This window comes from Parafrankia elaeagni (genome assembly GCF_000374165.1).
Lineage (GTDB): Bacteria > Actinomycetota > Actinomycetes > Frankiales > Frankiaceae > Parafrankia > Parafrankia elaeagni.
The window spans coordinates 112,972-170,642 of the sequence record NZ_KB893772.1; the positions used below are offsets into that span (position 1 = coordinate 112,972).

General features: G+C 73.8%; 44 protein-coding genes (1 of these 44 running past the window's edge). 25 read left to right on the plus strand and 19 right to left on the minus strand.

From position 1 onward, the window contains the following. Positions 1-320 precede the first annotated feature (320 nt). On the plus strand, positions 321-1,283 hold the full coding sequence (locus B207_RS0128365; RefSeq protein WP_018640082.1) for a hypothetical protein: 963 nt from the start codon (positions 321-323) through the stop codon (positions 1,281-1,283). 30 nt (positions 1,284-1,313) lie between these two features. Here B207_RS0128365 and B207_RS0128370 read toward each other — a convergent pair whose 3' ends face one another. The 6 genes from B207_RS0128370 to B207_RS0128395 form a co-directional block, all read right to left on the minus strand. After that, positions 1,314-1,592, minus strand: a complete 279-nt coding sequence (locus B207_RS0128370) for a hypothetical protein (protein ID WP_018640083.1) — start codon at positions 1,590-1,592, stop codon at positions 1,314-1,316. 181 nt (positions 1,593-1,773) lie between these two features. After that, complete coding sequence (locus B207_RS0128375) at positions 1,774-2,757, minus strand: lysophospholipid acyltransferase family protein (protein ID WP_018640084.1); 984 nt, start codon at positions 2,755-2,757, stop codon at positions 1,774-1,776. Next, on the minus strand, positions 2,754-4,313 hold the full coding sequence (locus B207_RS0128380) for a lactate racemase domain-containing protein (RefSeq protein WP_018640085.1): 1,560 nt from the start codon (positions 4,311-4,313) through the stop codon (positions 2,754-2,756). Before B207_RS0128380 ends, B207_RS0128375 begins: the two co-directional genes overlap by 4 nt. Positions 4,314-4,524: 211 nt before the next feature. Further along, positions 4,525-5,817 carry a zinc-dependent alcohol dehydrogenase gene (locus tag B207_RS0128385; protein ID WP_018640086.1) on the minus strand — a complete coding sequence of 431 codons (1,293 nt, stop codon included), beginning with the start codon at positions 5,815-5,817 and terminating at the stop codon, positions 4,525-4,527. Continuing rightward, complete coding sequence (locus tag B207_RS0128390; RefSeq protein ID WP_018640087.1) at positions 5,814-8,177, minus strand: HAD-IB family hydrolase; 2,364 nt, start codon at positions 8,175-8,177, stop codon at positions 5,814-5,816. The genes B207_RS0128385 and B207_RS0128390 overlap by 4 nt, the downstream gene beginning before the upstream one ends. A gap of 259 nt (positions 8,178-8,436) precedes the next feature. Next, entirely contained in the window at positions 8,437-9,540 is a 1,104-nt protein-coding gene (locus B207_RS0128395) for a 5'-3' exonuclease (RefSeq protein ID WP_018640088.1), read from the minus strand. 263 nt (positions 9,541-9,803) lie between these two features. Here B207_RS0128395 and B207_RS0128400 point away from each other — a divergent pair, with 263 nt between their 5' ends. The 3 genes from B207_RS0128400 (at position 9,804) to lnt (ending at position 14,897) form a co-directional block, all read left to right on the plus strand. Next, positions 9,804-10,247 carry an Lrp/AsnC family transcriptional regulator gene (locus B207_RS0128400; protein ID WP_026311539.1) on the plus strand — a complete coding sequence of 148 codons (444 nt, stop codon included), beginning with the start codon at positions 9,804-9,806 and terminating at the stop codon, positions 10,245-10,247. A gap of 30 nt (positions 10,248-10,277) precedes the next feature. Then, positions 10,278-11,891, plus strand: coding sequence for an amidohydrolase (locus B207_RS36085; protein WP_018640090.1), 1,614 nt, complete (start codon positions 10,278-10,280; stop codon positions 11,889-11,891). A 390-nt stretch (positions 11,892-12,281) separates the two neighbouring features. Next, positions 12,282-14,897 (plus strand): apolipoprotein N-acyltransferase, encoded by a 2,616-nt coding sequence (lnt, locus tag B207_RS0128410; protein ID WP_230205284.1) that lies wholly within the window; start codon positions 12,282-12,284, stop codon positions 14,895-14,897. A gap of 238 nt (positions 14,898-15,135) precedes the next feature. Here the strand turns inward: lnt and B207_RS0128415 are convergent, their stop codons facing one another. Beyond that, the gene (locus tag B207_RS0128415; RefSeq protein ID WP_018505947.1) at positions 15,136-15,486 is read right to left on the minus strand and encodes an RNA polymerase-binding protein RbpA; all 351 of its coding nucleotides are present in this window, start codon (positions 15,484-15,486) and stop codon (positions 15,136-15,138) included. A 142-nt stretch (positions 15,487-15,628) separates the two neighbouring features. On the opposite strand from B207_RS0128415, the gene B207_RS36090 reads away from it, so the two are divergent. From B207_RS36090 to B207_RS0128445, 6 genes are all read left to right on the plus strand, one after another. Then, on the plus strand, positions 15,629-16,087 hold the full coding sequence (locus tag B207_RS36090) for a hypothetical protein (protein WP_018640092.1): 459 nt from the start codon (positions 15,629-15,631) through the stop codon (positions 16,085-16,087). A gap of 48 nt (positions 16,088-16,135) precedes the next feature. Then, a complete protein-coding gene (gene msrB, locus B207_RS0128425) occupies positions 16,136-16,585 on the plus strand; it encodes a peptide-methionine (R)-S-oxide reductase MsrB (RefSeq protein WP_018640093.1) in 450 nt (149 codons plus the stop codon). Between the two features lie 176 nt (positions 16,586-16,761). Continuing rightward, entirely contained in the window at positions 16,762-17,427 is a 666-nt protein-coding gene (locus B207_RS0128430; RefSeq protein WP_018640094.1) for a DUF4262 domain-containing protein, read from the plus strand. Positions 17,428-17,865: 438 nt separating this feature from the next. Continuing rightward, the gene (locus B207_RS0128435) at positions 17,866-18,552 is read left to right on the plus strand and encodes a TetR/AcrR family transcriptional regulator (protein WP_035742665.1); all 687 of its coding nucleotides are present in this window, start codon (positions 17,866-17,868) and stop codon (positions 18,550-18,552) included. 250 nt (positions 18,553-18,802) lie between these two features. Next, positions 18,803-19,426 carry a cyclodeaminase/cyclohydrolase family protein gene (locus B207_RS0128440; RefSeq protein ID WP_026311541.1) on the plus strand — a complete coding sequence of 208 codons (624 nt, stop codon included), beginning with the start codon at positions 18,803-18,805 and terminating at the stop codon, positions 19,424-19,426. Further along, a complete protein-coding gene (locus B207_RS0128445; protein WP_026311542.1) occupies positions 19,423-20,250 on the plus strand; it encodes a bifunctional 5,10-methylenetetrahydrofolate dehydrogenase/5,10-methenyltetrahydrofolate cyclohydrolase in 828 nt (275 codons plus the stop codon). Before B207_RS0128440 ends, B207_RS0128445 begins: the two co-directional genes overlap by 4 nt. A gap of 74 nt (positions 20,251-20,324) precedes the next feature. Here B207_RS0128445 and B207_RS0128450 read toward each other — a convergent pair whose 3' ends face one another. Beyond that, positions 20,325-21,851, minus strand: coding sequence for a sensor domain-containing diguanylate cyclase (locus B207_RS0128450; RefSeq protein ID WP_018640098.1), 1,527 nt, complete (start codon positions 21,849-21,851; stop codon positions 20,325-20,327). A gap of 735 nt (positions 21,852-22,586) precedes the next feature. Further along, positions 22,587-23,897 carry an adenosylmethionine--8-amino-7-oxononanoate transaminase gene (gene bioA, locus B207_RS0128465; RefSeq protein WP_018640101.1) on the minus strand — a complete coding sequence of 437 codons (1,311 nt, stop codon included), beginning with the start codon at positions 23,895-23,897 and terminating at the stop codon, positions 22,587-22,589. 146 nt (positions 23,898-24,043) lie between these two features. On the opposite strand from bioA, the gene B207_RS0128470 reads away from it, so the two are divergent. From B207_RS0128470 to B207_RS36095, 3 genes are all read left to right on the plus strand, one after another. Further along, positions 24,044-24,865, plus strand: coding sequence for a 4'-phosphopantetheinyl transferase family protein (locus B207_RS0128470; RefSeq protein ID WP_018640102.1), 822 nt, complete (start codon positions 24,044-24,046; stop codon positions 24,863-24,865). Between the two features lie 59 nt (positions 24,866-24,924). Further along, complete coding sequence (locus B207_RS0128475; RefSeq protein ID WP_230205285.1) at positions 24,925-25,440, plus strand: SRPBCC family protein; 516 nt, start codon at positions 24,925-24,927, stop codon at positions 25,438-25,440. A gap of 247 nt (positions 25,441-25,687) precedes the next feature. Next, positions 25,688-28,345: a HelD family protein gene (locus tag B207_RS36095; RefSeq protein WP_018640104.1), complete on the plus strand. Its 2,658-nt coding sequence runs from the start codon at positions 25,688-25,690 to the stop codon at positions 28,343-28,345. 124 nt (positions 28,346-28,469) lie between these two features. Here B207_RS36095 and B207_RS0128485 read toward each other — a convergent pair whose 3' ends face one another. After that, a complete protein-coding gene (locus tag B207_RS0128485) occupies positions 28,470-28,712 on the minus strand; it encodes a hypothetical protein (protein WP_018640105.1) in 243 nt (80 codons plus the stop codon). A gap of 397 nt (positions 28,713-29,109) precedes the next feature. On the opposite strand from B207_RS0128485, the gene B207_RS0128490 reads away from it, so the two are divergent. The 4 genes from B207_RS0128490 (at position 29,110) to B207_RS36100 (ending at position 38,532) form a co-directional block, all read left to right on the plus strand. Next, positions 29,110-31,653, plus strand: a complete 2,544-nt coding sequence (locus B207_RS0128490; RefSeq protein ID WP_018640106.1) for a DEAD/DEAH box helicase — start codon at positions 29,110-29,112, stop codon at positions 31,651-31,653. A 904-nt stretch (positions 31,654-32,557) separates the two neighbouring features. Next, positions 32,558-33,406 (plus strand): helix-turn-helix transcriptional regulator, encoded by an 849-nt coding sequence (locus tag B207_RS0128495; protein ID WP_018640107.1) that lies wholly within the window; start codon positions 32,558-32,560, stop codon positions 33,404-33,406. Positions 33,407-34,081: 675 nt separating this feature from the next. After that, the gene (locus B207_RS0128500; RefSeq protein ID WP_084692363.1) at positions 34,082-37,492 is read left to right on the plus strand and encodes an MMPL family transporter; all 3,411 of its coding nucleotides are present in this window, start codon (positions 34,082-34,084) and stop codon (positions 37,490-37,492) included. A gap of 188 nt (positions 37,493-37,680) precedes the next feature. Then, positions 37,681-38,532: an acyl-CoA thioesterase gene (locus tag B207_RS36100; protein WP_035742669.1), complete on the plus strand. Its 852-nt coding sequence runs from the start codon at positions 37,681-37,683 to the stop codon at positions 38,530-38,532. Positions 38,533-38,551: 19 nt separating this feature from the next. Here B207_RS36100 and nagA read toward each other — a convergent pair whose 3' ends face one another. The 3 genes from nagA to B207_RS0128520 form a co-directional block, all read right to left on the minus strand. Then, the gene (gene nagA / locus B207_RS0128510; protein WP_018640110.1) at positions 38,552-39,784 is read right to left on the minus strand and encodes an N-acetylglucosamine-6-phosphate deacetylase; all 1,233 of its coding nucleotides are present in this window, start codon (positions 39,782-39,784) and stop codon (positions 38,552-38,554) included. Between the two features lie 114 nt (positions 39,785-39,898). Continuing rightward, complete coding sequence (locus tag B207_RS0128515) at positions 39,899-40,339, minus strand: cold-shock protein (protein WP_018640111.1); 441 nt, start codon at positions 40,337-40,339, stop codon at positions 39,899-39,901. A 97-nt stretch (positions 40,340-40,436) separates the two neighbouring features. Continuing rightward, a complete protein-coding gene (locus B207_RS0128520) occupies positions 40,437-42,056 on the minus strand; it encodes an MFS transporter (protein ID WP_084692364.1) in 1,620 nt (539 codons plus the stop codon). 90 nt (positions 42,057-42,146) lie between these two features. Here B207_RS0128520 and B207_RS0128525 point away from each other — a divergent pair, with 90 nt between their 5' ends. Continuing rightward, a complete protein-coding gene (locus B207_RS0128525; RefSeq protein WP_018640113.1) occupies positions 42,147-42,623 on the plus strand; it encodes a MarR family winged helix-turn-helix transcriptional regulator in 477 nt (158 codons plus the stop codon). 334 nt (positions 42,624-42,957) lie between these two features. Then, positions 42,958-43,632: a hypothetical protein gene (locus B207_RS0128530; protein WP_018640114.1), complete on the plus strand. Its 675-nt coding sequence runs from the start codon at positions 42,958-42,960 to the stop codon at positions 43,630-43,632. Here B207_RS0128530 and B207_RS0128535 read toward each other — a convergent pair. Further along, positions 43,601-45,862 (minus strand): PAS domain-containing protein, encoded by a 2,262-nt coding sequence (locus B207_RS0128535; protein ID WP_018640115.1) that lies wholly within the window; start codon positions 45,860-45,862, stop codon positions 43,601-43,603. The genes B207_RS0128530 and B207_RS0128535 overlap by 32 nt on opposite strands. A gap of 230 nt (positions 45,863-46,092) precedes the next feature. Between B207_RS0128535 and B207_RS0128540 the strand changes: the two genes are divergently transcribed. The 3 genes from B207_RS0128540 to ppk2 all read left to right on the plus strand — a co-directional run bounded on the left by B207_RS0128540 (position 46,093) and on the right by ppk2 (position 49,341). Beyond that, on the plus strand, positions 46,093-47,061 hold the full coding sequence (locus tag B207_RS0128540) for an aminotransferase class IV (protein WP_018640116.1): 969 nt from the start codon (positions 46,093-46,095) through the stop codon (positions 47,059-47,061). A 44-nt stretch (positions 47,062-47,105) separates the two neighbouring features. Beyond that, on the plus strand, positions 47,106-48,344 hold the full coding sequence (larC, locus tag B207_RS0128545; protein ID WP_018640117.1) for a nickel pincer cofactor biosynthesis protein LarC: 1,239 nt from the start codon (positions 47,106-47,108) through the stop codon (positions 48,342-48,344). Between the two features lie 220 nt (positions 48,345-48,564). Beyond that, entirely contained in the window at positions 48,565-49,341 is a 777-nt protein-coding gene (ppk2, locus tag B207_RS0128550; RefSeq protein ID WP_026311543.1) for a polyphosphate kinase 2, read from the plus strand. Between the two features lie 238 nt (positions 49,342-49,579). On the opposite strand, the gene B207_RS0128555 is transcribed toward ppk2, so the two are convergent. Further along, positions 49,580-49,801, minus strand: a complete 222-nt coding sequence (locus B207_RS0128555) for a hypothetical protein (RefSeq protein WP_026311544.1) — start codon at positions 49,799-49,801, stop codon at positions 49,580-49,582. A 340-nt stretch (positions 49,802-50,141) separates the two neighbouring features. Here B207_RS0128555 and B207_RS0128560 point away from each other — a divergent pair, with 340 nt between their 5' ends. Continuing rightward, a complete protein-coding gene (locus B207_RS0128560; protein WP_084692365.1) occupies positions 50,142-51,737 on the plus strand; it encodes an ABC transporter substrate-binding protein in 1,596 nt (531 codons plus the stop codon). 12 nt (positions 51,738-51,749) lie between these two features. Here B207_RS0128560 and B207_RS0128565 read toward each other — a convergent pair whose 3' ends face one another. Further along, entirely contained in the window at positions 51,750-52,742 is a 993-nt protein-coding gene (locus tag B207_RS0128565) for a ParA family protein (RefSeq protein WP_026311545.1), read from the minus strand. A gap of 326 nt (positions 52,743-53,068) precedes the next feature. Between B207_RS0128565 and B207_RS42445 the strand changes: the two genes are divergently transcribed. Further along, a complete protein-coding gene (locus B207_RS42445) occupies positions 53,069-54,187 on the plus strand; it encodes a DUF2637 domain-containing protein (protein WP_268258227.1) in 1,119 nt (372 codons plus the stop codon). Positions 54,188-54,241: 54 nt separating this feature from the next. Here B207_RS42445 and B207_RS0128575 read toward each other — a convergent pair whose 3' ends face one another. Both B207_RS0128575 and B207_RS0128580 read right to left on the minus strand, forming a co-directional pair. Further along, a complete protein-coding gene (locus tag B207_RS0128575) occupies positions 54,242-55,135 on the minus strand; it encodes an NAD(P)-dependent oxidoreductase (RefSeq protein WP_018640122.1) in 894 nt (297 codons plus the stop codon). Positions 55,136-55,262: 127 nt separating this feature from the next. Further along, a complete protein-coding gene (locus B207_RS0128580) occupies positions 55,263-55,799 on the minus strand; it encodes a MarR family winged helix-turn-helix transcriptional regulator (RefSeq protein ID WP_195905372.1) in 537 nt (178 codons plus the stop codon). A gap of 133 nt (positions 55,800-55,932) precedes the next feature. Between B207_RS0128580 and B207_RS0128585 the strand changes: the two genes are divergently transcribed. Further along, complete coding sequence (locus B207_RS0128585; RefSeq protein WP_018640124.1) at positions 55,933-57,447, plus strand: MFS transporter; 1,515 nt, start codon at positions 55,933-55,935, stop codon at positions 57,445-57,447. Between the two features lie 49 nt (positions 57,448-57,496). Here the strand turns inward: B207_RS0128585 and B207_RS0128590 are convergent, their stop codons facing one another. Beyond that, positions 57,497-57,671 carry the end of a sensor histidine kinase gene (locus tag B207_RS0128590; RefSeq protein WP_230205286.1) on the minus strand. The gene runs 1,277 nt beyond the window's last position, so 175 of the gene's 1,452 nt are visible here — the last part of the coding sequence; the start codon falls outside the window, past its right edge — the gene reads right to left on this strand; it ends in the stop codon at positions 57,497-57,499.

The window sequence follows — 57,671 nt, forward strand, 5'->3', positions numbered from 1 at the left end:
GCTGAAACCTGTACTCCGCACCAGGACGTGGACAACAATCGGCGTGCGGGGGGAATCCGGCCTGGCAGCTGCGGCGCGATGGTGCCAGGCCACCACGACATCACACCTTCATTTCCCGCCGTGACGGCGAACACGGTAGCGTGCGAGAGTCACTGATCCAACGGAGTGGGTGACGCACCGCAGCGCACAGTCCGGTTCACCTCCGACCCCAGGCCACCTCGGCCCGGGGTCGCGCCACGGACCGTGTCCCCGGCCCACGCCGGGAACGCATCACGGCCCCACCGCCCACACCAGGCGGGCCCGGGGCGGGGAGGAGGGGGATGAGCCACGTGGAGCTACCCGACTCCGCCCGTCCCGACCGGCAGGGGATGGCGGCGGCGTCCCGCGCCGCCGCCATGCTGTCCCGCGAGATCGCCTACGCCGACCCGGACCCGCTGACCATGGCCGAGTTCGACGACCGGCTGCACCGCTACGCCACCACCCTGCTCACCCTGCCGCACACCCTGCTGGTCCGGCCGGTGATCGCCGACTGGCGCCGCGCGCAGGCCGCACTGGGCCGCCGGCTGTCCCCGGCCGTCCACCGCGAACTCACCGGCGTCGCCGGGTTCCTGTCGTTCTACCTGGGGGTGCTCGCCGTCGAAACCGGCGACGACCCGTCCGCGCGCCGGTTCGCCACCCTCACCGACCAGTTCGCCGCCCAGCTCGACGACCCGCTGCTCACCGGCACCGCCGCGACCCTCGACTCGCTCGTCGCGTTCGTCACCGGCCGCTACGACGCGGCGGCGGGTGCGGCGCGCCGCGCCGACGCCGCCGGGCATCCCTACCTGCATGGCTGGGCGGCCGCGCTCGAAGCCGGCGCCGCCGCGACCCTCGGTGACACCGACACCGCGCTGATCGCTCTGGACCGGCTGACCCAACGCCCCAACGTCCAGGGGCTGCGCCACCCCGGCTGGCCGGCGTTCGACGAGGTCCGCGAAGCGTGCGTCGTCGCCGACGTCGTCAGCCGCATGGGCGGCGAGGGAGCGGCGGACCTCGGCCGCATCGCGGTCGACATGACCAGCTCGGGAACGGTGGAACGCGGCTGGGCGCTGGCGTCGCTGGCCGGGGCACTCGCCCCCGACGACCCACCGGAAGCCTCGCGGATGCTCGGCGAGATCGTCGACATCCTCGACGTGCACCCGTCCCGGCTGCTCAGCCGCCGCGTCAACGAGATCGTCTCCATCGCCGGGCCGGGCCTGCTCCCCCTGACCACCCACCCGGACGGCGCCGACACCACCGCCTGACCCCCACCCGACCATGGCCGCCGGACGGGCTCAGGCGGACAGCTGCCGCGGCGGCTCCGCCGCGGTGAGACGGTCACGGCGGCGGGCCAGCAGCCGTGCGGCGAGCCTGTCGGCGCGTTCCATGTCGTCCAGCGTCGCGCGGGTGCGGTCCTCGATCTCCAGCATCGCGGCGAGCAGCTCGGCGGACAGCCGGGTGCGGGCCGCGACCCGCGCCACACTCGGCGGCAGGGTGGACGGGGCGCGCGTGGACGGTGCGGGCCGCGCGGTGGGACGGCCGTCGGGGCGCGGGAACCGGTGCAGCAAAGCCATGCACACAGTGATACCTGTGACACCCGGCGAAGTGACGCCTTGACTTCCCGCCCCCGCCGGGGGTCGGCCGCGACCCACAGGTCATCCCCAGGCCGTCCCCCGCCACCCACCCCCCTGTGAACAGGGTTATCCACAAAACGATCTACGCGTGAGGAGCGTCACACTGTGGGGGAGGGTCGGGTCAGTGCTCCCACGGCGACCGTGACCGTGCCGGCACCGGAGGCTCGGTGGCCTCCCACACCCGCCGCCACCGCGCCACCGGCACCGCCCCACGCCCGCCGGCCGCACCCACCCGCGGGGTGGCCGCAGCACCGTCGGCGGCCGTGGCGTCGGCCGCCGCGCCGGGGCGCAGCGACGCCCACCAGCTCGTCGCGTCCTCCACCCCGAGCCGGTCCACCTCCGCCGACAACCGGGCGGTGAACGCCCGTACATCCTCCCCGTCACCCGGACGCATCGGCTGGCCGAACCGCACCGACACCCGCGGCCGGCCCGCCACCGGCCACGCCCGGCCCCGCGGCATCGCCGCGTACGCCCCCCGCACCGCCGCCGGGACGACCGGCACCCCCGCCGTCACCGCCAGATACGCCGCACCGAGCCGGAACCGGCCCCGCGCCCCGTCCGCCGACCGGGTGCCCTCGGGAAACACCACCAGGTTCCAGCCGTCACGCAGCAGATCCACCGGCGTCGACGACGGCGCCCCGCCGCGGCGCTCGATCGGCACCGTCCCGAACGCCAGCGCCGAGGACAGACCCCGCCAGGTGCTTTCGAAGAAGTAGTCCGCCGCCGCCGTCACCGCGGTGCGTTCCCGCACCCGCCGCGGCAGCGCACACAGCAGCATCGGCGCGTCCAGATGACTGGAATGGTTCGACACCACCAGCACCGGGCCGGCACCGACCGCGTCGAACACCTCCGCCCCGGCCACCGTCGGCGTCAACGCCGCATGCAGCAGCGGGCCCATCGCCGACTCCAGGAACACGGTGCGCGCCGCCCGCGCCGGGCCGCTGCGCGCCCACGCCGTCGGGAACTCCCGCGCAGGCACCGCCCGGCGGTACTCCTGCGCCGACGCCGGGACCAGCCGCCGCCCACCCCAGCGGAACCCCCGCGCCAGCTCCCGCGCCCCCACCCCGGGACGCGGCGGACCCCCGAACACCCCCGCCGCGCTCATCGCACGTCCGCCAGCGCGTGCGGCGGGGAATGCAGGTAGGTGATCGACGGGTCGCGGCCCACCGTGCCCGACACCATCTCCAACGCGTCCGCGAACGTCGACGCCGCCCGGAACCCCAGCCGCGCGCACGCCGCCCGGTCACCACCCACCCACACCACATCACCCAGGTGGTCCATGCCGTGCGCCGCCCAGTACCACATGTAGAACGGGTGGACACCGTGATAGGCGTGCGACGTCCGGTACAGATGCGTGTACCACGGATCGGTCGCGTACTGCTTCTCGAACTTCGCCTCGATCGTCGCCGGGTCCGTCGACTCCGCCAGCACCTCGGAGAAGAAGTCCACATACGACGGATGGTGCAGCTGGGAGAACTCCGGCGTCACCGGATGGTAGAGGATCATCGCCCCCTGGTGCCGCACCAGCGGCTTCCCCCGGTACATGTTGAAGAAGTACCCCAGCCCCACACACGTCGCGAGGATCGGGTTCATCACCGAGTTCACGTTGTACGGGCCGACGTAGGGCACGCCGACCACCAGCACGTCGGACTGCCCCTGGACCTCGACCAGCTGCTGGCGGTGCACGCTGGCGATCGTCTGGTCGTGGGTGGCCTCCGTCTCCCCGGCGAACACCCCCGTCACCTGGTAGTCGGCCAGCAGGTCGTGGAACAGCCTGCGACGCGGCCGGGTCGGCATCACCGACAGGCCCCGGCTCATCCCGTACGCCATCGCCTGGTCCCGCACCGACCACTCCCACTCACGGCGGGTCAGGAAGCTGTACCGGTCCGGGAAACAGTCGTTGTTCAGCGTCGTCTCGACATGGAAGATCTTCAGATGGTCGGCGAGGAGCCGGCCCATCCGCCACGCCGAGGAATGCATCTCCGACCGGGTGTGGTCCATGAACGACCGCGACCGCAGCATCGTGTGACTGTTGTGGTGGTGACGCAGGCTGTTGTACGACGCCAACCCGATCGGCACCGACTTGTGCCCGCCGTCCATCGCGACCAGGTTCACGTTCACATAGACCAGCAGGTCACTCTCCGCGGCCCGCCGGTTGATCTCCACATCCTCACCGTGGCCGGTCACCCCCACATGCAGGAGGTTGTCCCGGTCCTCGGCGTCGTGGTTGTACAGGTTGTCCGGCCAGAACGACCGGAAAACCCGCTCCCCGACAATGTGCTCGATCTCCGCCGCCGTCATCCGCCGGTGCAGCGCGTTCGCCGCGATCAGCTGCACGTCGTCGACCCCGGCCGCCGCCGCCAGCGTCAGCACCTGCTCGATGATCCGCTGCCGCACATCCGGCCGGCGCATCCGCGGCAGCGGAATCGACAGATCGTCAAACGCGATCGTCAGCCGCATCCCCGGCCGCAGCAGCACCCGCAGCGGCTCACAGTTGTACGGATGCTCCAACGCGTCCGCGATCGCCGCGTCCACATCGCCCACCCCCGGCAGCGACTCCGGCGGATACACCACCCGGGTGCCCAGCGGGAACCGCTCCAGCGTCAGCCCCTCACCCTGGTGCACCAGCAGCGGAGGAGTGCGCTCGTCGACCTCGAGCACGAACCCCGGTCTCACCTACACGTTCCCCTCGTCTGTGAGTCGCCCCGGCCCGACCCGGCGCCCCCGCGCCCGCCGCGCCCTCGGCGGCAGCAGCCGCCACCACCTGGGCAGACAGTCCCGTATACCCCGACCGTGCCGCCTCCCGCGGCACCCCAGCCCCCGGCCCGCCATCCCGGCACGCCACCGGCGGCACTCCACACGCCGACGCGCCTCACGCCGACGCCGCCGGATCGAACACGATCTTCACCGCGCCGAGCCGACCCGCCGACAGCGCATGGTCCAACGCCTCCCGCCACCGTGCCAGCGGATACACCGCCGACACCACCCCGTCCAGCGGGGCCGTCGCGGCCAGCGCCAACGCCCGACCGAAATCCGACCCGTCCCCCGGCTCACCCGGATCCCCCGCCGGGCCCGGCCCACCGGCTCCGGCCGCGGTGTCGTCGCCGGCGCCGCGGCGCCGGCCCCCCGACGACGCGTACGTCCCGACCAGTTCCAGTTCCCGGAACCACAGCGGCGTCAGATCCACCGACCCCGACGGCACCCCCGACAGCACCACCCGGCCCCCCGCCCGGGTCACCCGCAGCGCCGTCGACAACGACGACGCACTGCCCACGCAGTCCATCGCCACATCCACCCCGCCGAGCAGGAAATCGCCCCCGAGCTGCGGGGTCAGCCGCAGCGCCCGGTTCGCGCGGCGCACCCCACCGATCGTGTCATCCGGTGCCAGCACCTCGTCGGCGCCGAACCGCACGGCGAGCTCCACCTGCCGGCGATGCTTGGCCACCATCGTCACATGCTCGGCCTTCGTGAACGCCCGCACCGCCAGCAGCGTCAGCAGCCCCACCGCCCCCGACCCGACGATCAGCACCCGGTCCCCGGCCACGATCCCGGCCCGGCCCGCGGTGTGCACCGCCGTCGCCAACGGCTCGACCAGCACCGCACGCTCGTCGGCAAGCCCGTCGGGCACCGGATGCACCTGGCTGTGATGCGCCACCAACGCCCGGCTCCACCCCCCGCCGGTGTCCGCGCAGTACCCCGTCTGCAACCCCGGCGACAGATGCCCCACCGTCACCCGGTCACAGCGCGACGTACGCCCCCCCGCGCACGCCCCGCACAGCTCCAAGCCCCGCGCCGCACAGCCCAGCACCGGGTCGATCACCACCCGTGACCCCGCCTCCAACCGCCGGCCGTCCCCCAGCATCACCGACTCCTGAAGATCACCGACGATCTCGTGGCCGGGCGTGAACGGCATCGACACCAGCGGCGAGAAGTAGAACGAGCTCTGCCCCGTCACCGTCGCCAGATCCGACCCGCAGATCCCCGCCAGCCGCGGCCGCACCGTCACCCACCCCGGCCCCGGCAACACCGGATCCCCCCGGTCCACCAGCCGCAGCGGCGCCGCGGTCGTCGCCGCCGCCCCCGAAAGCCACGGCAACCGGCCCGACACCACCCGCGCCGCCGCGTACCGCGGCAACGACCGGTACAGCTCCAGACCGCGCGTCACCGCACCTCACCCGCTCGCACCGCATCCCCCTGACCCACCGAACGATCCCGACCCGCGGCCCGGCCCCGGCCCTGCGCCACCGCCGCCGCCGCGAACAACCCGCGTTCCACCCGGCTGCCCACCAGCAGCCGCGGCTCACCCGGCGTCGACGGCCACTCCTCGATCGGCCAGCCCGCCGACCGGGCGAACCGGTGCAGCGCCACATCCGGGTTCACCGCCACCGGATTACCGACCGCCCGCAACATCGGCAGATCCGACAGGCTGTCCGCATACGCCCACGACGCGGCGAGATCCGCCCCCCGCCCCCGCGCGTAATGATCCACGAACGCCGCCCGGGAATCCCCGACCAGCGGTGAGGACTCCAACCGGCCGGTGTACCGGCCGTCCGCCCCGACCTCCAGCTCGGTCGCGACGATCTCGTCGAACAGCGGGGCCAGCGGCACCGTCAACGCCGACACCGCCCCCGTCAGCAGCACCGTGCGATGCCCCGCCGCCCGATGCTCCCGCACGCGGCGCACCGCCGCCGGTTTCACCCGCCGCAGCACCACATCCGCCCCCGCCTGCGCCACCACCGCCGCCAGCTCCGCCGGATCCACCCCCGCGTACCGGCCGTACACCGACCGGATCAGATGCCCCCGGTCACGGCGCTCCGCCCGCAGATACCCCGGCAGCGCCCGCGCCAGCGACACCACCTCCCGCGCCCGACCCGCCGCCGACGCATCCGCCAGCCGCAGCCACAGATACGACTCGACCACCGTCGAGGACACCAACGTCCCGTCCAGGTCGAACACCGCCAGCACCCCCTCCCCGGCCGGAAGGTTACGCGCCAGCCGCCGCGGCCCCGCCGCGTCCCGCGGCCGGCGCAGCACCGCCGTCACCGCCGGGCAGTGCACCTCCTGCAGATAGTGCCGCCAGTCGAAACACGACGGGTCGAACCCGAAATCCGCCTGGTCCGACGGCTCCATCGCCGCGTGCAGCGCCGCCGTCGCGTCATCGACGTAGACCAGCTCCGCGCTCGTGTACGCCCGGTACACATCCGAATAGCGCCGCAGGAACGCCACCCGACCCTCGGAACGCTCCAGATCCACCGCCCACCGGCGCACCCGCTCCGACCGCGGCGCATGCGACAGCGCCCGGTTCGCCCACTCCACCGCCTTCTCCCCGCGGCGCAGCTGCGCCTCCACCGCCACCGACCCGGCGAACGGCCACTCCGGCACCGCCGCCGACCCCCGGCCCCGCAGCGGCAGCGGATGCTCCAGGAAATACCCCCGCACGTAGTCGTACAGATCACGGAACAGCAACGGGTTCCGGAACCCCGAACACACCGTGTAGTACGCCGGGACGTCCACCGGTGGCGGCGGGGACCCCGCCGCCGCCAGCAACGCGTTCACCACCAGATCCACCGGGATGATGTCCACCACCGCGTCCGGCGACGCCGGGAAGTCCGGCAGCTCACCCCGGCCATACGCCAGAATCAGCGGCTCGGCCATCTTGAACCCCTCGATCCACCCCGGGAACGGCTTCGCCAGCGCGCTCTCGATGATCGACGGACGCACGATCGTCAACGGCAGATCGCCGTGCGACTCCTCCAGATACCGCTCCGCCATCGCCTTCGTGAACGTGTACGCATCCGTCCACCCCAGCACCTGCGCCCGCTCCGCACCCGCCGACACCAGCCGACGGGCCACCCACGCCCGCCGCGCCGTCTCCGCCTGCGCCGCCACCGTCTGCGCCCCGGCCCGCAGATGCTCACCCGCGGCCTGCACCCGCAACCCGGACAGCGTCTCCGGGGACCGCGACGCATCCTCCGCCGCCACCCGCGCCCGCGCCGCCCACGCCTGCTCGACCCGCCAGTCCACGTCGTGCACCAGCCGGCCCTCGGCCACATGCCCCGACCGCAACCCGGCCACATACGCCGTCGACACGTGCACCACATGCGGACGGGCCCCCGTCGCGTGCACCGCCCGCAACAGCTCCTGCACCCCACCCACGTTCGTCGCGAACCCCTCGTCGATCGACGGGTCGAACGACACCTCACCCGCGCAGTGGATCACCACATCCAGATCGGCGGGCAGACCACCCATGTCCGCCAGATCACCCTCGATGACCGTCACCCGCTCCGCGAGCAGCGCCGCCAGGCCCTCCCGGCCCAGCCGCTCCCGCAGCGCGCGAAACGCCGGCTTGCGCATCATCCGTTCCAGGCGAGCCGCCCCCGAATGGCTGCCCCGCGGCCGCACCAACGCCACCACCCGGGTCTCCGGGAAGTCCGACAGCAGCCGCTCCAGCAGCGCCTCCCCGACGAACCCGGTCACCCCGGTCACGAACACGCGCCTGCCCGCGAGCCGCTCACGCAGCCCCACCCGGTCACCTCCGCCTCACCGCAGCCCCACCGGCGCCCCCGTCGGACGCCCGGTGCGCAACAGTAGGCGACCCCGGCCCGTCCGCGAACGAACCCGTCGGTCACCTGCGTGTACACGCACGCTGCCAGATGAGGGGCAACCTACCGTCACGGCCGGTTCGGCCGCGCCGCCGGCCCACACCGACCCGCCCGGCGGGCCCGCCCCGGTGACCCTCCGTACCACCCCACGCCCGGCCACCCCGCCCCGGACCAGGGCATCCTCACCCGCCGCCCACACCCCCCGACCCGGCGCCCGCAGCCGCCCTCTGCGCCGCCACCGCGGCCAGGGCCGCGGCCAGCCGGCCCACCGGACCGTCCAGCCCATAACGCCGCGCCAGCTCCCGCACCGCCCCCGCATCCACCGCCCCCGCCGGCAGCGCATCGGCCACCGGACCCAGCGGCACATCCCGCACCACCGCCACCACCCCGACCGCCGCCGTCAGATACTCCCGGGACGCCTCCAGTCGGCCCCGCGCCCGCGCCGGGAACCCCTCCACCACCCCCGCGTCGACCGCCGCGAGGACCCCCTCCAACGACCCGAACCTGCCCAGCAACGCCGCCGCCGTCTTCGCCCCGATTCCCGCCACCCCCGGCAGCCCGTCACTGGGATCCCCCCGCAGCACCGCGAAATCCGCGTACGCCCGGCCCGGAACCCCGTAGCGGGCGGTGATCGACGCCTCGTCCACCCGCACGAACTTCTCCACCGCGTACCGCACCGCCACCCCGGCCCCGTCATCCACCAGCTGGAACAGGTCCCGGTCCCCGGTCAGGACGTCCACCGGCCCCCCCGGCGTACCCGACCCGCCCGCGCTGTGCCGGGTCGCGAGCGTGGCGATCACATCGTCGGCCTCGAACCCCGGCGCCCGCACCCGCGCGATCCCGAACGCGTCCAGCACCGCGTCGATCACCGGCAGCTGCGCCTCCAGCTCGTCCGGCACCTCCTCCGCCACCGCCACCTCGGCCCCCGCACCGGCCACACCGGCCACACCGGCCACACCGGCCACATCCGCCGCGTTGCCGGCGCCTGCCGGCGGCCCCGCCACCCGGTGCGCCTTGTACGACGGCAGCAGCGCCACCCGGAACGCCGGCCGCCAGTCCGCGTCGAAACAGCACACCAGGCGCCGCGGCCGCACCTCACCGATCTGGCGGGCCAGCACGTCCAGCAGCCCCCGCACCGCGTTCACCGCCATCCCGTCCGGCGCCCGCACCGACCGCGGCACCCCGTGGAACGCACGGAAGTACAACGACGGGGTGTCCGCGAGCAACAGCCGATCCCCACCCGCCCCGCCACGCGCCCCGCCCACCTGGTCATCCACGATGGTCATCTTGTCAGACTGGCATGCGCAATCGACAGCCCAACCCGACCCACACCCACCCGCGCCAGACCCCCACACCACCACCCCACATCCCCGCACCGGACCCCCACCCCGTCGGAGACGCCCGCCGCACCCTCCCACCCCGCACCGCCACACTTCGCCACATACACCCCACCGCACGTAACCGCAACCACCTGGCGAAGGCACCTGATGTCCCCACGGGACCAGGCCTCGCCGGCACCATCCGCCGATCTGTGCATAACCTCCGGAACGTGTTGGAGGATCTAGACCGTCAGATCGTGCAGCTGCTGTGCCGCGACGGCCGGATGAGCTTCACCGATCTCGGACGTGCCACCGGCCTGTCGGTGTCCGCCGTCCACCAGCGGGTCCGCCGTCTCGAACAGCGCGGGGTCATCACGTCCTACGTCGCCCTCGTCGACCCCTCCCAGGTCGGCCTGGCCCTCACCGCGTTCGTCTCCATCAAGGAGATCGACCCCAGCCAGCCCGACGACGCCCCCGACCGGCTCACCCACCTGCCCGCCGTCGAGGCCTGCTACAGCGTCGCGGGGGAGGAGAGCTACCTGCTCAAGGTCCGCGTCTCCGACCCCGCCGCCCTCGAGGCGCTCCTGCAGGAGATCCGCGCCGCCGCCAACGTCTCCACCCGCACCATGGTCGTCCTGTCCACCCCCTACGAAGGACGTCCCCCCAGCCTCTGAACACCCCCACCGCCCGGCACAGTAGGCACCGTGCCCCCCACCCGCCCGGACCCCCACCCCCACGCACCCCGACGCGTCCTCTACCAGCACGGACACGTCCACAGCCCCACCACCGCACACGCCACCGCCCTGCTCGTCGACGGCGCCACCATCACCTGGATCGGCACCGCCACCGACACCCCGCCCGGCGGCCCCACCCCCACCACCGTCGACCTGCGCGGCGCCACCGTCACCCCCGCCTTCGTCGACGCCCACGTCCACACCACCGCCACCGGACTCGCCCTCGACGGCGTCGACCTCACCGACACCCCCACCCTGCGCCACGCCCTCGACCAGCTCCACCGCGCCGCCCGCCGCCGCCCCGGCCAGCCCCTGCTCGGCACCGGATGGGACGAGACCCGCTGGCCCGAACAGCGCCCACCCACCGCCGCCGAACTGACCCGCGCCGCCGGCCCCGTCGACGTCTACCTCGCCCGCGCCGACGGCCACACCGCCGTCATCTCCCTGACACTGGCCGAACGCTCCCGCGCCCCCCACGCCCCCGGCTGGCTCGGCGACGGGCTGTGCCGCGACGACGCCCACCACCGCGCCCGCACCACCGCCTACCACGACCTGCCCCGCACCAGCCGCCTCGACGCCGCCCGGCGCGTCCGCACCCACGCGGCCACCCTCGGCATCGCCGCACTACACGAGATGGGCGGACCACAGGTCTCCTCCGCCGACGACCTCGCCGACCTGCTCACCCTCGCCCGCGACGAACCCGGCCCCGCCGTCACCGGCTACTGGGCCGGCGACCTCGCCACCGCCCTCGCCCTCGCCGCCGAACCCGGCGTCGGCCCCGTCGGCTACGGCGGCGACCTGTTCGTCGACGGCTCCCTCGGCTCCCACACCGCCGCCCTGCGCACCCCCTACCACGACCAGCCCACCCACCACGGGCAGCTCCACCATGACGCCGACGACATCCGCGACATCGTCCTCGACGCCACCGCCGCCGGCCTGCAGACCGGCTTCCACGCCATCGGCGACGCCGCCCTCGACACCGTCCTGACCGGCCTGCACGCCGCCGCCGCCCGCCTCGGCACCGCCACCGTCGCCGCCGCCCGCCACCGCGTCGAACACGCCGAACTCGCCCACCCCGACCAGATCAGCGCCATGGCCCGCCTCGGCCTCATCGCCAGCGTCCAACCCGCCTTCGACGCCCGCTACGGCGGCCCCGACGGGCTCTACACCACCCGCCTCGGCCCGGCCCGCGCCACGGCCATGAACCCGTTCGCCGCCTACACCGCCGCCGGCGTCACCCTGGCCCTGTCCTCCGACAGCCCCGTCACCCCCCTCGACCCGTGGGGCGCCGTCCACGCCGCCGCCCACCACCACAACCCCGCCGCCCGCATCAGCACCGCGGCCGCGTTCACCGCCGCCACCCGCGGCGGCTGGGTGGCCGCCCGCGCCGCCGCCGACGGCTCCGGGCGGCTCACCGCCGGCGCCCCCGCCACCTTCGCGATCTGGGACACCCGCCCCGGCCACCGGGCCGGCACCGCCCACGCAGCCGAAGCCTCCGACGGCCCGGTGGACACGGCCGCGCGCACCCGGCCGGCATGCCTGCGCACCGTGCTGCGCGGCCAGATCCTGCACGACCGGTTCTGACCCCGCCCGGCCGGAACCGGACCCGGTCCGGACCCGCGGGACGGGGTCCGGACCGCCCTTCGGACCGCCACCACCCGCGGACACACCATCACGGCGGCGCCGTTGTCTAACGGACGGCCCGGACCCCCACCACCCGCCACACCGGCCCAGTGACCGGCAAGGCACCGCGCGATTCGACCACACCCACCCCTCCCACGAAAGCGCCCCACCCCACCCCACCCCGAAAACCTCCTGGTAGTCCCAAACGTGGTCCCCGACTGCGGCGCAGACCGACCCGCCGCGGCACCACCCGCAGCTCACCCGGCCACACAACGCCCCCGCGCGCCCGCCCGGACAAACCGCACACAGCCCGGGGTGCTCCCAGCCACCGCCGTGCCGGACACTGGACCGGTGACCCACGCGCCCGCCACGCCACCCCCACCACCCCACACGGCCCCGGCCGGCGCGCCCACATCCAGCAGCCCCACCCCACCCCGCCGCCCACACCGCCTGCACGGACTCCACCGGCGCCTGGCCCGCCCCACCGCCGCCACCGCCGCCGGGCTCCTGCTCTACCTCGCCTTCCCCCCCGTCGGCCTGTGGCCGCTGGCACCCCTCGCCGTCGCCCTGCTCACCCTCACCGTCCACAACCGGCCCCTACGCGCCTCCTACGGCCTGGGCCTGCTGTTCTCCCTCGCCTTCATGCTCCCGCTGCTGCGCTTCGTCTCCTTCGTCGGCGCCGACGGCTGGATCGTCCTGTCCGCCGCCGAAGCCGCCATCCTCGCGCTCATCGCCCCCGCCACCACCCTCGCCCACCGCCTGCCCGCACCCTGGCTCTGGGCCGGCGCCGCCTGGGTGGCCCAGGAAGCCCTCCGCGGCCGCGCCCCCTTCGGCGGCTTCCCCTGGGGCCGGCTCGCCTTCAGCCAGCCCGACAGCCCCTACACCGGCCTCGCCGCGCTCGGCGGCGCCCCCCTCGTCACCTTCGCCGTGGCCACCACCGCCACCCTGCTCGCCACCACCGCGCTCACCGCCCGCCGCACACCCGCCCGCCGCATCGCGGCAGCCGCCGCCGGCGCCGCCGCCCTCACCCTCGCCGGGCTCACCGTCCCCCTGCCGACCGGACCCCAGCGCGGCACCCTGCAGGTCGCCGCCATCCAGGGCAACGTCCCCGAAGCAGGTGGCTACGACGCCCTCGGTGAAGCCTTCCAGGTCACCGCCAACCACGTCACCGGCACCGAACGCCTCGCCGCCGACGTCCGCGCCGGCCGCACCCCCCAGCCCGACCTGGTCCTGTGGCCCGAGAACTCCTCCGACATCGACCCCCTCACCAGCCCCACCGCCCACGCCGCCCTCACCCGCGCCGCCACCGCCGCCCGCGCCCCCCTGCTCATCGGCGCCGTCCTCGACGGCCCCGGCGACCGCCACGTCCGCAACGCCGGCCTCATCTGGACCACCGACGGCCCCACCGGCGCCATGTACGTCAAACGCCACCCCGTCCCCTTCGCCGAATACCTCCCCGGCCGCGCCCTCCTCGAAAAACTCGTCAGTCGCTTCGCCGAGGAAATGCCCAACGACTTCCTCGCCGGCACCGGCCACGGCGCCCTGCCCGTCGCCGGCACCACCATCGGCGACGTCATCTGCTTCGAAGTCGCCTACGACAGCCTCGTCCGCGACAACGTCACCCGCGGCGCCGAACTCCTCGTCATCCAGACCAACAACGCATCCTTCGGCCGCAAGGGCGAAAGCGAACAACAGCTCGCCATGAGCCGGCTGCGCGCCGTCGAACACGGCCGCGCCACCGTCCAGGTCTCCACCAGCGGCGAAAGCGCCCTCATCGCCCCCGACGGCACCATCCTCACCCAGACCGGCCTGTACGAGGCAGGCGTCCTGACCGCGCCACTGCCCCTGCGCACCAGCCACACCCTCGCCACCCGGCTCGGTATCGTCCCGGAGGTGGTGCTCACCGCACTCGGGGCACTCGCCATGATCGCCGGACTGGCTCACGGTCGACGCGCCCGCCGCCGCACCGACCCGACCGCCGCCCCGACAGACGGCAACAACCCTCCGACCAGCACCGGCGACACCCAGCACCCCGTCGAGACGCCCCAGCCCGCCGCCGGCCCCGACCAGAAAAGGAGAGGCGTGGAAGCCACCCGCGTCGTCGTCTGCGTCCCGACCTACAACGAACGGGACAACCTGCCGGACACCACGCGCCGGCTCCGCACGGCGAACCCCGCGGTCGACCTGCTCGTCATCGACGACGCCAGCCCGGACGGCACCGGACAGATCGCCGACGAGCTCGCCGCCGGCGACAGCCACATCCACGTGCTGCACCGCGACGGCAAATCCGGCCTCGGCTCCGCCTACATAGCCGGTTTCACCTGGGCCCTGCAGCACGGCTACGACATCATCGTCGAAATGGACGCCGACGGTTCCCACCAGCCCGAACAGCTACCCAGGCTGCTCGACGGCCTCACCGGGGCCGACATCGCGATCGGATCCCGCTGGATCCCCGGCGGCACCGTCCACAACTGGCCCCGCAGCCGACTCGTCCTGTCCCGCGGCGCCAACGCCTACGTCCGCGCCGCCCTCGGTGTGCCCCTGCACGACGCCACCGCCGGCTTCCGCGCCTACCGCGCCGACGTGCTGCGCGCCCGCGACCTCGACCAGGTCGCCTCCCAGGGCTACTGCTTCCAGGTCGACCTCGCCTGGCGCGCCTGGCAGGCCGGATTCCGCGTCATCGAGGTTCCCATCGACTTCGTCGAACGCGAACGCGGCGCCTCGAAGATGAGCCGCGCGATCGTCGCCGAGGGCTTCTGGCGGGTCGGCTGGTGGGCCCTGACGTCCCGCCGCCGCGGCCCCGCCCGCACCCCGCGGGCAGCCCAGGCCACCGTCCCACCCGCCGTGTCGACCATCCCCACCCCGGCCCCGCCCGGCGACCCCGCGTCCACCCCGGCCGCCGCCGACCAGGCGCCTACCGCTGACACCGGTCAACCGCCGACGAACGCCCCCGCCGGGCGCTCCTGAACCACCGGGCGCCCCACGGACGGCCTTCCGCCCGCCTGCCGCGCCCCGGCCCCACCGGAAGAAGACGCCCGAGGCCCGCCCGGGCCTCGGGCCCCGACATGCGTCGAGGGGGCGACAACGTAACGTTGTCGCCCCCTCGACGCATGTCGACGAGCCTGACCGACAGTGCCTGGTCGAGATCACAACCGACCAGGCACGGCAGGCCCGCTAGGGGCCTGCCGCCATCGGTGGCGTCTCCCTAGGCGGACCGGCGGTCCGCCCCGGTGCCCCGCAGCACCGCGAGCCGCTCAGCGAGGACCTCTTCCAGATCGTCCGTCGTACGACGCTCCATCAGCATGTCCCAGTGGGTCCGCGGCGGCTTGCTCTTCTTCGGCTCGGGCCGTTCACCGTCCACAATCACCGAAGCCGCCCCGCACACCCGACACTCCCACACCGACGGCACCTCGGCCTCGGCCGCGAACGGCATGGTGAACTGGTGCCCGTTCGGGCAGTCGTACGACGCTGTCTGCCGCGGGGCAAGCTCCGTGCTGCGGTCAGTCTCGTAGGACACTGCACCGAGACGGCTGCCCCGCAGAATGCGCTCGCCCATATGACTCCTCAGAGCGTCGTGGCGTGTTGACCTCAACCGAGTCCAACGTACGAACAAGCGAAGTCGTTCCCACCCCGGAAGGCCAGGTAACGAGATCGTGATCACACTACGTGTTCCCTCGACCGCAAAGGATACACGCCGGGTGACCAGTCGGGCCCAGATCCTGCTGAACGGCATCGCACGCTCCGCCGTCGGACTCACCGCCATCACCAGACCCGTCCCGATCATCCGCCTCGCAGGCGTCGACCGTGTGACAGCTGAGAAAATTGCCTGGCTCGCGCGTATCGCCGGGATCCGGGACCTCGCCCTCGGCGTCGGCCTGCTGCACGCACAGGCGACCCATCGACCCACCCGGGCCTGGCTCGTGGCCGGGATGTGCGCCGACACCGCCGACACCGCGGCGTTCGCCCACGCCGTCGCCCACCGCCAGCTCCCGCCCGCCGGCGGAACTCTCATGACCGCCGCGGCCGCCGGCGGAGCCGCGCTCGCCGCCGCCACGCTGCGCACCGCCCACCGCGAGCACAACGACGACCGTACCCACAACGATCATGCCCGTGACGATGACGCCCGCGCAGAACAAACCGGCGCGACGTCGCGTTGACACGCACTGAGCCGTCACCGAACTGACCCGTATCCGAAAGGACACGACGTGAGCGACAAGCAGGCCACCGGCAAGGTCGTCCGCAGCGACAGCGAGTGGCGCGAGCTGCTCGGCCCCGACCGCTACGCGATCCTGCGCCAGGCCGCCACCGAGGCCCCCTTCAGCGGTGCCTACACCTACGACAAGGCAGACGGCACCTACCACTGCGGCGCCTGCGACGCGCCCCTGTTCATCTCCGACACGAAGTACGACTCCGGGTCGGGCTGGCCCAGCTTCTACCAGCCGGTCACGCCCGACGCCGTCGCCCTCGTCGAGGACCGCGCGCACGGCATGGTCCGCACCGAGGTCCGCTGTGCCCGCTGCGACTCCCACCTCGGCCATGTCTTCGACGACGGGCCCGCCCCCACCGGGCAGCGCTACTGCATGAACAGCCTCGCGCTCAACCTCGACGCCTCCGACGGCAGCACCGGGGCCGGGACCGGGACCGGGACCGACTGAGCCCGCCGACATCCGCCCTGGGCGGTTGGTAGGGGCGGCCGAGACCGGGCATGTCAACCACTCACGTCAACCACCGTGATCCCATCAAGATCCACAGTCACGGATCCGGTCAGGCCGCCCGATCACCCACCGGGGCCCGCATACGGTTCACCCACCCCACAGACTGAGGTGAACCCATGACCCCCGGCCACCACCACCGCCCCGACGACCACGCCTGCTGCCCCGGTTGCGACGTTCCGGACGACGACCCCGCCGCCATCGCCGCGTTCATCGCCGAGCAGGACGCCTGGCTCGCCGACACGATCCGCAGTTACGGGTGGGCCGTGCAGTCCGTGCTCGACGACGGCCCCGAGCATCCGCCGTACGCCTACACCATCGGGCTGCACGCCTTCGATCACCACCCGGAACTGCTTGTCAGCGGCCTCCCCGGCACGTCGTCCGCCAGGATCCTCAACCTGCTGGGGGAGCGGGTGCGTCACCACGAGCGCCTCAGCGCCGGCCAGCGGCTGACCCTCGCACCCCTGCTGACCATCGAGCTGCGGTCCATCACCCCGCTGGCCAGTGACCAGCTGCTCCTCGGCGCGAACCACCTCTATCGCGATCCGGACGGCCCGGCCGTTCCCGCCCTGCAGGCCATCTGGGCCGATGGGAGGGGGCGCCTGCCATGGGAGCCCGCCGCGCTGCACCGCGGCGGGCAGCCTCTCGCCACGGCACCACCAGCGGAACACGGCACCACCGGCGACCTGGTGTGGCACTTTCCCGGCCGGCCAGGTCGAGCTGTCCGAGGGCCGGCCAGGCCGCTGCGCCTGCCACGTCCGCGCCGTCCTCCCGAGATCCGCTGAACCGTGCCGACCAGCTGCCGCTGCGGACTTAACCGGCCGGGTGGCGCAGAACCCCTCGAGGCAGCGGGACCATCGAAAAGTTCTCTTTTGGAGAGGGTTCCTGTTCCGATTTGATCTTGTTTTGAATGTGACGATCAAGATCAAATTTTGTCAGGCCAGGTTGTCAACACCGTTGATTATCTTGGTCATCCGACCCACCGGACGAACACCGCCGCCATCCGCCCGCACCGCAACCACCGCGGAGCCCGCCCCCACAAGGCCGGCCGCGCCGCGCCGGAAAGTCGCCGGCCGAGAGTCGGGAGTGGCGTATATCCCGGACATGACACCCTCTCCCCCACCAGTCGCGGATCCGCCCCACCCACCCCTTGATCAAGTATGGGCGTGGTCGCGGCGTCAACAACGTTGACCACAGCGTGGGCACAGGTAAGATCAGAACCCGTGACAGCAGCGGACGACGATGAGCAGGCACCTCGCAGGGGCGCACCGGCTCCCCCGCAGCGCACGCCCCGCGGCACGCTGTCCCGGGAGGTCCTGCTTGACGCGGCGATGGAGATCGTGCGGATCGGCGGGGCCGACGCCTTCAGCATGCGGGCGCTCGGCGGCCGTCTCGACGTCGACCCGACGGCCTTCTACCGCCACTTCCGCACCAAGAACGAACTGCTCGACGCGCTGGCCGACATTCTGATCGAGGGCGACGAGCCGCTGCCGGCGACTGGCGACGCCCGGGCGGACCTGCGGGCGAGCCTGCACCAGTTGCGTCACTCGCTGTTGCGTCATCCGACGATGGCCGCCGTCATCCTGCGCCGGCCGCCGGGGGGCCGCGCCTACTGGGCACGTGCCAACCACGCCCTGGGGCTGCTACGCGGGATGGGTCTGAGCCCCGAGGAGGCCACCGCGCTCTACCAGACACTGCTGTTCTACTGCCTGGGCCATGTCCTGTCCGAGGCGCGCGCCGTGGCGGCCGCGGTCGCCCGGGACCGCCGGCCCGGCACGCCCACCTCGACGTTCAATCCCCCGGCCCACCAGCTGCCCGACCTGGCTGCGGCCGTGCCGTTCCTGCGCTCCGACACCCGCACCCAGTTCGACACCGGCCTGGACCTGATCATGCGAGCGGCACCCGCATGATCAGGCCGCGCGGGATGCGGGCCCGGCCCGCATCCCCCGTGCCGCGGGCCGGCAGCAGGGCGTCGGGGGACATCGAGCGGCACGGGTCACAAAACCGCCCTCGGCCGGCGCGGAGCGGCCCTCTCGCACCCCGGGTGGCGATCCACTTGCTACGGTGCACTCCGGCCAGCGTCGGTGTGCTGCGGGGGGCAATGCACCCGGACGGCAGTGCACACGGACATGGACCTTGAACGAGGGGGAGTCGGAGACGATGGCGGACGAGACGCTCGACGGGTTCCTCGAGGCGCTCGCCTCGGCGGCCCCCGCACCCGGCGGCGGTGCGGCGGCGGCGGTCCAGGTCGCGCTCGGCGCTTCCCTGGTGAGCATGGTCGCCAACCTCACCATCGGCAAGCCCCGCTACGCCGAGCACGAGGCGACGATGATCGGCGCCCGCGACGAGGCGACCCGCCTGCGCCGTGACGCCCTCGCGCTGGCCGACGCCGACGCGGTGGCCTTCACCGCCGTGACCGACGCCTACCGGCTTCCCAAGGAGACCGTGCAGGACAAGGCGGCCCGCACCGCCGCGATCCAGCAGGCGCTGATCGGCGCGGCCGAGGTGCCGCTGCGCACCGCCGCCGCGGCCGCCGAGGTCGTCGGCCTGTGCCAGCGCATCCTCGACGGTGCCAACGTCAACGTCCTGTCGGATGTGGCCGTGGCTGCCGCGAGCGCCCGCGCGGCGCTGGACTCGGCGGCGATCAACGTCCGGATCAACCTGGCGTCGATGACCGACGCGGCCACCCGCGACGCGACCGCCGCCGAGCTGGACAAGTACCTGTCGTCACTGGCCGGCGCGGACAGTGTGGTGCGCGCCGTGGGAGATCGGATCGGGTCATGAGGTTGCTGGATGGGCGGTCGATGGCCGCCGACATTGGTCGGGCGGTCGTCGACGAGGTCGAGCGGCTGGCCGCCAGCGGCGTCACCCCGACGCTGGCGGTGGTGCTGCCGACCGTCGACGAGGCGGCGCGGTCCTACGTACGGGTGATCGAGCGCAGCGCCGCCAAGGTCGGCGTGGCGTGTGCCGTCCATGAGCTTGCCGGTGACCCGGCGCAGCTCATCGACACCGTCGACCGGCTGGCCGGCGATCCGTCGGTGCACGGGATGATCGTGCAGACCCCGTTGCCCGGCACACTGACCGCAGCCGAGGTGGGGGCACGCATCCCCGTCGGCAAGGACGTCGACGGGATGAACCCGCTGAGTCTGGGGCAGCTCGCGCTCGGTCTGCCCGCGTTCGCACCGGCGACCGCGGCGGCCGTGCTGGAGATCCTGACCCGGGCGGAGGTGCCGCTGGCCGGCGCCAGAGCCTGCGTGATCGGCCGCAGCTCGGTGGTGGGCAAGCCCGCGGCGCTTCTCCTGCTCGCCGAGAACGCGACCGTCACGGTCTGCCATTCCCGGACGAAGGACCTGGCGGCGGTGGCGCACGAGGCCGACATCGTGGTCGCCGCCGTCGGTCGGCCGAAGATGGTGGGCGGCGGGCATGTACGGCCCGGCGCGGTGGTCATCGACGTCGGCACGAACTGGACGGACGCCGGCCTGGTCGGGGACGTCGACGCGGAGGCGGTGGCGTCCGTCGCCGGGGCGTTGACCCCGGTGCCCGGTGGCGTCGGCCCGGTCACGACGATGCTGCTGCTGCGCAACACGGTCCGCGCCGCCGGCGCCTGAGCACGGAGACACCGCCGGGATCAGGGGCCCGGGCCCCGGGTGGCACGGCGGGCCCGGTCCACAGCGGGCCTCGGTCAGGGCGCCGGAGGCGATCCCGGTGCGGAAGGCCGCCAGACGGACGCCGTGGGCGGGGCCGGCGGTCCGCCCACGGCGTCCGGCCCGCCCGGCCCGGGCGGGGCGGTGGCGGACGGCTCGGTGGGTGCGGGCGGGCTGGTGGTCCTGGCCGTGCACACGCGGTCCCGTCCCTCGCGTTTCGCGCGGTAGAGCGCGGCGTCCGCTCGTTCGAGCAGGTCGGTGACGACCGCGAGGTCGTCGTCAGCGGCGCGCGGCGCCTCGGCGGTGACGGTGGCCAGCGCCCGGGCGGTGTTCTCCCGCGGTGCCGGGGCGATGCTGGCCACCCCGACGGACACGGTGACGCTCGCCTCCACACCGGACAGGTGGATGCGGGCACCGGCGACCGTGTGGCGGATGCGCTCGGCGACGGTGGCCGCCGCGTCCAGGTCGGCGTCGGCGAGCAGGACGACGAACTCCTCTCCCCCGAAGCGGCCGACGAGGTCCTGCGGGCGGGTGGCGTGCCGCAGCACGTTGGCGACGGCCACCAGGACCGCGTCGCCGTTGAGGTGGCCGTGGCGGTCGTTGACCTGCTTGAAATAGTCGATGTCGACCAGCAGGACCGACAGCGGCCGGCCGAGCCCGCGGGTGCGGGCGGTCTCCCGCAGCGCGACCTGCCGCCAGTAGGCCATGGTGGCCAGCTGTGTCTTGGCGTCGGTGCGGGCGGCGGTGAGCAGTTCGGCGTGGGTGAGGCCGCGGCGCAGCAGCAGGACGAGCGGCGCCGCGATCACCAGCAGCACCGGGCTCGCCGCCCACACCACGGTGAGCACGAGCGCGGCGCAGATCTCCACGGTGACCGTGGCGGCGTGTTCCCGCCCGCCCGGCCAGCGGCGGGGCCGCAGCAGCCGGTCCACAGCCGGATACGCCGCGACCGCGGCGAGCAGTGCCAGCAGGTCGCGGGCGGACGCGGCGAGCCCGTCGGCCGAACCGGGGTCCGAAGCGGGGGCGAGCAGGTGGTGGACGGCCGCGGCCACCGCACCGGCGAGACCGAGAGCGACGCAGTCGTGGATCTGGCTGTGTGCCCCGCGCCCTCCCGGTACTCCAGGGGGATGCTCGGGCTGCGCCGATCGCGCCACGCGCCCCCGCCCGGGCAGGGCGGCGAGCCAGAGCGGCAGGCAGGCCAGCAGCGCGTACAGCGGGGGCAGCAGCAGGGCGATCGGCAGCGTCCAGGTGGTGGTCATCGCCGGGTAACCGCCGCGTGAGCCGCTGTCGGGTTCGTCTCCGCGGGGGCTGCCGGCCCAGGGACCGGTACCGACCAGGCCGGTGAGCGCCGCCAGGCTGGTGAAGGCGGCGAACGCGGCGATCTCGACGGCGCGGGGCGAGCCGGCTCCGCTGGCGACGGCGTCGGCGGCGAGCAGCCCGGCGACGACCAGGAACGCGGCGTCGGTCAGCAGGGTGCGGGCCGGTGTCGCGGGCGGCGGGGCGGCGGGGCGGCGGGGCGCCCGCCACAGCCACCGGGCCAGCCCGCGGAGGGTGCCGGCTCCGCGCACGGCGGCGTGCGGGTCCTCCCGGGTACAGGGACGGACCCGTTCGACGGGTGTCCACGGAGGCTGGTCGCGGAGGAACAGCGAGGCGCCGAGCCCGGGGTCGCCCGGATGGCTGCCCGGCGGGACGACGGCAGCTTCGACCGCGAACGCGGGTTCGGCTGGGCCGGCAGGGCCGGTCGGGCCGGCAGGGCCGGCAGGGCCGGGATGCCGGGCGGGAAGCGGCCGGCGCGGGGCTGATGCCAGGGGGACCGGATCCGTCGGCCACAGCGCCGGCCCGGGCAGAGCGTCAGGCCCGGCTCCGGAGCCGGGGGTGGGGGTGGAGCACGGCGCGGGCCGGGACCCGATTCCGCGGCGCGAGAGCAGGCGACCCGCGGCACGGGCCGCCGTCCGAAGGGCAGTGGGAACACGCCCCTGCCCGGGCCGCCCTGACACCTGTCGTAACGACATCCGCACCTGGCCCTTCTCGTGTGCCGCCAAAGCTGCTACACACAGTGAAGCCTCGTGGACGAAGGGTATGAAGGCTCTTCGGGCATCCGCAACTAGTTCGCGGATGTCGGACATGCAGGGTGCGGTGGGGGCAGGGTGTCGACGCCCCGCGGCCCGGCGCCGGCGGCGGCCCGTCCCACGGCCGTGACCTGCGCCGTCGCCGACCGCGTCACCCGTGGCGCACGTGCGCGGCCGGGCCGGAGGTCCTGCCGGGCCGTGAACAGGAAGACCACAGCCGGCGCGCCGCCGGGGCTACTTCGTGGTCGCCTTCGTGGTCGCCTTCGTGGTCGCCGCGACCGCCTCGACCATGGCTCCGGTCAGGGTGCTCACCTCGGCGGGGTCCATCACGAACGGCGGCATCGCGTAGACGAGACGTCCGAACGGCCGTATCCACACCCCGAGGTCGACCAGCAGTGGCTGGATGACTGCCATGTCGACCGGGTCGCGGGTCTCGATCACGCCGATCGCGCCCAGCGTGCGGACATCCACGACGCCGGGCAGGTCCGCCGCGGGGGCCAGTCCGGCGGCCAGCGCGTCGTGCACGGCCGCCACCCGTTCCCGCCAGGGGCCGGCGAGCAGCAGCTCGATACTGGCGCGGGAGACCGCGGCGGCCAGCGGGTTCGCCATGAACGTCGGGCCGTGCATGAACGCGCCGGCGGGTGAGGCGCACACCCCGTCGGCGACCTCGGCCGTGCACAGGGTGGCGCCCATCGTCAGGTAGCCGCCGGTCATCGCCTTGCCGACGCACATGATGTCGGGCGTGATCCCGGCGTGGTCGCAGGCGAACAGCTCACCGGTGCGGCCGAAGCCGGTGGCGATCTCGTCCGCGATGAGCAGGACCTGGTGGCGGTCGCACAGCTCCCGGACCCGGGTGAGCCACCCGGGGGGGTAGAAGCGCATCGCTCCGGCGCCCTGCACCACCGGTTCGCAGATGACCGCGGCGATCTCGCCGTGGTGGGCCGCGAGCAGCCGCTCGACGTCGGCGAGGTCACGGTCGGTCACCGGGTCCCGGTAGCCGCTGGTGGGGGCGGCGGCGAACAGGTGACGGGCGAGCAGGCCGGTGAACAGGTGGTGCATGCCGGTGTCGGGGTCGCACACCGACATCGCGCCGGAGGTGTCACCGTGATAGCCGCGGCGGATGGTGAGCAGCCTGGTCCGGCCGGGCCGGCCCCGGCCCGTCTGGTACTGCAGCGCCATCTTGATCGCGACCTCGACGGAGACCGACCCGGAGTCGCAGAAGAAGACCCGCTCCAGGCCCGGGGGGGTGATCCGCACGAGCAGTTCGGCGAGGGCCACCGCCGGCTCGTGGGTGAGCCCGCCGAACATGACGTGGGCCATCCGGTCCAGCTGGTCGCGGACGGCGCCGTCGAGGACGGGGTGGCGGTAGCCGTGGATCGCGGACCACCACGACGACATGCCGTCGAGCAGCTCACGGCCGTCGGTGAGGGTCAGGCGCACCCCGCGGGCGGACGCGACGGCGAACAGTGGCGCCGTGTCCCCCACCGCACCGTAGGGATGCCAGACAACCGCCCGGTCACGCGCGACGAGGTCCGAACCGTGCATGCCTCCACCTTCTCCCAGCGGGGGCGTGGTGCCGCACCGGCGTGTCGGAAGAGCCACATGCGCCCGGGGCCGGTGCCGGGCCGGGCCGGGCCCCGTCGAAGATGGGACGCGCACGCATGATCTCGCCGAGGCGAAGGGACATCGCGATGACCGGTCAGCGGGCGGGCGGCGGCGCGGGCGGCCTGCCCGGGGGTGCGGAACTGCTCGCGGCGGTCCTGCCGCCTCCCACCTCCGGCGCTGGCCGGACGGCGCTCGCCGCCGTGGAGAAGTACGACGACGACTTCGGTGACGCCGTGGACGCCCGGCTGTTCCCCGAGGAGGCCGCCACGTTGACCCGCGCCGTCGACAAGCGGCGCCGGGAGTTCACCACCGGACGGATCTGCGCGCACCGGGCGCTCGAGGCGCTCGGGGAGCCGGCGGTGCCGATCCTGCCGGGTGAGCACCGGGAGCCGCGCTGGCCGGGTGGTGTCGTCGGCAGCATCACCCACACCGCCGGCTACCGGGCGGCGGCGGTGGCCCGGCAGGTGCCCGGGGCGACGGTCAGCGTGGGCATCGACGCCGAGCCGAACCAGGCGACCCCCGGCGGGGTGCTCCGTGAGATCTCGCTGCCCCAGGAACGGGACCTGCTCGCCGAGCTGGGGCGGGCGCATCCCCAGGTCTGCTGGGACAGGCTGCTGTTCAGCGCCAAGGAGTCCGTCTACAAGGCCTGGTTCCCACTGGCCCGGCGCTGGCTCGGCTTCGACGACGCCGAGCTGGTCCTCACGGTCGACGACACGGTCGATGACACCCCTGTGGCGGCGTCGGTGACCGTGCCGTCGACCGGGGGCGGTGTGACCGCGCGTGGACGGTTCCGGGCTCGGCTGCTGGTTCCCGGCCCGGACCTGCCCACGGGTGAGCTGACCGGGTTCACCGGGCGCTGGGTGGTGGGCCGTGGCCTGATCGTCACCGCGATCGCCGTCGGCTGCTGACCGCGGCCCCGGCCGCTGGCGGGTGAAGAATCGGCCGGCCCGGCCTACCGTGGGTCAGTGTGAGTGTGGTGTTCCTGGATGTGTCCGGGCCGGCGCCACCGCAGGTGTGCTGGGAGCGGTACGCCGTGCCGGCGGTGTGGCCCAGTTGGGCCCCGCAGATCCACGCCGTCGTCCTGGACGGCATCCCTGCCGAGGCCTGGTGTCTGCCGGAGCGGGCCGGGGGCCCGCGGGGCATCGGCCCCGCGGTCTCTCCCCCGCTGCCCGCCGCGTGGGAAACCCTGGAGCGGGGTGTCACGGCGCCGCGGCCCGCGGTGCGGATCGCGCCGGGGCTGCGCGGCCGGGTCCGCGCGCTGGTACCGCCGGCGGCCCGGTTCGTCGTCACCGCGGTGGATGAGGTCGAGCGGACCTGGAGCTGGCGGGTCGGCGTCGGTGCTGTGCGGCTGGAGCTCGACCACGGGGTGGACGCCTGCCTGGACGGCGGGACACTCACCTGGCTGCGGGTCACCGCGCCCGGGCCGGTGATCCGCGCCTACGCGCCGCTGGCCAAGGCCGCGTTGCGCCGCCTCGTCCGGTAGCCCGCCTCGTCCGGTGGGCGGGGCGGTCTCTCACGGATGTGCCTCGCCACCCGGGCCTGCGGGCCGGGCGGCGGGCCCGGGACGCTGATCACGGGGTGGAGAGGGGTGAGTGCTGGCGAGCTAGGATGGCGGCTACTCGCAGGGCGCGCCGCCACCGCCCGACGAAGGCAGGCCATACAGCGGCAGGCCAGACAGCGAGCGCCACGCTGGATGGTAGATGAGAGGGCTGGGTTTGTCAAAGCAATCGGTGCCCACCGGGTCAGCGGACACTCCCGAGCCCCGAGCCCCACAGCCGGGGGACGGCGGCGGCGGCGAGCAGGAGCGGGAGCAGCAGTACCTGACCATGCTGCACGACCGGCTGGACCAGCTGCGTGCCACCGCATCCGCCGAGCTCGCCCAGGTGCTGCTGCGCGACGACCCCGAACCCGGCGCGCGTGCCGACCGGGACGCCCTCGCCGCCCGGCACGCGGACCAGGTGGCGCGGTTCGACGCGGTCCGCGACCGGCTGCTGTTCGGCCGGATCGACATGGCCGACGGGGAACGCCGCTACATCGGCCGGATGGGTGTGCTCGATCCGGACACCGGCTACGACCCCCTGCTCATCGACTGGCGGGCCCCGGCCTCCCGCCCGTTCTACCTGGCGACCGGCGCCACCCCGCTCGGCGTGGCCCGCCGCCGCCACATCCGGACCGTCGGTCGGCGGGTGACCCATCTCGACGACGAGACCCTCGACACCGGAGCGCTCGGCGACGGCGTGCTCGGCCTGCTGACCCTGGACGGCCTCGGCGCGGAGGGAGGCGACCGGGGCAGCGGTGCCGGCACCAGCGGCGGCGGCGCGCTGGCCGGAGAGGTCCCCCGCGACGCCCTGGTCGGCGAGGCCACCCTGCTGGCCACCCTCGGCGCCCAGCGCACCGGCCGGATGCGCGACATCGTCGCGACGATCCAGTCCGAGCAGGACCGGATCATCCGCTCCGGCCAGGACGGCGTCCTCGTCGTCGACGGAGGGCCGGGTACCGGCAAGACCACCGTGGCGCTGCACCGCGCCGCCTACCTGCTGTACTCGCGCCGGGAACACCTCGCCCGCCGCGGCGTGCTGATCATCGGGCCGAACCCGGCCTTCCTGCGCTACATCGAGCAGGTGCTGCCCTCTCTCGGCGAGACCGGCGTGCTGCTGTCGACGATCGGCGACCTGTTCCCCGGTGTGCGCGGGCGTTCCACGGAGAGCACCCTGGCCGCCGAGGTCAAGGGGCGTTCGAGCATGGTGGACGTCCTCGGTGCCGCGGTGCGTGACCGCCAGCGGCTGCCGGAGCAGCCGCTGGAGATCACCGTGGCCGACGGGGTGGCGCGTCTCGACGAGACGATCGTCGTGCCGGCGCGGGCCGCCGCGCGGCTCACCGGCCGGCCGCACAACCTGGCCCGGCCGGTGTTCGTCCGCGAGGTCATCGCCGGGCTGACCCGCCAGATCGCCGACCGCTACGAGGCGTCCATCGACGAGGTCGACATCCCGGACTTCGTCGACGACTTCATGCTCTGGCCGGACACGGACGCCGCCCGCGAGCACCAGAACGACAGCGCGGCCGTGGGCGCCGACTGGTCGGAGACCGCCCTCGCCGCGGCCGCGGCCGCCTCCGAACGCCCGGTGCTGGACGCCGCCGACCTCGCCGACCTGCGCCGGGACCTCAGCTCCGACCCGCGGCTGGCCGAGGCGATCGACAGTCTGTGGCCGCTGCTCAGCCCGCAGGCGCTGCTGACCGACCTGTTCGCCGACGCCGACGCGCTGGGCCGCGCCGCCCCCGAGCTGGCCGGCGACGAACGGGCGGCGCTGCTGCGCCCGCCGGGCCAGAGCTGGACCGCCACCGACGCCCCGCTGCTCGACGAGGCCGCCGAACTGCTCGGCGACGACCCCCGGCTGGCGATCGACGCCGCGGTGTCGGCGCAGCTGGAACGCCGGGAACGCATCGAGTACGCCGGTGGGGTCCTCGACATCCTCGCCCGCGGCGACACCGAGGATCCCGACGGGGAGCTGCTGATGGCCAGCGACCTCATCGACGCCGACCGTTTCGGCGAGCGGCACGCCGAGATCGACGCCCGTACCACCGCGGAGCGGGCGGCCGCCGACCGCGGCTGGGCGTTCGGCCATGTGATCGTCGACGAGGCGCAGGAGCTGTCGCCGATGGCCTGGCGGATGGTGATGCGCCGCTGTCCGAGCAGATCGATGACGCTGGTCGGCGATGTCGCGCAGACCGGCGACGCGGCCGGGACATCCTCGTGGGACCAGGTCCTCGCCCCGTATGTCGGGCAGCGGTTCGTCCTCGAGCGGCTGACCGTGAACTACCGCACCGGCGCCGAGATCATGGAGGTCGCCGGAGACGTCCTGGCGCTGCAGGGCCGAGGGCTGCGGGCACCGCGGTCGGTCCGCCGGTCGGGCCACGCACCGTGGCGTCTCGCCGTCACCGAGCAGGAGCTGGCTGCCCGCCTCGCCGACCTGGTCGCCGAGGAGCACAACGCCTGCGGCGGCGGGCGGCTCGCGGTGATCGTGCCGACGGCGCGCCGCGACCAGCTGACCGGCCTCGCGCGGGCGCTCACCGGTGGCGTGCCCGGCACCGTGTCCCGCGACGGAGCGGCGGGCGACGAGGCGGCGGGGCCCGACCCGGAGCAGCCGGTGGTCGTCCTCACGGTGCGGGAGTCGAAGGGGCTGGAGTTCGACGCGGTGATCGTGGTGGAGCCCGAACGGATCCTGGCCGAGTCCCCGCGGGGCGCCGGCGACCTGTACGTGGCGCTGACCCGGCCGACGAACCGGCTTGGCGTCGTTCATGTCGGCGAGCTGCCGGTCGCGCTCGGGCGGCTGTGCCCTCGGCTGACGACGTCCGAGGAGGTGCCGATCGGTCCGTCCCAGGGCGGGTGAGAGTGCGCCCGCCCTGGGACGGAGGGGACAGTTCAAGATCAGATTTCACCATGGGCGGCCGTCAACAGCGTTGACTATCTTGTGCCGGAACGGGCCGGCGATCAGACGATCAGCTCACCGCCGATCACCCGCTTCGGGCGGTCGAGGCCAGCAGGCGGTGCCACCGGTCAGGCTCGAGGTTCAGCCACCGGTCGATGTCCTCGCGCCACCAGATACGGGTCCCGTTCCAGGCGGACGTCCGGTTCACGACCCCCGCGGCCGCGGGCGCCGCCGGATCACTGCGCAGACGGTGATCGACAGCCTGTCGGGTCACGCCCAGCGCACGGGCGATGTCACCCGACCCGACGAGCAGAGGGAGCTCATCCACCTCGCCGACGCTAACCGCACACCGGGCATCACCGACCGCCCGCGGACCCCGGTAGGTGGGGCGGGCGCCTCACGCCAGAACCAACGGACAACACACCGACACACACCTGCCCTGCTCACCCGCGGTCGCCGTGCCGCGCCGCGGGAGCTGTGACGACTCCGTCACGACACCACCCAGGAACCGCCGTGGGCGCCCCGCGCCCCGCGCAGCGGCGGCGTGCGGCACGATCGAGGACACCATGACGTACCAGCCCCGGACCCAGCCCCAGACCCCGCCACCGAGCAGTCCCCGCGGTGAGCCCCGGCCCCAGGCCGAGCCACCGGCCGAGCCACCGGCAGCGCAGCCCCAGCAGCCGGCAGCCCCGACCCCGGGAGCCCCGGGAGCCCCGGGAGCCCCGGTGACGCTGACAGCGCGTCTGCCCGCCGGCGGGCCGGACCCGGAGGCGGACGCCGACGCCCTGTTCGACGCGTTCGGCGCCTGGGTGGTGGATCAGGGTCTGGAGCTCTACCCCGCGCAGACCGAGGCGCTCATCGAGGTGGTCAGCGGCTCGAACGTCATCCTGGCGACGCCGACCGGCAGCGGGAAGAGCCTGGTGGCCACCGGGGCGCACTTCGCGGCACTCGGCTGGGGCCGGCGCACCTTCTACACCGCGCCGATCAAGGCGCTGGTGTCGGAGAAGTTCTTCGCGCTGTGCGCCGTGTTCGGCGCCGCCAGCGTCGGGATGATGACCGGTGACGCCTCCGTCAACGAGGGGGCGCCGATCATCTGCTGCACGGCCGAGATCCTCGCGAACATCGCGCTGCGTGACGGGGCCGCGGCGGACGTCGGCCAGGTCGTCATGGACGAGTTCCACTACTACGCCGACCCCGACCGGGGCTGGGCCTGGCAGGTGCCGCTCATCGAGCTGCCGCACACCCAGTTCCTGCTCATGTCGGCGACGCTGGGCGACGTCACCCGTTTCGAGGAGGACCTGACCCGGCGCACCGGGCGGCCGACGGCCGTCGTGCGTTCGGCGCAGCGACCGGTTCCGCTGTTCCACCGCTATGTGACCACCCCGCTACACGAGACGATCGAGGAGCTGCTCGAGACGCGGCAGGCCCCGATCTACGTCGTGCACTTCACCCAGGCCTCGGCGCTCGAGCGGGCGCAGTCGCTGATGAGCATCAACGTCTCCACCCGGGCGGAGAAGGACGCGATCGCGCAGATGATCGGCGGCTTCCGGTTCGCCTCCGGGTTCGGCAGGACGTTGTCGCGCCTGGTCCGGCACGGGATCGGGGTGCACCACGCGGGGATGCTGCCCAAGTACCGCCGGCTGGTGGAGCTGCTCGCGCAGGCGGGGCTGCTCAAGGTGATCTGCGGCACCGACACCCTCGGAGTCGGCATCAACGTGCCGATCCGCACGGTCGTGTTCACCGCGCTGTCCAAGTACGACGGGACCCGCACCCGGATCCTGACCGCGCGGGAGTTCCACCAGATCGCCGGGCGGGCCGGCCGGGCGGGGTTCGACACGGTCGGCAACGTGGTCGTGCAGGCGCCCGAGCATGTGGTCGAGAACGAGAAGGCGCTGGCGAAGGCCGGTGACGATCCGAAGAAGCGGCGCAAGGTCGTGCGCCGCAAGCCGCCGGAGGGGTTCGTCTCCTGGGGCGTTCCCACGTTCGAACGACTGGTCGGCGCCGAGCCGGAACCGCTGGTGTCCCAGTTCGCCGTGAGCCACTCGATGCTGCTCAACGTGGTCAACCGCCCCGGGGACGCGTTCACCGCGATGCGCCACCTGCTCACCGACAACCACGAGCCGCGCCCGGCGCAGCGCCGGCACATCCACCGCGCGATCGCGATCTACCGGGCGCTGCTGGCCGCCGGGGTGGTCGAGAAGCTCGACACTCCGGACGAGACCGGCCGCTCGGTGCGGCTCACCGTCGACCTGCAGCTCGACTTCGCGCTCAACCAGCCGCTGTCCCCGTTCGCGCTGGCCGCCATCGACCTGCTCGACCGCGACTCCCCCGCCTACGCGCTGGACGTCCTCAGCCTGCTCGAGTCGACGCTGGACAACCCGCGGCAGGTGCTGTCCGCGCAGCAGTTCCGCGCCCGCGGCGAGGCTGTCGCCGCGATGAAGGCCGACGGTGTCGAGTACGACCGGCGCATGGAGCTGCTGGAGGAGGTCACCTGGCCCAAACCGCTCGACGAGCTGCTGCACGCCGCCCTGGCCACCTACCGGCGCGGCCACCCCTGGGTCGACGACTACGAGCTGGCGCCGAAGTCGGTGGCCCGCGACATGTTCGAACGGGCGATGACCTTCGCCGAGTACGTCGACTTCTACGGGCTGGCCCGCTCGGAGGGCCTGCTGCTGCGTTACCTGGCCGACGCGTTCAAGGCGCTGCGCCAGACGGTGCCGGAGGAGGCACGCACCGAGGAGCTCGTCGACCTCACCGAATGGCTCGGGGAGCTCGTCCGCCAGGTCGACTCCAGCCTGCTCGACGAGTGGGAGGCGCTGCGCGATCCCGAAGCCGGCGACGGAGCCGGCACCGGCGGTGGCCCGGGGGCCGCGGGCATGCTGGTGGAGCGGACCACCGCAGTCACCGCGAACACCCGCGCGTTCCGGGTGCTGGTACGCAACGCGCTGTTCCGGCGGGTGGAGCTGGCCGCGCTGCGCCGCTACGACCTGCTCGGTGAACTCGACGCCGAGGCCGGTTTCGACGCGCAGGCCTGGCGGGAGGCGCTGGAGCCCTACTTCGAGCTGTACACCGAGATCGGGACGGGGCCGGACGCCCGCGGACCGGGTCTGCTCATCGTCACGACCGCCGCGGACCGGTGGACGCTGCGGCAGATCTTCGACGATCCGGCGGGTGACCACGACTGGGGAATCAGTGCCGAGGTCGACCTCGCCGCCTCGGACGAGGCGGGAACAGCCGTCGTGCGGGTCACCGCCGTCGACCAGCTCTGATGCCGAACCGTATCGCGGCAAAGGCGGGCGGCGGCAAAGGCACAATGGGCATGGCACCGAAGTGTTCACACCCGTTCGGGCCGACCCGCAACCGGCACTTTCGGTCCAGCCCTCTCGCGTAGGTTCGGGAAAGGGCGCCAACGCGGTGCGGTGTGGCACGGTGACCGAACGACGCCGGGAGACGGGCCGACCGGACGGTGTGGCTTTCCCACGGGCGCCGGTCCGACCGGGCCGCCCATCGCCCACCGGCGTCCACCCACGACCAGGGGTGACGGCGGCAACGGCACCGGCGGCCGACAGCGGAGGCCACCGGCTGGTATTTACCCACCTCCCACCGCCGACATTCCCATCCCAGAGACACCGGATTCACAACCACCGCGTGCCGCAATAGCGGATTCACCCACCTGGCGACGGCCATCGCGGTCCTGTATCAACGGAGAACGAACACAGGATCACCGCCACCCCCGCCCCGGCCGGTCGACGCGGAGCCGCGCCGGCCGGGGCGGACGGGTCCACCCCGGCCGGGGTGACGGCCGGGGCGACGGCGACCGTGACGGCCCTCGCCGACCGGCCGGCCCGGGCGGGCGCGTCCGGGCCACCCCATACACCTCCGCCCGATCACAACCCTCACTGCGCGCGTTCGGCACCACGGTGCACAATGCGCCGATTGCCGGGACGAAGATCCCCTTGCTAGTCTCATTTCTCGGCAAGGAGATTTGTCTGTCGTAAAGGGCCGCGCCGACCCGGCTGCGCCGGCCCCTCGACACGGAACCGGTTTCCGTGGCCCACCTGCGTCCCCGGCCGCTTCAGGCGGCGGAAACCGGGCAGGCCAGCAACACCTTTTGCCTGCTTTTCCGTTTTGTTTCGTTCTTAGTCCGCGAGACCCCCGGACGAGAGGAAGACGATGACATCGGGCACTACCGATGGCTGCTCGGTCGAGGCGATGCTGCCTCGGGCCGTCACCCGGCTGCGCGCCCGTACCGGCGCCGATCTGGCCTACGGCGGATCGGTCGATCCCCGCTCGCGCTACCTGACCATCAGCGCGCTTGACGGGAACCGCACGAACGCGTTGCGCGGGATGTCCCTGCCGCCGGGCCACGGCGTGGGCGGACGGGTCGTGGCCCTGGGCCGCCCCGTCGTGATCGACGCGGGCACCCGCCCGCGCTATACCGAGGACCAGCGCGACTGGGCCGTCCTGGGCGAGGACATCTCCTCGGTCGTCGCCGTGCCGGTGCGCGCCGGCGGCATCGTGCACGCGGTGCTGTACTGCGGTGTGCGGGCGGACAACCCCGTTCCGCCGGCCGCGGTGGAGACGGCGCTCGGTGTCGCGCGCCGCTTCGAGGCGCTGCTCGCCGAACGCGCGATGGCCGCCCGGCCCGACACCGCCGCGGCGACGCCGGGCGCCTCCCGGCTGCGGACGCTGTGCCGCGTCGACGCCGAACTGGAGGAGCTGACCTTCCAGACCAGCGACCAGGCACTGCGGGAGCGGATCATCGCGGTCCGCGACCTGCTGGAGGACCTGTTCCCCGACGCGGCGCCGCCCACCCGCGCGCAGCCGTTCGGCCTGTCACCGCGCGAGCTGGACGTCCTGCGGCTGGTCGCGGAGGGCATGTCCAACGCCGAGACGGCCCGCCGTCTCGCGGTCAGCCCGGAAACGGTGAAGGCCTACCTGCGCAGCATCATGAACAAGCTCGGCGTGCACAACCGGACCGCGGCGGTCAACGTCGCGCGCCGCTCCAGCCTGCTGCCGTGAGCACGGCAGCAGGCCGGCCATAACAGGTCCCGAAACAAAAACCGGGTGCGGGCGAGATTCTCGCCCGCACCCGGTGTCTTTCACACGGCGCTGGTGCCCGTAACCTGCAGGACAAACGCCTTTCCCGCCCCGGGACGTCCTTCACCTGGGGCGGCTCGGCCTGGGGCAGAACGAACGCCCGACGGGGCGTCGGGCCGGGCCGGTGGCCGCGGGCCCCGGTGCCGGCAGGGCCAACGGCCCGGTGATCGCGGGGCTGCCCGCGCCGCCCGGCTCGCCGGCTGCTCCCTGCTCCTGGCCTGGTGGTGGTGCCTGACCGGGGCCGCCGCGGCGCGGCTGGGCGCCGGGGCGCGGCCGGTCCGTGTTGTCCGAGCCGGCCTCCTGGCCCCGCTGGGCATCGTCCGGACGGCCCGCCCGCTCCCCCGTACCACCCCCGTGCGGCTGGGCTCCGTACCGCGGCCGGGGACACCTCCCCCGATGCGACGGCGATCCGCCGCTGTTGTGCCGTTCGAACTTGTCTGCCACGACGAACTCCCCCTCCTCCGGATACCGACTGGCGTGACTCACGACGTCATCGCGGTACTGGCGCCATCGGCGTGAACATTAAAGAGGTATTCGCGGCTTTGGTACCCCTCTCCGGGGGTAACACCAAATCTTTTGCACTTCTACGTTGAACTCATGTCATTTCCCGTCGATGTCACGCGGCGGTTCAGGGGCTCGACGGGGCGCCCCGACAGCCACCGGTCACCCGCCCACGCGGGAACGGTCGGCGCGGCAGCGGAGGCATCGCCGCCACCGTTCCCCGTGCACACGCCGCCGTTCACCACGCACACGCCGCCGCCCGCCGCCGCCGCGCTGCCGGCGGCCACCGCGCTGCCCGCCGGCGGCGTCCGGCCGTCCGCGACCCTGACGGCCTTCGCCACCGGCCTGCCGGCAGCCACCACGCCGGTGCCTGCTCCGGATCCGGTGCACGGTTCCGCCCGTCCCGGCTCCGCGCGGCGGGGTGTGTCCCGGCCTGGTGCGCGGGCCGGTGCCGCCCGCCCGGGGCCACGCCGAACGGACCGGAGCCACGAACCGGCCGGGCGCACACCGGCCCAGCCCGGCAGCTCGGGCCGGTCCGGCCGGACCGGTCGGTCGAGGCGCTCGGGCGGCGGCGGCACCGTCGGCGACGCGGGTGGCGGGGGTGGCGCGGCCTCCGGCAGCGCGGGCGACGCGGGCAGCGCCGGTTCCGGCAACGCGGGCAGCGCCGGGAACGCCGGGAACGCGGGGAACTCGGGGCGGTCCGGCGGGGCGGGTGGGCCCGCCAGCGCGGCGGCGGGTGGGCGCGGCGGCCTGTTCGCCCTGCTCGCCCGACTGGCGGTCAACCGCCCGGGACGGGTCCTGACCATCACCGGGCTGCTGGTCATCTGTCTGCTGCCGTGGGCCGGCGGTGTCTTCGACCGGCTCTCGACCGGAGGCTTCTACGCCGCCGGTGACTCCGCCACTCATGCCGAGGCGCTGCTGGACGCCGAGTTCCCCGGCGCCCCGCCGAACGTGGCCATCATGGTCACCGCACCCGGCACCATCGAGGGGCCGACCGCGCGGCGGGTCGGTGAGAACCTCACCAGCCAGCTGCAGCGCGAGCCCGGGGTCAGCGGGGTGACCTCCTACTGGTCGCCGGACGCGCCGGCGGGCCTGCTGCGCTCCCAGGACGGGCGCAGCGCCCTGGTCCTGTTCCGGCTGACCGGCTCCGAGGACGCGATCGCGCGCCATGTGGCCGATCTGCACGACCGCTACGCCCACGACGGGCCCGGGGTCACCGTCCGGTTCGGCGGGGCGCCGGCGGTGATGCTGGACGTCACCGAGCAGAGCCGCGCCGATCTGGAGCGGGCCGAGCTGGTGACCGCACCGCTGGTGCTCGGCGTCCTGCTGTTCGCCTTCGGCGGGACGGCCGCGGCGTTGCTGCCGGTGGTGGTCGGTGGCAGCGCGGTCATCGCCAGTCTCGCCCTGCTGCGGCTGCTCTCCGAGATGACCCACATCTCGGTGTTCTCGCTGAACCTGACCACCGCGCTCGGGTTCGCGCTGGCGGTGGACTACTGCCTGTTCATCCTCCGGAGGTTCCGTGAGGAGCGGGAGGCCGGGGTGCAGCGGGAGGCCGCCCTGCACACCAGTCTGCGCACCGCCGGGCGCACCGTGCTGTTCTCCGGGCTGACGGTGGCCCTGTCGCTGACCGGCGCGCTGCTGTTCCCCCTGCCCTACCTGAAGTCCTACGCGTACGCGGGCATCGCGGTGGTGGTCACCTCGGAGCTCGCCGCGCTGCTGGTGCTCCCGGCGGCGATCATGCTGCTGGGCGAGCGGGTCGAGCGGAGCCGCCGCCGCGGCCTCGGTTTCGGCCGGCGCCGCGGCGGTGTCCGCCGGCGCCGCGAGCCGGGGGCGGTGTGGACGGCGGTCGCCCACCGGGCGATGGCACACCCGCTGCTGTTCGGCGGGGCGGCGGTGGCGCTGATGGTCGTCATGGCGCTGCCGCTGGGCGGCCTGCGGGTCGCCCTCGCCGACGACACCGTGCTGCCGACGACGGCCCACTCGCACGTGGTGAACGACGCGATGCGCGACGACTTCACGGTCTGTCTGCCCTGCCAGATCCCGGTCGTGGTCCCCGGGGTCGACGCCCGCGAGCCGGCCGTCGTGACCCAGCTGGGCGGGTACGCCGCCGCCCTGTCGGACGTCCCCGGCGTCGCCCGGGTCGACACCGTGGCCGGCAGCTTCACCGACGGGCGGATGATCGCGCCGGCGCCGGCCGGCGGCCAGCAGTTCGTCGGCACCCACGGTGGTGCCTGGCTGTCGCTGTGGCCGACCGAACCGGACCCGATCTCGACGGCGACGCAGCGCACGGTCGGCCTGATCCGCGCCGTCCCGACGCCCTACCCGGTCGAGATCGGCGGCCTCGCGCCGCACCTGGTGGAGACCCGCGAGACCGTCATCCGCGGCCTGCCCGGCGCGATCGCCGTGGTGGTGACCGCGACGTTCGTGCTGCTGTTCCTGTTCACCGGCAGCCTGCTGCTGCCGCTGAAGGCGCTGCTGCTCAACGCGCTGAACCTGGCGGCGGTGATGGGCGTGATGGTGCTCGTCTTCCAGGACGGGCACCTGCAGTCGCTGGTCGGGCACTTCCAGGTCTCGGGGACGGTCGAGCTGACCAGCCCGGTCCTGATGTTCTGCGTCGCGTTCGGGCTCAGCATGGACTACGAGATCTTCCTGCTGGCCCGCATCCGGGAGGAGCACCTGCGCGGCGCCGGCAACCGGCGCGCCGTCGCCCGCGGCCTGGCCGCGACCGGCCCGCTGCTGACCTGCGCGGCGCTCGCCCTGATCGTCGTCATGATCGGCGTCGCGACGTCCCAGATCAGCATCATCAAGATGGTCGGGCTGGGTCTCGCGCTGGCGGTGCTCCTCGACGTGACCGTGATCCGCGCGGTGCTGGTCCCCGCCTTCATGGCCCTCGCCGGCCGCTACAACTGGTGGGCGCCGACGCCGTTGCGTCTCCTCCACGAGCGCCTCGGCCTGCGCGAGGGTGTCGAGCCCGGCGAGTTCGGTGGGCCGGACGGGCTCGGCACCGCCGGGGCACCGGACGGGCTGGCCGTCCCCCGCGGGGTGTTCCCCGCGGTCCTGCCGGCCGTCCTGCCCACCCGGGGGACCGTGGCCTCACCGCCCCCCGCGGGCGGGGACGTCCTGGCCGGGTCGCCCCGGCACAGCGGCCTCGGTCCGCCCGGGCCGAGGCCCCCGGCCCGATCCGACGGCGCCGGGCCGGCCCTGTTCTCGGCGAGTACCTACGGCCGGGCGGAGGACGGGCTGTTCGATCCCGACGGGTACGGCAGTCTGGCCGGGCCCGCCGGGCCATCCGGGACGCACCGGCCGTCGGACCCGCCCGCGGACCCGGAGCGCCTGGCCCGATCGGGCCAGGCTCCGGAGCGGACCTCAGGTGAGCAGGACGCCTCCCCCGAGAACTACGTGCCCACGCTGGGTGAGCGGGAGAAGACCGAGGGCTGCTGGTCGGCGAACGCCTGGTTCTCCCCGCACGGCGACGCCCCGGCCGCCGATCCCCGCCGGGACGGCTGACGCAGAGGGTGGGGTGCGGCACAACGCCGGGTGCCGGGCGGCCGTGATGCAGTATGCCGGAGCAGTGGCCCGCTCCACGCAGGGCCGCGACCGGGGACGTTCCCGCCGCACGGGGTTGGCGGGGCTCCCGGGCACCCGGCCGGCCCGGGGCCCGGGTGACCCGCGCCCGGCCGACCCGAAGGTGGAAGATGCGACCTGCTGCCGTCACCCGTCCGGTGAGCGTCACCCCGTCCGCGCCGACGGTGCTGGACCTGATGGACCTCGAGGAGATCGACCGCGATCTCTTCCGGGTCCGGGTGGTGTTCGACGACCGGTACGCGCTGTACGGCGGGCAGGTCGCGGCCCAGGCCCTGCTGGCGGCGGGGCTCACCGTCCCGGAGGGACGGGTGCCGCACTCGCTGCACGGCTACTACCTGCGCCTCGGCGACGCCTCCCGGCCGACGATCTTCCGGGTGGACCGTGACCGCGACGGCCGCTCGTTCTCCGCCCGCCGGGTGGTCGCCGTCCAGGGCGGCAAGGTGATCTTCAACATGTCGGTGTCGTTCCAGGTACCCGAGCCGGGCGTCGACGTCACCGCCGAGCCGATGCCGCCGCTGGCCGCGCCGGACACCCTCACCGAGGTCAGGCTGTCACGGCCGGTGTCCTTCGAGGCGCGGGCGGAGCGCGCACCCGCGCCCGGCGTCGACTTCCCGACCCGGCTGTGGGCACGGTGCACCACCGCGCTCCCCGACGACCCGCTGCTGCACGCGGTCATCCTGACCTACCTGTCCGACAGCGTGGCGGGGCTGGCGCCGTACCACTCCGCCACCGCCCGTTCGGGCTCCAGCCTGGACCACGCGGTCTGGTTCCACCGGCACATCCAGATGGATGACTGGGTGCTGATGGACCATGTCCCGCGCACCATCGCGGGCGGCCGGGGCTGGTACACGGGCACCATCCACGCGCGGGACGGCGCGCTGGGCGCGAGCCTGGCCCAGGAGGCGCTCTTCCGCCCGCCGTTGGATCACCCTCGGCGTCCCTGGAGCGGCGACCAGCCCTGACACCGGCAGGGGGCGCGGGTCACCCACCTCCGGACCGGGGCGCCCCGCGCCCACCGACCCAGCGCCCGCGTGCCATCACAGCGGTGACGGCCAGCTCGGCGTCGAGGACGACGAGGTCGGCGTCCAGGCCGGGGGCGATCGCCCCGCACCGGTCGTCGAGGCCGAGCACCCGCGCCGGGTTCGTCGCCGCGGCGGCGGCGGCCACCTCGATCGGCAGGCCGGCGGCGACGGCCCGGCGCACCGCCTGGTCCATCGTCAGGGTGCTGCCCGCGAGCGCACCGCCGGTGACCAGCCGGGCCTGCCCGTCGCGCACCCGCACCGGATGGCCGCCCAGCACGTACTCCCCGTCACCGGCGCCGGCCGCGTCCACCGCGTCGGTGACCAGCACCAGCCGCTCCGGTTCGGCGGCGACGAGCCGCAGCAACGCCGGGTGCACGTGCACCCCGTCATTGATCAGCTCGCAGGCCACCCCCGCGTCGAGGGCCGCACCGGCGGTGCCGGGCTCCCGGTGGTGCAGCGGGCGCATGCCGTTGAAGACATGGGTCGTCAGCGTGATCCCGGCGGCGAAGGCGGCGCCGGCCTGCGCGTAGGTGGCATCGGTGTGACCGGCGGCGGCGACCACTCCCGCCTCGAGCGCGGCCGCGACGACCGCGGCGGCACCGGGAAGTTCCGGGGCGACGGTGAGGACCCGCAGCGCGCCGGCGGCCGCGGCCTCGAGGTCGGCGAACACCGCCCGGTCGGGCCGGCGCAGATGCTCCGCGGGCTGGGCCCCGCGGCGCTCGGCCGCCAGGAAGGGACCCTCCAGATGGGCCCCCACGACCTGGCCGTCCGACCCGGGCCCGGCCGCGGTCAGCGCCGCGACCCAGCCGAGCTGCTCGGCGAGCCGGGCCACCGGCGCCGTCACCAGCGAGACCAGGGTGCGGGTCGTCCCGTGGGCCTGGTGGAAGGCGACCGCCCCGGCCATGTCCGCCGCCGACGCGGCTACATCGTGCCCGCCACCGCCGTGCATGTGCAGGTCGACGAAGCCGGGCAGCAGCCAGGCTCCTGTCAGGTCGACGCGCTCCGCCCGCTCCGCCGACTCCGCCCGGCCCGGGTCGAGGCCGAGGTCGAGGTCGAGGTCGAGGTCGAGGTCGAGGTCGAGGTCGAGGCCGCCGCGGCCCACCTGCGCGATCAGCCCGTCGCGGACCAGCACCCGACCCGGGTCGAGGACGCCGCCGGGGGTGACCACCTTCGCGCCGGTCAGCAGGGTCATGGCGCCACGTTAGCGAGACCGGGCGCGCCTGAACCTACCGCCGGAAGCGGCGGCCACCGCGGCGGACGGCCGAGCCGGCCCCGCCGCGGCCAGGCCGGGCGGGACCGGCTCCGGTCAGTTCTCGACCCAGCCGTACTTGCGCGCCACGCTCGCGAGCTGACGGCGCACATGCAGGATCTGCGTGCCGGTCAACGCCGGCTCGGTCGCCAGCAGCACCTCGGTGATCTCCTGCGTGAACTCGTCCAGCGGCAGGACGTCACACAGCCCGTCGCCGCCGTCGTCCGGCCGCGCCGGTACCGACACCGGGCCGGCCCCGCCGATCGAGGAGACACCCGCGGGCACCGCCGCGGGGCTGCGCAGGATCCTGGCCGACGAAGCCTTCCGGCCGCGGTCGCTGTCCTCGACGTCGAACTCCATGACCACGCCCGGGACCACCAGACTCTTCTCGACGAGGAGGTCGTTCGCGTGCAGGAAGACGTCCTCACCGCCATCGCTCGGGGCGATGAAACCATAGCCACGGACATGATCGAAACGAAGAACTTTACCCGTACTCACAACTCACCCACAACCCCTAGGAAAACCCCATATCGGCACACTGCCGACCGCGCCCGCCCGTCACCACGAGACCGGACCGTGGCAGTCGCCCGACATCTTAGGCAAGCCACGCTCCGGCGTCGCCGGGTTTCGACGCCACGGGAGCCACGGGGGCCACGGGGGCCACGGTGGCGGCGGTGGCGGCGGTGGCGGTGGGACGCCGGGGGGCCGGCGTGACCGCGACAACCACGGCGGCCGCCGGCGCCCGCCCCGCCTCAGGCCCGGGGCCCGGACCGGGAATGCACAGGCCGAGCAGCACCGCCAGGACCGCCGCACCGGCGCCCAGCAGAAAGACCGCCTGGAAACCCGCCGCGGACGGCACCCGCCCGCCGTCGAAGACGACGGTCATGCTCGCGAGCATGGCGCCGACGACAGCGGCCGACGACGAGGTGCCCAGGGAGCGCATCAGTGTGTTCAGGCCGTTCGCCGCCGCGGTCTCGGTGTCGGGCACCGCCGCCATGATCAGGGTGGGCATCGAGGCGTAGGCGAGCGCCACCCCGACCCCGGAGATCAGGCCGATCAGCACCGTCTGCCAGATCGAGTGCATGAACCACGCGCTGATGAGGTAGCCGACGCCGATGATCCCGGACCCCAGCACGAGGGTCACCCGGGCGCCCCACCGTGCGGAGACCCGGGCGGTGAACGGCGAGGCGAGCATCATGACGACGCCGAACGGGGCGAAGCACACCCCGGCGACGATCATCGACTGGCCCAGCCCGTGGCCGGTGGCTGTCGGCAGCTGCAGGATCTGCGGCACCGCCAGCCCCATCCCGTACATGGCGAAGCCGACGACCACCGAGGTCAGGTTGGTCATCAGCACCCGGGGGCGGGCGCTGACCCGCAGGTCCACCACCGGAGACGGGTGCCGCAGCTCCCAGGGTCCCCAGAGCAGCAGGAGCACGGCCACCGCGGCGAGGGCCGTACCGACGGTGGCGGGAGACACCCAGCCCCAGGTGCCGCCCTTGGAGATCGCCAGCAGCAGACAGCTCACCCCGGCCGCGAGCCCGAGCGCCCCGACGACGTCGAAGCGGCCCGGCGCCGCCTCGCGGACCGGCGACTCGGGCACGACCCGCCAGAGCAGGAGCAGGATCGCCAGGCTGAGCCCGGTGGCCATCCAGAACAGCACGTGCCAGGTGAAGGTCTGGGCGATCACCGCGGCCACCGGCACGCCGAGCGCGCCGCCGATGCCGAGCGAGGAACTCATCAGGCCGAGGGCGGAGCCGAGCCGCTCGGCGGGCAGCTCGTCACGCAGCAGGCTGATGCCCAGCGGGATCAGCCCCGTCGACAGGCCCTGCAGCCCGCGGCCGACCACCATCGGCGCCAGCGAGGTGCTGAGCGCGCAGACCAGTGAGCCGAGGACGAGCAGCCACACGCTGCCGAGCATGACCCTGCGCTTGCCGTACATGTCGCCGAGCCGCCCCGCGACGGGCGTCGCGACCGCGCCGGCGAGCAGGGTGATCGTGATGATCCAGCTGGTGTCCGCCGCCGGGGCGTGGAACAGCCGCGGCAGCGCCGGGATGATCGGCACGACCAGGGTGTGCATGAACGAGGCGACGGTGCCCGCGACGGCCAGCACGGCGATCAACAGCCGGGGGCCGGGGGTGCTGGAACGGGACCGCCGCCCCCGGAAGGCCGGTTCCGCTTCTGCCGTCACAAATATGCATGGTACACGCACCATGCATAATGCACATCCGCGAACCCGCCGCCGTAGACTGGGGAAAAGTCACACCCTCCGCCCCGGCCGCGGAGACGTCGCACGGAGGCACGGGTGCAGGACAGCCTGCGGGATCTCGAACGAGAGCTGATGCTGCTCAGCCGGCATCACATCCTGCCCGCGGCGGCCCGCCGCCGCCGCGCTCCGCACCTCGACCGCTCCGCCTACCTGCTGCTCAGCCGGCTCGAGGCGGAGGGGCCGATGAGCATCGGCCAGCTCGCCGAGGCGTTCTCGCTCGACGTCTCCACCGTCAACCGGCAGACCGCCGCGATGCTGCAGGCCGGCCTCGCGGAGCGCATACCCGACCCGGACGGCGGCCTCGCCCGCAAACTGGCGATCACCCCCGAGGGCACCCGCCGGGTCGCCGAGTACCGCGAGATCGTCCTGAGCCACCTCGGCGACCTGGTCGGCGACTGGTCACCGGCCGAGGTGCGCACCTTCGCCGACATGGTCGAGCGCCTCAACGCCGGCATCGAGACCCGGCACGGGCAGCGCGTCTGGCCGCGCCCCGCGCGGCTGCCCGCGCAGTAGAACCCACCAGCGACCACGGGGACGGACGCCCGCCAGGCGGGCGGGCATCCAGCGCACGCCACGGAGGGTGAAACCAGGGCACCCCTGGGCTACCCTTCGACCCTCCCCGATGGTCCATGTGCCCCTGCCGACGGGACCTTCGACGTTCCGTCGAGGACAAACGGCGCGGACCTGGCAGGTTGTTCTCCGTCCAGACTCGAATTAGACCTGATTTGCGCCGAATAGTCGCAATTTGACGGGACGCCATCGCCGTCCCGGGCAGGGCCTGGGCACGTCACCCGACCGAACAACACACCCGAGCGCACGACGCATCGGAACCACGGAGGACGACACGGTGAGCGACGACAGCCCGACCGGCACGACTCCGCTGCATCTCCAGGGCCGGGACGCGGTCATCGCCGCGTGCCCCGACGCCCGCTGGCGCCACGGCGCCCCGCCCGACTACCACCTCTCCCGGGAGGTCATGCCCGGCGAGCGCACCACCCGGCACGAGCCCGGATCGCTCGCCGACATCGTCGAGCAGCTCGTACAGGTCTTCGAGATGGAGCTGTCCCACAAGGCCGACCCCGCGCAGTGGGTCAGCATGGTCACCGACCGGATCAAGGTCAGTCTCAACGGCGGCCCGCCCGCGGACGCCGCCGAGCTCGCCGAACGCGGCAGCTACAACATCCTGATCGGCGAGAACCCCTACTACTCGGCCGCCGAGGAGAGCTTCGAGTCCTCACACCAGGTCTTCCACCAGGCCTTCCCCGGCGGTTTCTTCTGGGAGGTCCTCGAGGTGTACTCGCCGCCGCCCGTGATCACCTTCAAGTGGCGCCACTGGGGCACCTTCAGCGGCCCCTACAAGGGCACCGAGCCGACCGGTGAACGCATCGAGCTCTACGGCGTCACGGTCGCCCGCTGCGCACCCGACCTGCGCCTCGTGGAGACCGAGCACTTCTACGACAACACGACGTTCCTGGGGAGCCTGTCCGGCGTCACACCCCGGCCGGGGTCGGCCCAAGCCTGAAGATCGTCCGCCGGATGTCGTCGATGGTCGAGTCGAGTCCGGTGATGGCGGCGTTCAGCCGGGCCGCGGTGACGTCACCGACGGCCCGGCTCAGCGACTGCAGGTGCAGGCCGATCGCGAACAGCCGCTGGATGACGAGGTCGTGCAGGTCCCGGGCGATGCGCTCGCGGTCCTGGACGACGGCGGCGCGGGCACGGTCGCGGTGCACCTCGGCGAGGTGCACCGCCATCGCGGCATCGTGCGCGAACGCGCCGGCGAGCTCGGTGTCCCGCGCGGCGAACGGGGTGGCGTCCGGGCTGTTCCCCAGAACGAGCGCACCCATCGGTCGCTCCGCGGCCGTGAGCGGGATGACCAGCGCCTCCCGCAGCCGCGCGGCGGTGGCCAGGTCCACCGGCCCGTCCTGATCCGCCTCCGGCCGCGCCGCCCTCCCGCCCCGCGCTGTCTTCGCATCCCGGGATGTCCTCCCGTCCCGCGCTGTCGCATCGTCCCGCGCGGGCGCGTCGTGGGCGGCCGGGAGCGGGATCGGGCCGCTCCAGGAATCGGAGTCGTCCAGCCCGTCGACGTGGACGGGCCGGCCGGCCAGGAACTCCGCCCGGCTCTCCGCCGCCTCCAGCGCCAGTGCCAGACCGTGCAGCGTCTCCGGATCGCAGTGCCGGTGCGGGGCCGCGTCGACCTCGGTGGCGATCAGGTTGCCCGCCTCGTCGGGCAACGCGACAGCGCCCACATCCGCGGACGTCACCCCACGTGCCAGCGAGGCCAGCAGCATCAGCGCCTGCTGCTGGCCGGCGGCCATCGCCCCGGCGGTGACCTCGGCACGGGCCGCGAGCCACGCCCGGCCCCGCTCCGCCTCCTCGTGGCGCGTCCGGGCGTGGCGCTCGGCCGCCTCCCGGTCGGCCGCGGCACCGAGCAGGTGCGCGACGGCCTGGACGAAGCGTGCCTCGTCGGCGGTGAACCGGCGCGGCATCGTGCTGGCCGCGGCGAGCACCCCGAACGGCGCGGCGGACGAGCCGACCCGGGCGGCGAGCGCCGCCTGCGCCCGGCCCGCGTCCGACCATCCGCTGCGCAGATGCGGACTGGCATCGAGGTTGTTCGCGACGACCGGCTCGTCGACGTCGAGTGCGAGGTGGACGAGGGACCGGGCCTCGATCGCGAGCGGCCCGGTGAGGTAGATCGGCCCGGTACCCAGGGCGGCGGGCGCAACCGACGCGGGCGGTTCGGCCACCCGGGCGAGCCCGCCGGACGCCGCGGCGTCGCCGGCATCGCGGATGACCTCGCAGACCGTGACCTCCAGGGTCGTGGAAACCAGCTCGACCGCCTCGGTGAGCAGCGCCGGCAGATCGGCGCCCGCCAGCGCGTGCTGCCCCAGCCGCGCCAGGCCCGCCTGCTGGCGCTCGGCGCGGCGCAGATCGGTGACGTCACACAGCGACACCGCCGCCAGCTCCTCGCCGCCCTCCTCGTACGGGATCACCGAGGCTCGCAGCGACCGGCCGGCCCCGCCCGCGCCCACGAGCTCCAGGTCGCCGAGCTGGGCACGGCCCGTCCGCAGCGCTACCGGAACCAGCCCCCAGTTCCCGCTCAGCGAGCGGGACCGCCAGTCCGCCGGGCGGGCCCGCTCGGCGAGCCGGTCCAGCGGGTCACCCACCCGCAGCGGTACGTCGACCAGCCGCTCGACCGCGCCCGAGGACCGGCGCAGCCGCAGGTCCCGGTCATAGACGGCCACGCCGGTAGGCAGCTCGTCGGAGCGGCCGGCGGTGACGGACTCCAGCAGCGTGGCGTGCTCCCCGACCACCTGGACCGCGAACCGCGAACCGGACACGTCGACGATCGTCCCGGTGTTGCCGAGCACCTCCCCGGCGGGGCCGCGCAGCACCGTCGCCCGGATCTGGACCCGCCGGTAGCCGCCGTCACGGGTCCGGTAGCGGGTCTCGTACAGGCACTGGCCCGTGGTGCCCCGCGCCAGGTCGGCGAACACCGCGGACGCGTAGGCGGCCTCGTCCGGATGGACGTAGTCCAGGAAGCGCGCGCCCAGGCTGGGGCCGACCTCGTAGCCGGTCAGATCCGTCCAGGCCCGGTTGAGGTAGATCCAGCGGCCGTCGGCGTCGGTCCGGAAGACGACCTCGCTCAGCAGGTCCAGCAGGTGCACGGCGGACGTCTCCGCCGCCCGCCCCGCCCCGCCGCCGCGGGACCAGGGCCGGCCCGCCGCCTGCGCGTGCCTTGTCTCGGACGTCACCGAAGACCTCCATCCATCACGGCTGCAGTCGTCGCCCGCACCCGGCGCGAGGGGACGGGAGATCCTCTTCGGAAATGCCACCGTACGCGCCGGCGGAAGTGCCCGCCGGCAGAACAACATCCTCCTCGGTTCACTCCGTGTGATCTCTCCCGGGGCTCCCCGCCCGCGCCCCGGAACCACTGCGGCCACAGGCCGCGGAACCCCACCGGTCACAGCCCTGACGGTCTACCGTGAGCGCCGTGGAGCGGCCGCCGTACATCGAGGTCGACGGCCGTCCCGCCGACGGAACCGGCCTGCGGGACCTCGCGCTGTCCAATGACGGACACCTGACCACGATGCAGGTCCGCGCCGGCCGGGTCCGCGGGCTCGCCCTGCACCTGAGCCGGCTCGACCACGCCAACCAGGAGCTCTACGGCGCTCCCCTGGACGCCGGCCTCGTCCGCGACCGGATCCGCCACGCGCTCGCGGCCGCATCGACCGTCACGGCACCTCCGACCGTGATGGCACCTCCGACCGTGATGGCACCGGCCGGGGCCGGGCAGGGGGCCGGCGTCCCGGCCGGCCGGGTGGACGCGACCGTGCGGGTGGTGGTCTTTCCCACCGGGGAGGCGGGCGCGGTCTCGGTCCTGGTCTCCGTCGGCCGGCCCGCCGAGCCCGCCGGCGCACCGTTGCGGCTGTGCTCGCTGCAGTACCAGCGGCCGTTCGCGCACATCAAGCACCTCGGCACCTTCGGCCAGCTCCACGGCAGCCGGCTCGCCCGCCGGCGCGGCTTCGACGACGCCCTGCTCGTCACCGCGGACGGCCGGGTCTGCGAGACGACGGTCGCCACCATCGGATTCGTCGCCGCCCCGGCCCGCCACCGCCCGGCAGCCACGGCCACGGCCACGGTGATCTGGCCGGAGGCGCCGTCGCTGTGCGGTGTGACCATGACGCTGCTCGACGAACAGCTCCGCGCCACCGCCCTCACCAGCGCGTCGGCGTCGGCGTCCGCGTCAGGCACGGGGCCGCCGACGGTCGCGGGAACGCGGCGGGAACCGGTCCGGTTGACCGAGGTCGGCGGGTTCCACACCGTGTTCGTCGCCAACGCGCGCGGGCTGGCGGCCGTCGAGCGCATCGACGACACCCTCGTCCCCCCCGACCCCGAGGTGATGGCCGCACTGCGCCGCCTGCACGCCGCCGTCCCCTGGGACGAGATCTGACAGCGGGCGGCAGGGGCCTGCCCGCCGCCGGCCATGATGAGGCCATGACGGGCGACTCCCCCGCGGCGACGGTCGGCTGGCTTGACGCCACCGGCGGCATCAGCGGCGACATGTTCCTCGGCGCCTGTGTGGACGCCGGGGCCGACCTGGCTGTCCTGCGCTCCGCCGTGGCCGCTCTCGGGCTGGCCGACACGGTCACCCTGGACGCCCGGACCGTGCACCGCGGCGGCCTGCGGGCGACGCAGGTCCTGGTCCGCTGCGCACCGGCGGCCGAGCAGCCCGCGCGGGGGCTCGGTGACATCCTCGGCCTGCTCGACGCCTCCGGCCTCGACCCGGTCGTGCGGCGACGGTCCACGGACGTGTTCCGCGCCCTGGGAGCCGCCGAGGCTCACGTGCACGGCCGCCCGGTCGAACAGATCCACTTCCACGAGGTCGGCGCGCTCGACAGCATCGCGGACGTCGTCGGCGCCGTCGCCGCCCTGCGGGCACTGGGCATCGAGCGCCTGGTGTGCAGCCCGCTGTCGCTCGGCGGCGGGCGGATCGGCACGGCCCACGGGGCGATCCCCCTGCCCGGACCAGCGGTGCTCGAACTGGTCCGGGCCAGCGGGGCGCCGGCGGCCGGCGGGCCGGTCGACACCGAGCTGGCCACCCCGACGGGTGTCGCACTGGCTGTCACCCTCGCGGAGAGCTTCGGCGCGATGCCGCTGATGCGCACCACCGCCGTCGGTCTCGGTGCCGGCGGCCGTGAGATCCCCGGGCACCCGAACGTCGCCCGGCTCGTCGTGGGCCGGCCGGATCTCGCCGGGGCCGGGCCGGCGCACGGCGCCCGCCACGGCGACAGCGTCGTCCTGGAGACCAACGTCGACGACCTGGACCCGCGGCTGTGGCCGCCCACCCTCGAGGCGCTGCTCGCCGGCGGGGCTGCGGACGCCTGGCTCACCCCGGTCCTGATGAAGAAGGGCCGGCCCGCACACACCCTCTCGGTACTGTGCGAGCCCGACGCCGTCGACCGCGTCCGCGACGTGCTCTTCCGCCACACCACGTCGATCGGGGTCAGGGAGCACATCGTCACGAAGACCGCGCTGGCCCGCCGCGCGCTGCGGGTCGAGGTGGCCGGCGGCCGGGTCGGTGTGAAGGTCGCGTCCTCCCACGGCGAGGTCGTCAACGTCTCGGTCGAACACGACGACGTTCTCGCGCTCGCCGCGTCCTCCGGCCTGCCCCCGAAGGTCGTCCTGGACCTGGCCCGCGCCGCGGCGGTCGCGCACCTGCACCCGGGCCGCTGATCCACTCGGGGCATCCATACGAGCTCCGGGCATCCGTCCGAGGGGCGGACAGGCGGGCGGGCCGCGCCTACGCTGGGCCGGACCGCCGCGTTCGGCCCGGGGCGAGGGCGCCCGGAGCCGACCTTCCCGAGGGGCCGCCGTGACCGTCCATCCGAGCCAGGACGGCGCCGCCGTTTCGAAGCACGCCGCCGACAGCGCCGCTGCGGCCGCGCCCGTCCGGCTGTCGAAGGGCGGGTACGAGAAGGAGCTCGCCCGGCTGCAGACGGAGCTGGTGCGGATGCAGGAGTGGATCGTCGCCACGTCGACCCGCCTGGTCGTCGTGATGGAGGGCCGGGACACCGCCGGCAAGGGCGGCACGATCAAGCGGATGACGGAGCGGCTCAACCCCCGGCACTACCGGGTGGTCGCGCTGGGCAAGCCCGACGAGCGGGAGCGGGCGCAGTGGTATTTCCAGCGGTACATCACCCATCTCCCGGCCGGCGGGGAGATCGTCTTCTTCGACCGCAGCTGGTACACCCGCGCCGGGGTGGAGCGGGTGATGGGCTTCTGCTCCGACGAGGAGTACGAGGAGTTCCTGCGGTTCTGCCCGCAGTTCGAGCGGGCCCTGACCCGGTCGGGCATCAGGCTGGTCAAGTACTGGCTCTCGCTGAGCGACGACGAGCAGGAGCGCCGCTTCACCGAGCGGATCAGGAACCCCGAGAAGCGGTGGAAGCTGTCGGACCTCGACCTGCAGGCCCGGGCGCACTGGGTCGACTACGCCGAGGCCAAGGACCACATGTTCGACTACACCGACATCCGGGAGGCGCCCTGGTCCGTGGTCGACGCGGACGACAAGCGCAGCGCGCGGCTGAACCTGATCAGCCATCTGCTGTCGACAGTGCCCTACGAGCGGGTCTCCCACCCGGACATGACACTTCCGCCGCGGCAGAGCCGGGGTTACCAGCGACCGCCGATCGACAGCCAGACCTGGATCCCCCGCCGTTACATCGTCGGGTAGGCCGGGCAGTCGGGTAGGCCGGGCATCTCGCCGGGTGGACCGGACGTCACCGAACTCGGCGCTCGCCGAACCGGGCGCTCGCCGGGCACAGCGCTCGCCGGGCACGGCGGCCCTCGGGCCCGGCCCCGGTTTCCGGCGTCGCCGAAGGCCGGCGACACCCGACCGGTGGCGGCGCCTGCTGACCGCACCGGCCACCGACGTCGCCCGGTGAACGGGCGGCGCCGGTGCACCGGCGGTGTCAGAGGTGGGACATGCCCTCGAAAGGGCTGGGGATGCGTTCCTGGCGGGAACCGAAGTCCACCAGGACGGCGCTCTCCCCCTCGACCCGGGTGACCCGACCGAGCCCATAGGAGTCATGCACGACCCGGTCACCCTCGGCGAACCGGGGGGTCGGCACCACCACGGGTGCCTTGAACGGGCTGGTCGGCAGGTGGCGTCTGGGAACTGCTGACTGGCTCATCTCTGCCAGTATGCAACGCGTGGGCCCGGCGCGGTTGGTGGCACACCGCCGGATCCGGGCCACCGGCCCCTCCGCACCGCGTCCGCACCGCATCTGCCCTGGTCACCAGCGCCTCAAACGGTCGTTCAGCATTTCGCGAATGTTGCCGGATCGGACCCGGCGCCCCGTCTACGCTGTGACAGACAGGTGACTTACCGCCAGTCGGCCCCGGGCCCGCCGCCTTCCCGGAGCGCGCCGGGCGCACGGCCGGCTCCCCCGCCCCGGCCACGCTGCCACCGGCCAGGCACCGGGCAGCACCGCGACGACCCGGCGGGCCGCCGGCACCCACGAGAGGACGACGATGATCCGTCGAGGACGATTACTCGCCACTGCCGCCGCCTGCTGCGCCGTACTGGCCCTCGGGGCCGCCTGTGGCGGCGGGAGCGGTTCCACCGCGGCGCCGGGGACCGCCGGTACGGGCAGCGCGGGCGGGCCGGGTGGTGAACCGGTGGCGGGTGGCACAGCGCAGGTCATGCAGATCCGCGAGCCGTCCTCGATGGACCCGGTGACCATGACGAACGCCTGGCAGATCAGCGGGTTCCTCGGCAACGCCCTGTACGGCACGCTGCTCGTCAACGACGCGCGCACGGACGAGATCCACTACACCATGGCCGAGTCGTTCGCCTCGACCGACAACGGCGCGACCTTCACGCTGCGGCTGCGGCCCGGCCTGCTCTTCTCCGACGGGACCGCGCTCGACGCCGCCGCCGTCAAGGTCAACTGGGACCGGCACCGCGACCCGGTGCTCGCCTCGCCGTACCTGTCCGAGGCCTCCCTGATCGCCGCGACCGAGGTGGTGGACGCGACCACCCTCGCGGTGCGGATGACGGAGCCGGTGCCGAGCTTCCCGCGCGCGCTGCTCACGACGTCCATGAACTGGATCGCCTCCCCGGCCGCGCTGGCCGGTGACCGCGCCGCGTTCGACCGGGCGCCGGTCGGTGCCGGGCCGTACACCCTGAAGAGCTGGACCCGCCAGGACCGCATCCAGCTGACCCGCAACGCCCGCTACTGGGACGCCCCGCGCCCCTACCTGGACGAGATCACCATCCGCACCTCGAACGACGCGGGGCAGCGCTACAACACCCTGGTCAGCGACGGCGCCGACATCGTCATCGAGACCAACGCGGACAGTCTCGCCCGCGCGGCGGAGGCCGGGTACACGACAGACGTCACCCCGCTGAGCGGCGGGCTCTTCCTGGCGATGAACATGCGGCGGCCGCCGTTCGACGACCTCCGTGCCCGCCGCGCCGTCGCTGCCGCGATCGACCTGGAGGCGTTCGATCTCGCGGTCTACAACGGTGCGGCGACGACCGTCGACACGCTGTTCTCCGAGACGTCGCCGCTGTATGTCGACACCCCGCTGCGCCGGGGAGACCGGGCGCTCGCGCAGCGTCTGTTCGACGAGCTGGCCGCCGAGGGCAGACCGGTGTCGTTCACGTTCACCGGTTACAACACCTCGGAGATGAAGGACACCGCCGAGAACATCCAGGCGCAGCTCAGCTCGTTCGACAACGTCACGGTGGACGTCCGGGCGGTCGACTTCGCCGAGAACACCCGCCTGGCGATCACACACGACTTCGACATGCTCGTCTGGTCGGCGAGCTTCATCGACCCGGACCCGCGGGTGTGGACGGCGTTCCGCGGCGACTCGCGGGGCAACTTCCCCGGTGTCGACGACGACCAGCTCGACGCCGCCCTGCGGACCGGCCGCACCGCGACCGCCACCGAGCAGCGCCGGGCCGCCTACGGGACGTTCCAGGACCGCCTGGTCGCCCTGGTGCCCGGCGTCTTCACCGTCCGGGCGAACCCGGGCGTGATGGCCGCCAGGGACGTCGGTGGCGTCACCCAGTACGGGCTGGGCTCACTGCTCCCCGAACGGCTGTGGATCACCCCGTGACCCGGCGGGCGGTCAGGACATCCAGGCGGAGGTGACGGGGACGGCGGTGTCCCCGGTCGGGGCGGCCTGGCCGCGGGCCGCCCCGACCCGGACCAGGAACTCCTCGACCAGGCCGAACAGCTCGCGGGCCAGGTCGAGGGTGAGGTCCGGGGCGAGCACCGCCGGCAGCGGCAGGTCGGCGGCGCCGGCGAAGCCGCGGTTGTTCACTTTCAGCATCGCGTCGAAGACCGGGATCCCGAGCTGGCGGGCCCCTTCGATGTGCGGGCGCAGGAAGCGGGTCGGTGCCCCGCGGTAGTACTGCACCATCGTCAGGACGACCCCGAGCAGCCTCGGTTCGAGCGGCTTGACCACCGGGTGCAGCCCGGACTGGAGCTCGGCGACCCGGTTGTACTCCCAGACGAAGCGGCCGAGCCGGCGCATCAGGTGCTCGACGCCGAGGGTCGACTGGTTGTCCGGCCGGGACGGGATGAGCAGGTGGTCGCAGGCGGCCACGGCCGCCCGGGTGATCACCCCGAAGTGGGACGGGCAGTCGAGGATGACCAGGTCGTAGTCGGACGGGTCGAAGGACGCCAGCCCCAGCGCGAGCTGCTGGTAGACGTCGAAGTAGTACCGGGTGGACCGGTGCGCCTGCGCCCCGCCGAGCCGCCCGACGAGATCCATCTCGATGTCGCCGAGGGCGGTGTGCGATCCGAGCAGGTCCAGCCGGCCCCCGCCCCCGGCGATGACGCCGGCCGCGGCCGGCGGGGTCGTGACGTACCCGGCCAGCGGCGGTGGGGCGGTGTGCGGGCGCCAGGACTCGAACCAGGCCTTGACCGTGCGGCGCCGGTCGGCGAGGCCGGCCTGCCAGGTCTCGGCGTCGTAGAAGTTCAGGGTCAGGTTCGCCTGCGGGTCCAGGTCGACCAGCAGGACCCGCCGCCCCATCCGCGCGATCGCCGCGCCGATGTTGGCGGACAGTGTGGTCTTGCCCACCCCGCCCTTGTAGCTGGCGATCGTCACGACCTTCACCGCAGCCTCGCTCCCGGTCGCGCGCCCTGACGAGATGCACACTACGGCCCATTCCACCGCTGTCACGCATTCCACCCGCAATCGTCACGCATTCCGCGGGCAATACGGCAACACCCGGACAGCGGGCCGCCGCGGCCGGAGACCGTCTGCCGCCGGGGTCACGGACCGGGTGCACCCGGGCGCGCACACGCACAGCCCGCTGGTGCGGACGGCACCGGAGTGGTGGCCGGTCCGGCCCGGATTTCGCGTCATCCGTACTGCGTGTCATCGTTTGCGGAGAGAACTTGCCGGACTTACGGCTCTAAGCCGGAAATCAGGTGATCGGTGTGGAAAACGGCAATGCGGCGGCAGCGCCACGACGGGCCGCCGGACGCTCCGACCGGGCGATCCGGATCACGACCGTGGTGGCGGTGGCCACGGTCGCCGCCGTCGCGGCGTTCGTGTCCTATCGGCACATGCGCGGTGTCGCTCTCCTGCACGGCGAGGACACGGTGACCGCCACCGTCCTGCCGTTCAGCGTCGACGGGCTGATCGTGGCCGCCTCGATGGCGATGCTGGCGGACCGGCGGGCCGGGCGGCGGCGGTCCTGGCTGTCCGCCACCCTGCTGGCGGCAGGCGCCTGCGCGTCGCTCGCCGCGAACGTCCTGCATGCCGATCCGACGGCGACCGCCCGCATCATCGCCGGCTGGCCGCCACTGGCGCTGCTCGGCTCGTACGAGCTGCTCATGCGGCAGATCCACCCCGACCGCCGGACGGCCGCGACCAGCACGGCCGCCGAAGCCGCGGACGCCGCGGACGCCGGGGCCACGGCGGACGCCGAAGCCGTCGCCGCCGAGGCGGTGCATGCCACCACCACCACCACCACCGCAGTACCTGTCACCGCCCCCGCTGCCGCCGCCGCTGGCTCCACCGGCCTCGCCGCGGCTCCCCCCGCGGCTCCCCCCCCGGCATCCCCCGCCGCCGAACCAGGCGGTCCGGCCGCGCCGGTCAGTCAGATCACGCCGGTCAGTCAGGTCACGCCGGCAGCGGACAGCGCCGGGAAGACCGTCGACGCTCCGCCGACGCCCGTCACAGCGGCCGGGACGGGCACCTTCACAGCCCCGGCAGCGTCAGCCGACACCCCCGCGCCGGGCAGCGGGCCGCGGCGCCTCACGCCGGTTCCGTTCAACGGGCTCGACACGACGGATCCGTCGGTGAAGCGGGCGGCGATCATCCGGGCACTCGACGAGACCGGTGGCTCGGCGACCGCGGCGGTCGCCCTGCTCGGCCGGTGGGGCGTCACGGTCAGCAAGAGCTGGGTGTACCAGGTCCGCAAGGAGACCCGGTACGCGAACCTGCAGACCGGGCCGCTGCCGGTTCCCGCGCCGCGGGCGCCCCGCGGCGGGAGTACGGGGCGGCGCCGGGGCATGGCGGCCGCACCGTCACTCACGGTCCCCTCACGCTGACGCCCGCACCGCCGCCGGATGTCTCCGGCCCGCCGGCACCGATCGGCGCCTGTGTCAGCCAGCGTCGAGGTGCGGCGCCTGCGTCTCGGAGCGGCGCAGGCGGATGACGGCGGTCGCGTCGAGGCCGCCGTCACCACGTTCCTGCGCCGCGGCGTAGTCGGCCTCGGCGCGGGCGGCGAACGGGAGCGGGATGCCTCGGCGGGCCGCCTCGGCCAGGCAGATGCGCAGGTCCTTGCGCATCCAGTCGACGGCGAAGCCGAAGTCGAACTCGTCACGGACCATGGTGTGGCCGCGGTTGTTCAGGTACCAGCTGCTGGCCGCACCGCCGCCGACGGCGGCCAGCACGAGATCGGTGTCGAGGCCGGCCTCGGCGGCGAAGTTGAGGGCCTCGGCGGCGCCCGCGATGGCGGCGGCGACGAGGATCTGGTTGACCATCTTGGTCAGCTGGCCGCTGCCGACCGGCCCGATCCGGGTGATCGTGCTGCCGTAGGCGGCCAGGACCGGGCGGACCGTCTCGAGCGTCCGCGGGTCGGCACCGCACATGATGCTGAGCCGGCCGGCCTGCGCACCGGCCTGGCCGCCGGAGACCGGGGCGTCGACGAACCCGACGCCGGCCCGCGCCGCCTGGCCCGCGATCTGGACGGCGAGCTCGGCGGAGGTGGTGGAGTGGTCGACGACGGTGGCCCCGGGGCGCAGCGCGCCGAGCGCGCCCGCCGGGCCGGTGAGCACCTCGCGGACGTCCGCGTCGGCACCGACGCAGACGCAGACGACGTCCGCGCCGGCCGCGGCCGCGGCGGGGGTGGGGGCGGCGGTGCCGGAGTGGCGCGCCAGCCACCGGTCGGCGGTCGCCGCCGTGCGGTTGTGGACGACGGTGGTGAAGCCGGCCGCGGCGAGATGCCCCGCCATGGGGAAGCCCATGGTGCCGAGACCGATGAAAGCCACCTTCATGCCGGCCCGCTCCTGTCCCGCCGCCACGGCGGCTCGGTCGCCTCTGGTACCCGGCCTGGTGCCCGGTCGTTTGCCCGGCCTCGTGCCCGGTCGTTCCCGGGGCCTCGATCGCCCGGGCCGGCGCCGGTCAGAGGGCACCCAGCAGGGTGCGCAGGGCGTCGTCCAGATGCTGGCGCTGTTCCGGTGTGAGGTGGTCGGCCAACCGGGCGAAACGCGTCACCTGCTCGGTGAACGCGGCGTCGATGATGACCCGCCCCTGCTCGGTGAGCCCCACCCGGAAGCTGCGCCGGTCGGCCGGGTCCAGCCGGCGCTCGACCAGCCCGGCGTCCTCCAGCCTGTCGAGCCGGTTGGTGATGCCGGCCCGCGACATCATCAGCTTCTCGGACAGCTGGGACGGGATCAGCACACACGGCGGACCGACCGCACGGAGCGCGGCGAGCACCTCGAAGTCGCCGGAGGTGAGTCCGTACTGCTCGAGGGGGTCGCCTTTCGAGCCGAGCGCGGTGACGAACACCTTCATCCGCGCGAACATCCCGAGGGCACTGATGTCGAGGTCGGGGCGCTCGCGCTGCCAGTGTTCGACCACATCGTCGATCTGGTCCGGAGCATGCCCGTCGATACACGCGTTCCAGGCGCCGTCCACGGCACGAGTGTATTTGATCATCGTCCTCTCGCGCGAGAAATTAGTTTGATGCAGTACTATCAGCCCTCGTACTATCTCGTGTCGAACCAACGGCGGCCGCCCCGTAGTGGCCACTCCGACAGACCGCAACCACCGGACACCAGGAGATCTTTCCGTGACCGCATCCACCGACACCGTCGGCGACGGGCAGTCAGTCGCCTCGGACGGGTCACCGGGGACGAGCCCGCAGGTCGACCCCCGGCGCTGGCTCGCGCTGGGCATCATCGCCATCGCTCAGCTGATGGTCGTCCTCGACGCGTCGATCGTGACCATTGCACTCCCCCACGCCCAGGCTGACCTGGGCATCTCCACCGCCGACCGGCAGTGGGTCATGACCGCCTACACGCTCGCCTTCGGCGGCCTGCTGCTCCTCGGCGGCCGCATCGCGGACTTCCTCGGCCGCAAGCGGATCTTCATCTGGGGGCTCATCGGTTTCGCCGGGGCCTCCGCGCTCGGCGGCGCCGCCCCGAACGCCGAGCTCCTGTTCGCAGCCCGGGCGCTGCAGGGTGCCTGCGCGGCGCTGTTGGCGCCGGCGGCACTCTCGCTGATCACCGTGACCTTCACCGAGGGCAAGGAGCGGGCCCGGGCGTTCGGCGTCTACGGCGGGATCTCCGGCGGTGGCGCGGCCATCGGCCTCGTCGTCGGCGGCCTGCTCACCGAGTACGCGTCCTGGCGGTGGTGCCTGCTGGTGAACATCCCGATCGCGCTGGTCGCGGCGGTCGCGGCGCTGCCGATCGTCCGGGAGAGCAAGGCCGAGGGCAAGGCGAGCTATGACATCCCGGGCGCGGTGACCGTCACCGCCGGCCTGGTCGCGCTGGTCTACGGCTTCACCGTCGCCGCCGAGGACGGCTGGGGTTCCGCCACCACGATCGGCCTGCTCGTCGGGTCGGCAGTGCTGCTCGCCGCGTTCGTCGTCATCGAGACCCGCACGAAGGCCCCGCTGCTGCCGATGCGCGTCCCCCTGGAGCGCAACCGAGGCGGGTCCTTCCTGGCATCGCTGCTCATCGGCGGCGGGCTCTTCGCGATGTTCCTGTTCCTCACGTTCTACTTCCAGTCGACGCTGGGGTACAGCGCGCTGCGCAGCGGCTTCGCCTTCCTGCCGTTCAGCGTGGGCATCATCGTCTCGGCTGGTCTGGCCAGCCAGTTCCTTCCCCGGGTCGGCCCCAAGGCACTGATGATCGGCGGCAGCGTGCTCGCCGTGGCCGGCCTGCTGCTGCTCAGCCAGATCGGCGTCGACTCCAGCTACGTCGCCCTGGTGCTGCCGGCGGAGCTCCTGATCAGCTTCGGGATGGGCTTGGCGTTCGTCCCGATGTCCAGCGTGTCGCTGCTGGGGGTCGCCGAGCACGACGCGGGTGTGGCCAGCGCCCTGGTCAACACCACCCAGCAGGTCGGCGGGTCGCTCGGGGTGGCACTGCTCAACACCGTCTACGCCACGGCCGTGACCGACTACCTCACCTCGCACGGCACCGGCCCGGCCGCCCAGGCGCAGGCGGCGGTCGAGGGGTACACGACCTCGTTCCTGTGGAGCGCGGCGCTGATCGCACTGGCTCTGATCGCCGTGATCGTGCTCGTCAAGGCCGGCCGGGACGACGTGCCGCAGGGTGACGGGATCCCGGTCCACGCCGGCTGACACCGGTCATCACGGCCTGACGGCGGACAACCGGGTCAGGCGGCGGTGGTCATCCCGGCCCGGGGGTGCGTGGCGGGCCGGCCGCCGCCTCCCCGGGGCCGAGGCCGCGACCCAGGTCACGGACCTCCTGGTTGGCGGCGAGCAGTCCCTCGTGCAGCTGGCGGAGCACTGTCCGGGTGCCGGCCGGGTCGGCGGGCCGGGCCTGGGCGTCGGCCGCGACCAGC

Excerpts from the sequence above, each read along its gene's own strand:
- B207_RS0128365 (WP_018640082.1), top strand. The coding sequence starts at position 321 with ATGAGCCACGTGGAGCTACCCGACTCCGCCCGTCCCGACCGGCAGGGG.
- B207_RS0128370 (WP_018640083.1), bottom strand. The coding sequence starts at position 1,592 with ATGGCTTTGCTGCACCGGTTCCCGCGCCCCGACGGCCGTCCCACCGCG.
- B207_RS0128375 (WP_018640084.1), bottom strand. The coding sequence starts at position 2,757 with ATGAGCGCGGCGGGGGTGTTCGGGGGTCCGCCGCGTCCCGGGGTGGGG.
- B207_RS0128395 (WP_018640088.1), bottom strand. The coding sequence starts at position 9,540 with ATGACCATCGTGGATGACCAGGTGGGCGGGGCGCGTGGCGGGGCGGGT.
- B207_RS0128415 (WP_018505947.1), bottom strand. The coding sequence starts at position 15,486 with ATGGGCGAGCGCATTCTGCGGGGCAGCCGTCTCGGTGCAGTGTCCTAC.
- B207_RS0128430 (WP_018640094.1), top strand. The coding sequence starts at position 16,762 with ATGACCCCCGGCCACCACCACCGCCCCGACGACCACGCCTGCTGCCCC.
- B207_RS0128440 (WP_026311541.1), top strand. The coding sequence starts at position 18,803 with ATGGCGGACGAGACGCTCGACGGGTTCCTCGAGGCGCTCGCCTCGGCG.
- B207_RS0128445 (WP_026311542.1), top strand. The coding sequence starts at position 19,423 with ATGAGGTTGCTGGATGGGCGGTCGATGGCCGCCGACATTGGTCGGGCG.
- bioA (WP_018640101.1), bottom strand. The coding sequence starts at position 23,897 with ATGCACGGTTCGGACCTCGTCGCGCGTGACCGGGCGGTTGTCTGGCAT.
- B207_RS0128470 (WP_018640102.1), top strand. The coding sequence starts at position 24,044 with ATGACCGGTCAGCGGGCGGGCGGCGGCGCGGGCGGCCTGCCCGGGGGT.
- B207_RS0128495 (WP_018640107.1), top strand. The coding sequence starts at position 32,558 with ATGACATCGGGCACTACCGATGGCTGCTCGGTCGAGGCGATGCTGCCT.
- B207_RS0128500 (WP_084692363.1), top strand. The coding sequence starts at position 34,082 with ATGTCATTTCCCGTCGATGTCACGCGGCGGTTCAGGGGCTCGACGGGG.
- B207_RS36100 (WP_035742669.1), top strand. The coding sequence starts at position 37,681 with ATGCGACCTGCTGCCGTCACCCGTCCGGTGAGCGTCACCCCGTCCGCG.
- nagA (WP_018640110.1), bottom strand. The coding sequence starts at position 39,784 with ATGACCCTGCTGACCGGCGCGAAGGTGGTCACCCCCGGCGGCGTCCTC.
- B207_RS0128520 (WP_084692364.1), bottom strand. The coding sequence starts at position 42,056 with ATGGTGCGTGTACCATGCATATTTGTGACGGCAGAAGCGGAACCGGCC.
- larC (WP_018640117.1), top strand. The coding sequence starts at position 47,106 with ATGACGGGCGACTCCCCCGCGGCGACGGTCGGCTGGCTTGACGCCACC.
- B207_RS0128555 (WP_026311544.1), bottom strand. The coding sequence starts at position 49,801 with ATGAGCCAGTCAGCAGTTCCCAGACGCCACCTGCCGACCAGCCCGTTC.
- B207_RS0128560 (WP_084692365.1), top strand. The coding sequence starts at position 50,142 with ATGATCCGTCGAGGACGATTACTCGCCACTGCCGCCGCCTGCTGCGCC.
- B207_RS0128575 (WP_018640122.1), bottom strand. The coding sequence starts at position 55,135 with ATGAAGGTGGCTTTCATCGGTCTCGGCACCATGGGCTTCCCCATGGCG.
- B207_RS0128580 (WP_195905372.1), bottom strand. The coding sequence starts at position 55,799 with ATGATCAAATACACTCGTGCCGTGGACGGCGCCTGGAACGCGTGTATC.